Below are 51,992 nucleotides of genomic sequence, written 5' to 3'. Positions count from 1 at the left end.
GACATAGTGTAGTCCTCCTTTCTGGTTCCGTCATCCAAAAGGTATAAAAATTATACAAAACGGAGGTATTAAAAGGAACACTATGAGCTGTGGATTTATGGATAACCGGCGTAGGGTCATGGAAAAGCGTGTGGACAGACATAGCTGCCCACACGCTTTTCCACAACCCTGACAGGAAGCCGGTTACCCACAAGCTCCACAGCTGCTACGACTACTATCCACTTCCATCAAATGAAAAAGACAGCGCAACTGTTTTGCAAAAGTAACTTCTTGTCTGGATTTGCAAATTTAAAATCCAGTGCTGCCATAACAAAAGCAGAACTTACTTTTTCAATTCAGGTTTTAAACGGTATGGCGGTTCTTTGATGCAAATACGCCATGAATAACGCCATGATTAACGCCAATGGTAAAAATGGCGATAATCATGGCGTTAAAGTGCCATTTAATGGGTGTATCCCCAAAAGGGTGTAACCCAAAAGTCTGTAAATAGGATTCGTATGGTGCAGAACTTACTTTTTCAAGTCAGTTAAGTTTCGCTAAGTTTCACTTCTATAGGTGTTTATGCTAATCTAAATTTAGGTCATATGGCTCATTGAAAATTAGGTCACTCCAAGGCCGTTTGGTTATCGGCTATACAGTACTTTTTCTAAAGAGAAAAAACAGTGAATTTAAGTTTCGCTAAGTTTCACTGAGTGAGAAGCCCCCATGCTTAAGCCATACTCATCAAGCCAGGTGCCAACCGGTCAAAATTTACTTTCTAAAGCAATCGTACACGCCGGAGATGTTCCGGCGGAGCGTTTCAATCCGGCCGATGGTCGCATGCAACTCAGCGATGAGCGCTTTTTCTTTTTCGGCAATTCGTTTCTGCTTTTCCGGGTCGATGGCATCGTATTGCAATTCACAGAGCTGCTTCGGGTTAATGGCAAAAATCGTACTGCCGGTCTGTGCAACGCGGAGGCACAAGTTGCCGTCATCACTGTCGAAGAATGCTTTTAGGTAATAAGGCTCTAAAGTGTCGTTGCATCTTACGACAATGAGATTCCCCGTCACGATAATATTTCGATTCTTGATATTTTCCGCAACGGCCGTGCTGATTTTGGTTCCCCGAGCGGAGATAATTACATCGCCGTCTTGAAGCATGTATTTCTTGTACTTTTCAATTCTGTCAATATGCACTTCCACAAGTTCTTCATCCATGTAGCCGTTGCTGATGTTGGCCAGATTCAGGAGATAGCCGTTTGGTGCCTTGCCGCAGAGATTCGACATTTCTTTCTGCTTATCGGACGTAATCTGAGCCCCTCTGAAAATGTCTCGGGTTCCTTCGGAAAGCTTCCGAGCGTTGGTAAAACAAACTTTTTCATCCAGAACGTACCGCATCGGGTCGAAGGAGTAGGTGTTATCCGCAATCGTCCGAGGCGCAACTTCAATATAGTCGTCGGAAGGACGGTTTTCGTCCTCAAGATTAGCACCTCCGTTAAAATACAGGTCCAAGATGCGGTCCCTTTCGGTGGTCGTAAGCACATTCCGGAATTTTATTTTTTCATAATAAGAAGCGGCGTTCACCATCTTGATGCGATTGTTGTTCTCGCTCAACACCAGCATGGCGATTTGGATGCCGGTATTCATGAGCAGGCCTTCCGGCAATAAAACGACGCCTTCCAGCGTTCCCGATTCCAGCAGCTCTTTCCGGAATTCTTTTTCGGATTCCAAATATAACAGGCTTGCGCGGATGAAAGCAATTCCTTTGCCGCCTTTCTTCAGCATCTTTCGCATTGCCCGGATGTACGCCCATTCGGAAGAGTGAACGGAAACGCGCTTTGCTGTTTTTTCATCAAACAATCCGCATGACAGAAGCTGCTTGGATTCGAGCCGCTGCTTTATCGGCATGTGGCAGAAAACGGCATCGTACTGAGGAAGTTCCGGATTGCGGAAATCCATATCGAATACATCTTCACAGCGAATGTGGTTCATATCCCGATTCAGAATGAGCATTTTCATCCGGGCCACGATTGCGTCCTCTTGTTTGATCTCTATGCCGTGGAGCTCGCCGGCTTTTTCGTGGATTGCGGTTTCGGTCAGAAATACACCTTGGCCGCAGCCGATATCCATTACGGTCTTGGATTCGGAAGGGGCAAAAACCGCTGTGGCGAGTTTCTCGATATCTCCGTTTGTGTAAGACCCGTAGATTTCATTATCCCGATTCCGGTAAGCGGTTACAAAATCAGGCACATCGATGTCATCGATGGTGTCCAGTGTTTCTCGAATTCTCTGCGTGTCTTTTTCAGCGGCAAACAGATTGCGGAAGATGAATGTGAGAATGTCCCGATGCTCCGGACGCACTGCGGTATTTAATGTTTCATGCGCTTCCGAAAGCGTATCCTGTGCCAATGCGTCATCCAGCGCTTTCCGCTCTAAAATTCGATTCAACGCGAGCACGCCGAATGTAATTTGGTTCTGAATGTCCGATTTGATATTTTTCAACATGATTGACCTCCTAAAAAAAAGCTTGGTATTTGATAACCTAAATTTAGCATAGGCGACCGCGGCCGTCAAGAACTTTTTGGTATTTAATAACCTAAATACTACAAAGCGACGTTTTTTGCCTTTACGGATTTTTCAATAAATACTATAATTAAAGCAATCTCAGTGTTCGGATGAGTATAGAAAAGGGGCGTATGATGAAATATGAAAATATTAAAAATCCCAATGAGCTGGAGTTCGCTGTGTTTTGCATTGAAAATGTAGCGAAAAAGTTGGGTGCGGATGCAGCGCGGGTCTATCTGGCATTTACCGAAAAGAGTGATATCCTGTACGGTTACATCGTGCCGGAATATGAAGTGCTGCATACCCAGAGCCGTGAATATATCGTGGACGACATCCTTGATGTGATGAAAGAAAGGGGCGTGGAGGTATGATGGCAAATCCGATTTTACTCCAGAAAAAATATGCTCGCGTCATTGAGTGCTTTGCCAAACAGCAGGGAATTTCATTGGACGAAGCATTGGATTTATTTTATCGTTCCGAAGTTTACCAATTAATGCGTGAGGGCGTTTCCGATATGCACTGCATGAGCGATCTGTATCTTGCAGAAGAATTAAGATTGGAATATGAAGAGCGAGAGTAAATTGGGGAAACAGTGTTTACCCAATTTGAAAAGCTTTCGACGGACAGCACCGGCAGAAAATCATATTGAGTTGATAGGAAACCGCCGTTAAACCGCCGGATACAACGTTTGAGAGAAATATACAGAAGAATAATAATCAGCACAAATAGCACAACACAAAGGAGGCACACATGGCGAAGGAATGTTCTATATGCGGAAAGAAATTGGGTTTCCTGTCGGGGAAAGTGGCGGTATCAGATGGAATCGTTTGCGATTCCTGCTGGTTTGCCGCGGGTCTGGATTTGAGCATTAATTCCATGATGACCTCGAACACGCGCACCGTGAACCAGCTCCGGGACATGATTGAGATCGAGGTGCTCAAGCGGGCGGCGGAGCTGACGGGACGGACGGATTTGGCGGCAGCGGTACCGCAGGCAGAGGTTCCGGCAGAGAAGACCCCGGCGGTAAAAACAACACCGGCGCGGAAGGCGGGAACGACCGATGCCAAACCGGTGGACATCATTCTGGAAGTGGGTAAGGACCGGAAGGTGAATTTCCAATGCGTGGGACAGCCGGTTATAAACCTGGAAGATTTGATTCAGGGCAATGAGATGATCATCGGAGATGGTTTTATCTATAATCGGAGCAAAGAAACCTTACCGGACGTTCGAATCGCCTGCGAGTTTCAGCCGGCCATTGTGGACCCGGGACTCCTGTACTACGAAGAGGGTACTTTTACTGCGGGCGTAGAAGGGAAATTCGAAATCGACGACCCGCCGGTGAACCTGGAGGAATACGCGAAGATCAAACGCACCCGGAACGGCAAAATCCGTTTCACTCTGTTCATGGGAGAGCAGGAGGTGGGCACTGCGGAGTGCAGCATGCGGGTGAAGCCGGCGCCGGAAGAAGAAATGCAGAAATACATGAAATCGGTGATGTACGAGACGGAAAAGAACGCCTCCGGTCCGGTGAACGTGTTTTTATATGCCCGGGCGGACGGAACCTTCGACGAGGATCTGATGCGGTGGCCGGACCTGCTGTACGCTATGTACGCCAACGGTCAGGAGCAGCTGATCGGGGACGTGTACGTGGCCAACGAAACCGGCAAAAAGCTCAAGAACATCCAGTTCCGGGCGGATTTTACGTCGGATATTCTGGAACCGGTGGATGTTTTTTTGGGGGATGTGCCGGCGGGGGAGAACATCGTCTTTGAGGTGGACGACCCGGCCATCAACCTCCGTAAATTAGAGCAGATTACGGAAATCGAGACCTGCACCGCTACCTACACCCTCACCGTGAACGGCAAAAAAGTCTCGGAGGCTTGCGGCCGTGTGACGATCTGTCCGTACGACCAGTGGAACGGCGCACTGGTTCTGCTGCCGGCCTACATGACGCCGAACCATCCGGACATCATCGGGCTCCTGCAGCAGGCGGCGCGTTGGATGCAGAAGGAGGGCATGAACCCATCTCTGGAAGGCTATCAGGGCGATGCCAAAAGGGTGGAAGAGATGACCATGGGCGTGTACAACGCCATAAAAGAAGCCGGCATCATCTACTCGAATCCGCCGGCCAGCTTCTTCGGACCGCAGCGGGTGCGTCTGGGGGAGACGGTGATGCAGCAGAAATTTGCTACCTGCATGGACATTACCGTGCTCTTCGCTTCCTGCCTGGAATCCTTCGGGCTCCACCCGGTCCTGATTACGGCACCGGCTCATATTTTTGCCGGCGTATGGCTGACTTCCAAAGGCAGATGCAACGAACCGGTTCTTTCCGATACGGCGCAGCTGCGGAAGCTCATCAAAGAGAAGGAACTGGTGGCTTTGGAATGCACCGCCATGACCCTGGGGAAAAACCTTTCCTATAAAGAGGCGAAGAAGGAAGCGGAAGAAATCCTGAAGGCACTGGACGAAAATAAAATCCCGGATAACGATTGCATCGACGTGCAGCTGGTGCGGAACATCGGTATCCGGCCGATTCCTATGCGCCGAAATCCGGCAGGTGTCATCGCGGAACCTTCGGTGGAAGCGCCGGCGGCCCCGGCCGGAACCGCTCTCGAAGCGCCGGCGGAGACCGTCGAAAACGCTAGCAAGGCGCCTGCTGAGACCGCTGCGAAGGCACCTCGCAAAAGCCCGGCGAAAGAAAAGCCGGCAGCTACGAAAGAAGTGCCGGCAGCCCCGGAAATCGCCGAAGTTGCCGAAGCCATTGAAGCTGCCACCGTCACAACGGCAGCGGCCGCAGCCTCCGCGGAACCCCTCCGCTATATTCGGGAAGAGTACCGCGTGTTCGAGAAAGACCTCTCGCAGATCACCATCGATAATTTCTACGATCGTCAGACCAAAAAGCTGATCAAGGAGGCCATTTCGGAAATCGTGCAGGTGGAGGGTCCAATCAGCCAACCTGCCCTGATTCGCACCCTGATAAATTCCACCGGTCTGGGCAGAGCCGGCAAAAACATCTCGGAACACCTGGATAAGCTGGTGGCCACGGCAGACGTAAAAATCACTCGTCAATCCGGGGTTCGCTTCCTGTGGAATCACGGTTCGAATCCGGCAGACTATCACACCTTCCGTTTCCAGGAACAGCGGAACACGGAGGACATCTGCAAATACGAACTGAAGAACGCCGTGTGCTGCCTGCTTCAGGAGAACGGCCCTATGACCAAGGAGGAAATCACCAAAGCCATGGTGAGCCTGCTGGGATACAGTCGCTCCAGCCACCGCATCGAGGAATGCGCGGCGGACGCCATCAAGGCGGCCCGGGAGCTGAAGGCCATCGAGCAGAATGAGCGAAAGCAGTTTGTAGTGCGTTGAGGAGTAAGAGATGAAGGAATATACCCCACCTTTCCAAATGACGGAAGAAATCAAAGTACCATCCGCTGGTGAAGGACTTTGGTTCATGAGAATCAGGAAGTATATTACAATGCGTTGCAGACGGCAAATAATATGGGGGAGTCAAGTGTTTTTGTAGAATTTATGCTTGAAATAATTCGGGATGCTTTGCGAGAAATTGAAACTCAGAATACGCAAATATATTGGCAAGCACACTTGGAATTACATCCAGACAAGCACAAAGAATTTTGGCGAAGCTAAAAAAAGCGGGAAAAATTGTTGACATGGAGCTAGCAAGAACGGATGGTGGGAGGTCCGCTAGGTGTAGATTGCTTTTCGGAGGCAGGTTTTAATTGCATGGTGCCGACATGCTCATGTCGTAAGAAATGTCGTAGCAAATGTCGTAAGAAAACAGTTCGCAACTTTTTCCCGCCGCATAGCGTGCGGGTTTGACCCGGTCGACAAGGCGGAAAGGTACCGGGCAAGAAGGGGCCGGCCCGGGAGGAGATGAAAAGAATTGACGACGAACGGGGAACGATGGGGGCGTTCGTCGTCAATTCTTTTTTTTGATATGATGAGAAGTAATGCGCGGGGGCCTCCGCGCATTACTTTTCCTTTTGGAATGATGATGTGAAGAGCTGAGCGGAGGCTGGGCCTCTGCTCAGCTCTTTTCGCTTTGGAATTAAGATGAAGAAAAGCGATGCGGGAAGGCCGGTGGGCCTTCCGCATCGCTTTTCATCTTTCATCAGACGGCGGCCCGGGACTAATTTGGGACGCCGGCCGAAAACTTTCCGGGACTTGGTGCACCGGGAACGGAGGTACAAGGTTTTGCGGGATTTTGTGCACCAAGCCCGTGCCCCTGGCGGGCCGAAAACCCTTCGGGACTTGGTGCACCGGGAACGGAGGTACAAGGTTTTGCGGGTAATCGTGCACCAAGTCCGGGCCGCCGGTCGATCGAAAACTCACCGGGATTTGGTGCAAAAGGAACGGAGGTACAAGGTTTTGCGGGTAATCGTGCACCAAGTCCGGGCCGGCGATTGGCCGAAAACTCACCGGGACTTGGTGCAAAGGGAACGGAAGCACAAGGTTTTGCGGGTTATTGTGCACCAAGTCCTGAGCCGCCGGTTTAAAAGCAAGCCGGATGATAATAAATGTGTACTGAAGGGGAATTTTTTTTGTGGTACAGTAGGTGCACAAAGAGGCGGGGCGGCGAATACAACCCGCGCCGACTGCCGCCGGAGGCGCAGAACGGATCCCGGAGGGTGGTAGGAGCGGCGCCGGTGGGCACGGAGCGAGAGGACGAAGCGATGAGATTGAAATTGGTGATGAAGGATCGGGAATACCGGGATGCGTTGGCGAAGCGAATTCGCCGGAGCCGGTGGAACCTGTACGTGATAATAGAAGATAATTTCCGGATGGAAGAGGATACGCTCCTGGTGACGGATGTGGGCGAAGGCAAGCTGCGGGAAGGCATGGTACTGCTGAGCTCGGAGTGCCGGCGGGAGGTGGAAGGCAAGGGCCCTTACGTGCTGTTCAAGTATGCCGGCGTGGATGAGCTTCTGACAGACCTGCGGCTGTGTGCTTTTCTCTGGACGGGAAAAGGAGATTTGCGAAGGGGAAAGGACCGCATCGTTACTGTGGGTGCGGTGGAGCGTACGGATTTGGGGCACCGGCTGGCGGAGCAGGTGGCCTTAGAATTGGGAGAGGGCCTGGAAGAACCGGTACTGCTGCTGGATTTAACGTATTTTTATCGGGAGGGGCAGCCGGAAGAATCGGGGAATACCTTTCGGAAGCTGGTGTACTATCTTCAGAGCGGGAAGAGCATTCCGGTGGAGGTGTTTTTTCGACGGGAGAGGGGGAACGTGTTTCGGGTTCGGATGCCGCGGGGGATGAACGAGTTGATGAAGATTCCGGGAGCGGAATGCCTGGAGCTGATTCGAGAGATGGGACGGTATTTTTCGGCAGTGGTGTGCAGCGTGGGGGATTGTTTCTCGGAACGGAACATCGAGTTGATGAAGAATTCCGAGTGGTGCATCTACATGGCGGAGGAAGATATGCGGGAGTATTTTCCAAAGACGTCGCTGGTGGTGCCGGAGCGGGCCGGGGAGATTCGGAATGCGGCGCGGCTGGTACAAGGAATTTTGGAGATGCCGTGAGTGCGGAGCACAGCGCAGGCCGAGTGCGGAGCACCGAGTAAAGGCGGAGCACAATACAAAGGAGACAAAATGTTAAAGGAAGTGACGGAAAAGTACAGCCGGGAGCTGGATGGTTTTATCCGGGAATTGCGGAAGACGCTGTCCCACTCGGAGGTGGCGGAGGATGCGGAGCGGCTGCTGAAATATGTGGAGGATGAGTTTTTCGGGTCGGAGCTGGCCGGACGGGTGGAGTATTGGGAGATTTGCGATATGGTGCGGGCGGTGTACCTTCGCCTCCGGAGTAAGTACGGAATCCTGCAGGAATATTTGGAGGATCCGGCCATCAACGAGATTATGGTGAACGGGCCGGAGCATATTTTTGTGGAGAAGAACCGGAAGGTGCAGGCGGTGGACAACGCGTTTATTTCGGCAGAGGAACTGGAGGGGGTGATCCGTATGCTGGCATCGGACGTGCACCGGGAGATCAACGAAGCGAATCCCATCGTGGACGCGCGGATGCCTAGCGGGTACCGAATCAACGGGGTGCTTCGGAATGTGGCGCTGAACGGACCGTCTCTCACCATCCGGAAATTCGCGGAATCCATGATTACCATGGAAGAGCTGGTGCAGCGGAAGAGCTTGACGGAGGAGTGCAAGGAGGACCTGTGTGCGCTGACGGAGTGCGGATACAATATTTTTATCAGCGGCGGAACCTCCTCGGGCAAAACCACCATGCTCAATGCGCTGGCATCCTACATTCATCCGGAGGAGCGGGTGGTGATCATTGAGGATTCCGCGGAGCTGCAGCTGAATCACCTGGAGAACCGGGTGCAGATGGAGTGCCGCAGCGCCAATTCCATCGGGAAGGGAGAGGTGCGGATGGACCAATTGATTCGCACCAGCCTGCGGATGCGGCCGGACCGGATTATCGTGGGGGAAGTGCGGGGCGGAGAGGTTTTGGATATGATTCAGGCCATGAACACGGGCCATTCCGGGAGCATTTCCACCGGCCACGGGAATTCCATTCGGGGCATGCTGAACCGTCTGGAGACTATGTACATGATGGGCGCCCAGGTGCCGGTGTACACGGTGCGGAATCAGATTGCCAATGCCATTGAGATTTTCGTGCACCTGAAGCGGGACGGCGATGGGAACCGGCGGGTGATGGAAGTGGCGGAGCTGGCGGGGTTCGACGGAAAGGAATACAACATCAATTATCTGTATCGTATTGATGGGGCGGGAGCACTGGTTCGAACCGGGAATGCGCTGCTGCATCGGGATAACCTAAAAAGAGGTGGCATGAATGACCGACTTTAGAATTTATGAAATGTCCCGGAGAGAAAACGCGGTGTTCTACGGGGTTTCCGGGACGGTCGCCCTGTTGGTGGCCCTGTTGTTCTACCGAAACATCCTGTTCGGCGCAGTGATTATCCCCTTTCTGCCGAGGCTGAAGAAATTCGCCGTGGAGATATTAAAGGAACGAAGAAGGCGGGAGTACCTGATGCAGTTCAAGGATTTCCTGTTCATCGCCGCCACTTCCATCGGCGCCGGGCGGTCCATGAAAGATTCCATCGAGGAAGCGATTCCCCGGATGGTGGATATTTACGATGAAGATGCCATTCTGGTGCGGGAAATGAAACTCGTCCATCAGCGAATCGAGCACGGCAACGAAGATGACGTGGATGTGCTGGCGGACCTGGCCGCCTTGAGCGGGCAGGAGGATGTGATTGATTTCGTGACCATTTATGCCACTTGCAAGATTACCGGTGCCAGCCTAATTCGGGCCATGAATCAAGCCGCCATGGTGATCATCGACAAAATGACCATCGAGCGGGAGATTCGGGAGTTGATTCGGCGAAAGGAGCAGGAAGGGTTGATCATCCTCCTGGCACCGGTGGTGGTGATTCTTTTTCTGAACCTGGCCTCGCCGGATTATATTGCCCCCATGTACGAAACCATTCGGGGGCGGCTGATTATGACGGGAATGATTGGGGCGAATGTTGGAATTTATGAATTGGTGCAGCGGATTGTAAAGGTGAAGATATGAATGAAAAAATACAGCAAATGGCAGAATCGAAGGTCGTTCGGTGGATCCGGGAGATGCTTCGGCGGATTCGGGCGGACCCGTCGCTGCTTCGGCAGCTTTATGGAATTACGTTGGTGTGTGCCCTTTTCCTGGCTTCTTTTGTGATAAAAAGCGGCCTGGAATCGGGAAAATACATCGTGGACGGAAGCGGCAACGTGACGGGAATTCAGCGGCGGTCCCTCAATTCCTACGAGGAGTACCCCCTGCGGGTGCGAATTCAGGGAAAGGACGAGGTGCTGGAGAAGGAGGTGATTATTTCCAAGCGCTCCCTGAAGGAGATGGAGGAAAGCCGGAGCGCCGGGAAGAAAGACCGGCGAAAGGAGGTGAAGCAGAACCGGGAGATGGAGCTGGGCCGGATTCTTTCCGACATCGAATCGTCTGCGGGCAAAAAGATTGATTTTCCGTCGGAGCTTTCCGATGGCAGCCCCATCACCTGGCAGAAGGGGGATCCGGGCCGCAGCGAAGAGTGGACCATTCTTGGAATGTACTGTCTGTTGGTTGGAATGGCGCTCTACAGCCGCCTGGCTCCCCGCAAGAAGAAAAAGGGCGACGACGGCCTTCTTCGAGGACTTCCCAGGTTCGTGAATCAGCTGGTGATGATGCTCTATGCCGGGGTGATTCTCAGCGATGCGTTTGACCGAATCTGCCAGAGCTATTCCATGGTTCCGGCAGAGGCCCGAAGCGATTTCGAAAACGAGATGGTGGAGCTGTACCGAGGACATCGGGATCACCGAGTGAGTACGGCCATGCTGCTGAATCATTTTGCGGGAATGCACAACGTAAAGGAAATGCTGCGAATTTCCACCATTCTGCTGGAAAACGAACGTCGGGGAAGCGACGTGGTGGAAAGTCTCAGCCGGGAGAGCCGATTTCTGTGGGAGGAACGTAAAATCGTGGCGGCGGAGAAGGGCAAAGCCATCGATACCAAAATGGCCGGGCCCCTGGGCCTGCTGCTGATCTTGCTGATTGTGGTGACCATGGCGCCGGCGATTCTGGTGATGTGAGGAAATGATTTGTTTGAAAGGAAGGTAATTGCGATGATGAAATTGTTGAAACAGAAGAGAGGAATGGAAATGGTGCAGGTAGCCATACTGGTGGCCATTGCGGTGGCGCTGGGAATTATTTTCAAATCCCAGATTACCGCATTCGTCAACGAGGTGTTCTCCAAGCTGGACGCGGGACAGTTCTGACCATGAAAGGGATTCTGAAGAGTCGCCGGGGAAATGAATTTGTGGAGGCGGCCGTGGCCATTCCCCTGATTACCGCAGCGGTATTGCTAATTCTAAATCTCTTTGTATTCTATCTTAATATTTTGGCAACCGGGGTGAAAGATCACAAGGAAGCTTGCCGGCGCTGGGATTCGGACAGAGAAGCGGTGATAAAAGTATACCGGAAGAGCGAAAGCGTCCGGATGGCGCCGGCGGGCATTCTGCGGACGCGGCCGGAATGCCGGCTGGAAATTCGGTCCTACGAGTTTAACGAGGATTTGTTGGTGCGAGCAAAGGAAGTGCTTCATGAAGAATAGAAAAGGCTCCGCCACCGTTCTGTTGGCGATGATTTCGGTATCCCTTAGCATGGCGATTCTTTCTTCTATTATAGTAATCCGGCAGATGGCGCTGAACAGCATCTGCCGGAGTTACGGAAACGTGTGGACCCGAGGAATCTTGTCGGAATACGACCGGCACCTCCTCCGGGATTACGGCATCATGGGATTCTACGGAAACAATCCGGAGGTGGCAAGGAAATTGGAATACTACATGCACTATTCCCTGAGCAATCGGCTTCAGGTGCGCAGCCTGTCGGCCACGGCGGATCTGAACGGCTATGAGCTGTCGGAACCGGAGAATTTCCGGAGAGCCATGGCCAACAGCTTCGGGACGGAGTCCCTGGAAGTGCTGCTGAAGAAGGAAAAAAGAAAGGACCGGGGGGACCTTTCGGCGTCCGAGAAGCCGGGGAATAAAGGGACGCAAAAGGTCGAGAACCTTCCCCGGGAGATCAAAAATCCGGTGGTGCTTCACACTCTTCCTTCGGCCCAAGGGGAAAGTTCTTTTTCCCCGGATTCGGTGATTGAAGCGCTGAAGTCCGGAAAATTCGTTTCGCCCGGCGGCGGATCGGTAAAGAACGTCCCGATGGAAATTGTTTTTATGAGAAAATACATGAACAGCTATCGCCGAACGGCGGACGGCAAGAAACATTACTTTCGAAACGAATGGGAGTACGTTCTCAAAGGGGCGGCGAACGACGAGACCAACCTGAAAAGCTGCCGGCGGCGCCTTTTTCTGATTCGGAACGGGCTGAATCTGGCCTATCTGTACAAGGATCCGGAGAAGGTGGAAGTGGTGACGGCGATTGCGGAAATCATCTCGCCGGGGCCCATGGGGGTGGTGACTCAGGGCATTCTCATGGAAGCCTGGGCGGCGCTGGAGTCGGAGAAGGACGTGGAAAATCTGCTGGCGGGCAGGCGGGTGCCGGTGATGAAAACCGCGGCCACCTGGAACACGGGCATTGAGGGAATTCTGAAGGACGAGGAGGTGCAAAAAAAATTAGACGAGGATTCCCGGAAGCTGCTGAAGGAGAAAGGAGGTGAGGTGTCGGAGGCGGCCGGGAAGTCCGCCGGAAAAGTGGTGGAAGAAGGGCTGGATTACGAAGAGTACCTGATGATCATGATTCTGGTCCTGCCGGAGGAAACCCGGCTGCGCCGCCTCATGGACCTGGTGCAGATTAACATGAAATATCGGTATTACCGGGATTTTAACCTGGCGGAATATTACGGAGGGGTGAGTTTTGCGATTCATGTTAACGGAAAAAAATATGCATACAGCAGAGAATATCGGTAAGGAGAGGCGGAAATCCCGGAATCCTTTCACCGGCCGTCGGCGGGGAGATTGCCGGCGGGGAAGCTATGTCGTGGAGGCGGCCATCACCCTTCCCGTGCTTCTCATCGCCATGATTGTGCTGTCCTCTATCGTTCTGTACTATTCCTGCATCGAGGATGCGGCTTTTATCACCGCCACGGAATTTCGGAAGGGGAGCATCGAAGCGGTGGTCAGCGAAGGGCAGCCCCTGATTCCGCTGGAGGTGGCCGAGCGAACCCGGGACAATCACCCCATCCTGGATTCCCATCGGATTCTGGAGTACGGCTTTCGCAAGAACCGAAACGGCCTGAACGAGCTGATTTACCTGAACCTGGAGCTGGACATGAAAACCCGGAATCCTTTGGGAATCCTCAGTCAATCCCGGTACGATTCCGCGCTGATGACTCGGGCCTATGTGGGGCAGGTTCGAAACTGCAAAGCCATGACGGAGGCGGAATTCCGGAACGAACTGGCGGATGGCGTCTTTATTTTTCCCCAGGATGGGGAGAAGTACCACAACAAGAACTGCACTTTCGTCCGGTCGGAAACCAAAGCCGTGGCACTGACGGAATCGGTCAAAAGAAAATATACGGGATGCCGAGTCTGCCGGAGCAAGGAGGCGGCGTCCGGAACCAGGGTGTACGTATTTCCGGAATACGGTTCTCGGTATCACCTGCCCGGATGCCGGGTACTGGAGCGGCGGTGCATCGAAATTGAAAAGGATGTGGCGAAGGAGCGGAAATACACCCCGTGCAGCAAGTGCGGCGGGTAGAGGAAAAGAAAGGAGGACACTATGGAAGAGCGGCTCAGCCGGCGGATTGTAGGCCACTCCATTCCGGAGTACATGATTGAGATTTTGATTCAGGATTATGCGGGGACCTTCCTGCGGATGGTGGTTTCTCGGAATGCGGGCGTCTACGACCTGTCCTACGAGCAGAACGGCTACCGGCGCTGCATGGCGCAGCGCCTTCCTTCCCCGGAAAAGTTCCGTTTGCTGGAGCTCCTGTACGACATAAATGAAGAGAACGAAAATCACCTGATTCCCGCGGAGCGGTACATGCTGGAGCCGGAATTGATCTATTGGAAGGATCATCGGATCGACCGTAAAACCGTGCGATTGTTGTTTTATCCCGATGTGAAGGGGGAGCCGTTCCTGCGAAAATGGCTGATTTTGATAGAAAAAATATTGAATCCCGGCGTCCCGGAGGAGAAGGGGCTGCTGGAACAGATGCGGTACCTCCTGCAGAAGAGCAATGACCCGGAGAAATTGCGGGATCTGATTCAGGCTGCCCGGATTCGCTGCGAAGGCTCGGCGGAAGAGTAATCGGAAGAATAACCGGCGGAAGAACAGCGGCCGATTTGCAAAAATCGGTGGCAAAAAAAGCCTCCTTCATATATAATCAATCTATTATGGATGTAGGAGGAAATCGGAAATGGAAATCATCCGCGCGGATCGGTCGGGCTTCTGTTTTGGCGTGCAGCGAGCCATCGATTTGACCATGGAACAGATTGAGAAAAATGAAAAGGGGGAGAAGCGTCCCCTGTACACCTGCGGACCGCTGATTCACAATCGGTCGGTAACCGGCGCCTTGGAAGAGAAGGGTGTGGGAATGATTCAGAATATCGAGGAAGCCTCGGAGGGGGATGTGGTGATCATCCGCTCCCACGGAGAACCGGAATCGTTCTATCGCACGGCGGCGGAGAAGGGGGTTGCCCTGGTGGACTCCACATGTGTTTTTGTGACAAAAATTCATGATATCGTCCACAAAGCGCACGCCGAGGAAAAGGGCATCATCATCGTGGGCAATCCGGAGCACCAGGAGGTCATTGCCACCAACGGCTGGTGCGATTACCGGGGGTACATTCTGCAGAGCCGAGAGGACGCAGAGGCGCTGATCCGGAACCACCCGGAACTGTTTCAGACGGGCCGGAAACCGGTGATTGTATGTCAGACTACTTTTAAGGTGGAAATCCTGGAAGAGATTCTGGGTGTTTTTAAGGACAAAAATTGCGAATACGAGCTGTACAACACCATTTGCAGTGCGACGAGGGAGCGTCAGGATGCTTGTCGGGAATTGGCCAAAAAAGTAGAATTGATGGTGGTCATCGGCGACCGGCACAGCTCCAACTCGCGGAAATTATTCGAAATCGCGAAAGAAAATTGTAAAAATTCAATTCTTATACAAGATATTTCAGATTTACAGTTGAAACAAGCCGCAAAATATAATAAAATAGGTATAACCGCGGGTGCATCGACACCTGAATGGATAATTAAGGAGGTTATTGCTAGTATGAGCGAAAATGTCACAAACACCACAGAAAAGAATCCAATGCTGGATTTCATGGATGACATTGAGAATTCTTTGCGTCTGCCAAGACTGGGAGATGTTGTTGAAGGTAAGGTGCATCAGGTAACAGAAGATGAAGTCATTGTTAACATCGGATGCAAGAAGGACGGAATCCTGAAGAAGGCTGAAGTATCCCTGGAAGAGGGCCAGTCTCTGAAGGACGTTTTCCAGGAGGGAGACACCGTTCAGGCCAAAGTCATGAAGACGGACGACAACGATGGCGGAATTCTTCTTTCCAAGAAGAAACTGGAAATTAATGAGAATTACAAAGAACTCAACGAAGCCATGGAGAACAAGGAGACGCTCTCCGTTAAACTTAGCAAGAAAGTTAATGGCGGCGTAATTGCAGTTTACAAGGAAGTTACCGGATTTGTACCGATGTCCCAGCTCGCTGACACCTTTGTCACAGAAGAGAACGTCGATGATTTCATCGGCCAGACTGTTGATATCAAGGTTCTGAGAGTTGACAACAAGCGGAACAGAGCGGTATTCTCCAGAAAAGCTGTACTAGTTGAAGAGAAGCATAAGCAGGTTGCTGAAGTATGGGCAAACCTGAATGTTGGCGACATCGTAGAAGGTAAGGTTATGAGATTTACCGATTACGGTGCATTCGTTGACATCGGTGGCGTTGATGGTCTTCTGCACATTTCTGAAATTTCTTGGGGCAAGCTGAAGAACCCTCAGGAAGTCCTGAACATCGGAGACATCATCAATGTTAAGATTCTGTCCCTCAACGAAGAGAAGGGTAAGATTTCTCTGGGTCTGAAGCAGACAACACCGGAACCATGGTCTCAGGTTGGTACGAAATACCAGATCGGTGGAATCATCACCGGTAAGGTTGTACAGATCAAAGAGTATGGTGCTTTTGTTGAACTGGAAGCAGGTCTGGACGGACTGGTTCACATTTCGGAAATCGCAAACAAGAGAGTTGAGAACGTTTCCGACGAGCTGAGCCTGGGTCAGGAAATCACCGCAAAGATCATGGATATCGATTCTGACAGAAAGAGAATCAGCCTGAGCATCAAAGCTGCATTGAACAACGATGAAGCAGAGGAAGCACAGGACGAGGAATAGTCTGATTGTTCGAAAGGCCACCGTAATTGCACGGTGGTCTTTTTCCTGTTTTTTGAACGACGGCATTTGCATGGGGACGCCGGGACTTTTTCCCTCGAATGCAAAAGCCGTATTGAAAGGAGAAAAGAAAGCGATATGGATATTCGTTTAGTTGCACTGGATCTGGACGGAACGACGATGAACAGCGACAACCGCCTTTCCGATTACAACCGAAAATCCCTGGAAGCAGCGGTACAGGCGGGAATTCAGGTAGTGGTGGCCTCCGGCCGAGCCTTCGATGCCCTGCCGAAAGAAGTCCTGGCGATTCCGGGCCTTCAGTACGCCATCTCCTCCAACGGCGCCCATATCACCGATCTTACCACCGGGAAATTCATCTATTCCAGCTACATCACCCCCACCACGGTGGACCGGGCCATCGACCTGGCTGTAAAAGAACACCTGATGGTAGAGGCCTTCTGTCACGGAAAGCCCTATATTTCCGAAGCCCTTTACGAGGACATTCGGGTAAACGGCAGCGTCTACCGAAACAAGGAATACGTGATGACCACCCGTACCCCGATTCCGGATATCTTCGGTTTCATGCGGGAAAACCGGGAAATTCTGGAAAACATCAATTTCTTTTTTTATGGGGATGACCGCCTAAAAGAAATGCGCCCGAGAATCCAAGCTCTTCCGGATTGCAATGTGGTGTCGTCCGTGAAAAATAACATTGAAATCGGCGGAATCAATTCCAGCAAGGCCCATGCCCTGGAGATTCTATCCCGGAAACTGAAAATTCCCCGGGAAGGGATTATGAGCTTCGGCGATGCGGGAAATGATATTCCCATGATTCGCTATGCCGGCATGGGTGTGGCCGTTGGCAACGCCTGGGACGATGTGAAGGCGGCGGCGGACTACGTAGCGGAAAGCAATGACGAGGACGGAGTGGGTCGGACCATCCGCCGCTTCGCTTTGGGAGAGAAACTGTAAGTTTCTTCCTTATAAATAGGATATAATATGTAATGAAAAAAACTTTGAATTGGCGGACGCTTCGGTCCGCCGATTCAAAGTTTTTTGTTTTTTGAAGCCCCGGCTGACAGGCCGGCCGGTCCTGAATCCGTTCGGCCGGCCGGCAGAGTCATCCGGTTCGCGCTCGCCTCCCATGAAAGCCAATGAATTCGGTTTCCGAGCGCGAACTTTAGCGGCCGGCCCCTCCTGAATCCAGCCGTCCGGCTTCTCCGGTTCGCGCTCGCCTCCCGTGAAAGCCAATGAATTCGGTTTCCGAGCGCGAACTTTGGCGGCCGGACTCTTCTGAACCCGGCCGGTCGGCTTCTTCGGTTCGCGCTCGCCTCCCATGAAAGCCAATGAATTCGGATTTCGAGCGCGAACTCTAGCGGCCGGGCCGCCTTCCTCCCGGCCGGCCCGGCGGCCGCCCGGTTTACAAATGCCCCATTTTGGTACTTTTTCCCGGGCGAAAAGTCCTTTTTGCTCGAAACGCCACATCCCCTTCCCGGAATATGGTACAAAGGAAGAACCAACAGGCGGAAGAATCAAACGGACCAAGCAGCGGCGATTCAACCGGAAGACCGACGGGACATGCGGCGACTCAACCGGCAGACTGACAGGACGTGCGACAGATTGACAGGAGGAGAACTATGATTGGCAGTAAAAAACTAGGAGATATTGGAGAACAGATGGCGGAAAGAGTATATGCGGAAGATGGGTTTCAGATTTTGGAAACCAACTTTCGATGCCGCTCCGGGGAGATTGATATTATTGCGGAAAAGGATTTTTGCTTTCATTTCGTGGAGGTGAAGACCCGGAGAGGGGACGATTTCGGGTATCCGGCAGAGGCGGTAAATGAGACGAAGCAGCGGCGGATGCAGGCGGCGGCCCGGTACTACATGCATATGAATCGGTTGGAGAACGTACGGGTCCAATTTGATGTAGTAGAAATCGAAGTGAATCAGATTTCAAATTGCATATGACGGATAATGTAATTAGAGTGCTCTAATCACTCTAATCACTCAAATTACTCAAATCGCTAAACTCGCGCGAAGCGCCCATATAGTAGAGCACTCAAATCACTCAAATCGCGCGGAGCGCCCGAATTGCAGCAGCGCACAAAGCACGCAGCGCGCTCAAATCATTCAAATCAACAAAGGAGGACAAAATGATAAGTGTAGTATATACAGCAGTTTGCGAGGGCATCGAAGGAATTCCGGTGCAAGTGGAGACGGATATCGGTCCGGGACTTCCTCAGATCAATATTGTGGGGCTGGCATCCACCACGGTGATGGAATCCCGAGAGCGCATCAAGTCCGGCCTCCTGAACTCCGGTTTCGAGTATCCCCGGCGACGGGTGACCGTGAATTTGATTCCGGCGGGCATCCGCAAAAACGGGAGCCATCTGGATCTGGCCATTGCCATGGGAATTTTGGGCGCCATGGGATACGCGGACGCCGATGCCCTTCGTGAAATTGGTTTTATTGGAGAGATATCCCTTCAGGGGGACGTGTGCCGCGTGGAAGGCGTGCTGCCCATGATTCTGGGAATGGAAAAAGCGGGGATTCGGCGGGTCGTTCTGCCGGCGGAGAATTTAGCGGAAGCGGAGCTGGCGCGGGAAGGCGGGAGCGCCGGGCCGGAGCTTTTTGCGGTCCGAAATCTTCAAGAATGCCTGGATGCGGTTCAGGGTAAAAAAATCCCGTCACAGGGCGAACGCGTCCGGCCGGCAATCCGGGAAACGGAATATGCGGATTTTAGCGATATCAGCGGCCAGGAAAACGCCAAGCGGGCGGCCGTGATTGCGGTGGCCGGCCACCATGGACTCCTGATGATGGGAAGTCCCGGATGCGGCAAAACCATGATTGCCCGGCGCATTCCTTCCATCCTCCCGCCGCTGACCCGGCAGCAGATGGTGGAAACCACCATGATTTACTCCATTGCGGGCAAACTGGAGAAGGGACAGGAGATCATATCGGCGCCGCCGTTCCGGCACCCCCACCATTCCATCGGAAAGGCCGGACTGCTGGGCGGCGGAAGTTACCCGGTGCCGGGGGAAATCACCATGGCCCACAACGGGGTGCTTTTTCTGGACGAAGTGGGCGAATTCAAAAGGGAAAACATCGAGGCCCTGCGCATTCCCCTTGAAGAGGGGGAAATCACCCATTTTCGCCATGGGAGAGCGTACCGGTTCCCCAGCGATTTTCGGCTGGTCATGGCAACGAATCCCTGTCCCTGCGGGTACCTGGGAGATCCGGAGCGGGAATGTCGGTGCTCGCCGGGGGAGATTGAGAATTACCGAAAGCGGCTCAGCGGTCCCATGTTGGAGCGCATGGATATGATGATTCAGATGGAGAAGGTGCACTACGATGAGCTGAATCGAAAACCCGATGAGAACCTTTCCTCCGAAGAGATGCGGAAAATGGTGATGCAAGCGATTGATTTTGCGGCGGCGAGGGGGCAGGAAAAGCCCAACGGCCTGCTGGAAGACCGGGAGGTGCAGCAGCTAGAGATTTCGGCGGAGGGCCGAGAAATCCTTCAGAATGCGTATACCAACCTGAAACTGTCGCCTCGCACCTGGATAAAGGTGCAGAAGGTAGCCCGCACCATCGCGGATGCGGAGCAGTCGGAATGCATTGAAGGCGAGCATATTCTGGAAGCCCTGAGTTACCGGACGGCGCCGGAGGATATTTATTGAAGGAGGCTTAATATGATAAAAAAAGATTTTGAAATCGACCGGGATTCCCGGCTGTATCCGGAGCTCCTGCGGCAGATTCCGAATCCGCCGAAAAAGCTTTTTTGCAGAGGAAACCCGGAACTGCTGGAATGCCGGAAGGTGGCGGTGGTGGGATCTCGCCGCTATTCCCTGTACGGAAAGCAGACTGCGCTGATGATCGGAAAGTATTTCGGGAAGACGGAGCTGGCGGTGGTGTCCGGATTGGCCAGCGGAATCGACACCTTTGCCCACACCGGGGTGCTGGAAGTGGGAGGCAGCACCATCGCCGTGCTGGGCACCGGATTGGATCGAAATTACCCGGTGAAAAACAAACCCCTGCAGGAAGAAATCACCGAAAAAGGACTGGTTATTTCCGAATACGAAAATGATTTTAGCGGAAACCAATACTCCTTTCCGGCGCGAAACCGAATTATCAGCGGACTCAGCGAGGGCGTGGTCGTGGTGGAGGCCGGATCTTCCAGCGGATCCCTGATTACCGCTCAGTTTGCCGGCGAACAGGGACGGACGGTGTATGCGGTGCCGGGAAACATCAACAGCCAGTTCAGCATCGGAACGAATTTGCTGATTCGAGACGGCGCGGTGCCCCTGGTGGTGGTGAAGGATGTACTCCTGGATATGGGCCTGGAGTTGCCGGAAGAGAGTGAAAAGAAAATTGCATTAGGCGGTGACGAGACGGCGATATTGGAAATCGTGAAGCGGAATAATGGAATTCATGTGAATGAAATTGCACATATAATGAACAAAAACATTGGAAAAATCAGTGCTATAATAACCGTGCTTGAAATTAAAGGCATAGTCATCAGCCACGGAGGAAAAATTCACCTTGCAAATTAGCCTTCTTGGGGGTATGCTATAAACTGTTGTAAAATATTTTTGAGGAGATAATGAATGGCAACAGCTGCAAAGAAGAAAACAACCAAAAAGACAACAAAGAAAACAACCAAACCCAGAGCCCGAACTCTGCTGGTGGTGGAGTCTCCATCCAAGGCAAAGATTATCGGAAAATATCTGGGATCCAGTTATAAAGTCATCGCGTCCGTGGGTCACGTTCGGGATCTGCCGAAGAGCCGGCTGGCGGTGGATGTGGACAACCATTTCGAGCCGGAGTACATCAACATCCGGGGCAAGGGCCCGACCATTCGGGAACTGAAGAAGGAAGCCGCAAGTGCGAAGCGCGTCCTTCTGGCAACGGACCCGGACCGGGAAGGGGAGGCAATATCCTGGCATATCGCCCATCTTCTCGGTATCGATCCAACCTCGGAATGCAGAATTGAATTTAATGAAATCAACAAGGAGGCGGTAAAAGAAGCCCTGAAACATCCGAGAGCCATCAACATGGGCTTGGTGGATGCCCAGCAGGCCCGGCGAGTGCTGGATCGTCTGGTGGGCTATCAGATCAGCCCGCTGCTCTGGAAAAAGGTGCGCCGGGGACTTTCTGCCGGCCGAGTGCAGTCGGCGGCCCTGAAGATCATCTGCGACCGAGAGACGGAGATTCTGAACTTTATCCCGGAAGAGTATTGGAACATTTTCGCGGATTTTGGCGGAGGCTTCAAGGCGCAGGTGGCAAAGCGCAGCGGAAAGAAGATCCATATTCCGGACGGCGAAGCCGCCGCAAAGGTGAAAATCGAACTGCAGGAGAACCCGTACCATGTGGAAAAGGTGATCCGGAAGGACAAGAAGACCAATCCGTATCCTCCTTTTACCACCAGTACATTACAGCAGGATGCATCCATTAAATTAAACTTCCCGACTCGCCGCACCATGCAGGTGGCACAGCAACTCTATGAGGGCGTGGACATCAAAGGCATGGGTTCCCGCGGTCTGGTCACCTACATCCGTACCGACTCCGTTCGTGTGGCGGAGGGTGCCAGAAGCCAGGCCCACGAGTTTATCGAAGCCAATATGGGAAAAGAATATATCGGTTCCGGAAAGTTCACCAACAAGAAAAACAAGGATATTCAGGATGCCCACGAGGCCATTCGTCCGTCCGATGTGACGCTGGATCCGGAGATGCTAAAGGAATCCCTGACGCCGGAACAGTACAAGCTGTATCGGCTGATCTGGCAGCGGTTCGTGGCATCTCAGATGGCACCGGCGGTAAGCGATACCGTTTCGGTGGCAATCAAAAATGGCAAATACGAGCTGAAGGCCAGCGGTTCCACACCGAAGTTTGATGGGTGGAAGAAAATCTATCCGGCATCCTCCGGCGAGAACGGTATGAATATTCCGGCGCTGGAAGAAGGCGAGGAGCTGCAGGCGCAGGACGTGATTACGGAACAGAAATTCACCACACCGCCGCCGCGGTTCACGGAAGCCAGCCTGGTAAAAACCCTGGAAGAGCTGAACATCGGCCGGCCGAGCACTTACGCTACCATCATCACCACCCTGGGGACTCGGCGGTACATTAAGAAGGAGAAGAAATCCCTGATGCCGACCCAGTTGGGTTTTGATGTCACAAAAATTCTGTCGGAATACTTTTCCGATATCGTGGATGCCCAGTTCACCGCCCAGATGGAAGATAACCTGGACTCCGTGGAGCTTCAGAAGCTTCCGTGGAAAAACACCATCGACGGGTTCTACGGCAATTTCCGAAAGGAATTGGACCGGGCCGATGCGGAGGTGGAACGAATCGAGCAGGAAGTGGTGCTCAGTGATGAGGTCTGCGAACTCTGCGGAAAACCGATGGCGATTAAGGAAGGCCGTTTTGGTCAGTTCTTGGCGTGCACCGGTTATCCGGAATGCACCAACACCAAAGCCATCGTGATTCCAACCGGCGTGAAATGTCCGAAATGCGGAAAGGAAATCGTGCAGAAGCGTTCCCGGAAGGGCCGGATTTTCTACGGCTGCAGCGGTTATCCGGACTGCGACGTGGTATTCTGGAACAAGCCAATCGACCGGACCTGTCCGAAGTGCGGTTCCCTGCTGATGGAAAACACCACGAAAAAATATCGGTACAAGTGTTCCAGCAGCGAATGCGACTACAGAGAAGAATAATTTTAAGGGTATAGAAAGGATACAACAATGGGTAAAATCGAATTTCATGCCACCACCATCTGCGCAGTGCGTCGTCCCAACGGAGACATTTGCATCGGCGGAGACGGACAGGTGACCATGGGTGAAACCACCATCATGAAGAACAACGCCAAGAAGGTAAAAAAAATATACGGCGACCGCGTACTCACCGGTTTTGCCGGTTCTGTGGCGGATGCTTTTTCCCTTACGGATAAGTTCGAAAAAAAGCTGGAAGAGCACAGCGGAAATCTGAAGCGGGCCGCGGTGGATCTGGCTCAGATTTGGCGTTCCGATAAAGGAGCTCGCAGTCTGGAAGCGCTGATGATCGTAATGGACCGAGACGATTTGCTGGTCATATCCGGAAACGGTGAAGTAATCGTTCCGGATATGGATGTAGTTGCCATCGGATCCGGCGGAAATTTTGCGTACTCCGCCGCACGGGCTCTGTACGACAATACGGAACTGGATGCGGAATCCATCGTGCGGAAATCCCTGGAAATCGCGTCCTCCATTTGCGTATATACCAATGACCACATTTCCGTGGAGAAACTGTAAGGAGGCGTGCCCGGTACTATGAATATCAAGAATATGACACCGAAAGAAATTGTAGCAGAACTGGACAAATACATCATCGGACAGGATGAGGCCAAGAAGTCCGTTGCTATCGCACTGCGGAACCGGTACCGCCGGAACCAGCTCAGCGATGAGATGCGGGAAGAGATTACACCGAAGAACATCTTGATGATGGGTCCGACCGGTGTGGGTAAGACGGAAATCGCCAGACGGTTAGCGCGGATTATGGAAGCTCCTTTTATTAAAGTGGAAGCGACAAAGTACACCGAAGTGGGCTATGTGGGCCGCGACGTGGAATCCATGATTCGGGATCTGGTGGAAGCCTCCGTTCGCATCACGAAGCAGAAGCACATCGATGAGAAATACGATATCGCGGATCAGCGTGCAGAGGATTTGATTCTGGAAGCGCTGGTTCCCGATGCAAAGAAAAAGAAGAAGTCCGGAGAGAGCAGCAATCCCTTTGACTTCATCCTCAACAGCGGTGGGTATACCAGCCAGAAGGAGGAGTACGAGAACAAGCAGAATGCGGAGAACGCCAAGCCGGCAGACGATATTGCCATGGCAAGGGAGCAAGTTCGCCGTGAGCTGAGAGACGGAAAGCTGGAGAACGAGCTGGTGGAAATCGATGTGGAAGTGACGCCGAATACCAACCAGCTGGACATGCAGAACGAAGGCATGGGCATCGCCATCGGAAATATTTTCGGGGATATGATGCCGAAGAAGACCAAGCACAAGAAGCTGCCGGTAAAGGAAGCCAGAAAAATCCTGCGGGAGCAGGAGGCTCAGAGCATGCTGGATATGGATCAGGTGGTGGACGAGGCGCTGATGAATGCGGAGCAGAACGGCATCGTGTTCATCGATGAGATTGACAAAATCGCCTCCGGCAGTTCCGTGACCGCCAGCGGCGAAGTATCCCGAGAAGGCGTACAGCGGGACATTCTGCCGATTGTAGAGGGCAGCGTGGTCAATACGAAGCATGGCCCGGTTAAGACGGACCATATGCTGTTCATCGGTGCGGGTGCGTTCCACGTATCCAAGCCGTCGGATTTGATTCCGGAGCTGCAGGGCCGTTTCCCGATTAAAGTGGAGCTGAAGAACCTGGACAAGGAAGCCTTCAAGCAGATTCTTACGGTGCCGGAAAACGCCGTAATCAAGCAGCAGAAAGCCCTTCTGGAGACGGAAGGAGTTCAGGTGGAGTTCACCGATGATGCCATTGACGAAATCGCCGGAATGGCCTTTCTGATGAATGAGGAGACGGAAAATATCGGTGCCAGAAGACTGTACACCATCATGGAGACTCTTCTGGAGGATGTTTCCTACGAGCTTCCGAATCCGGACATCACCCACGTTCTGGTAGACCGGGAAATGGTACAGGAGAAGTTCAAAGAAAAAATCCGCGAAGTGGATGTAGATAAGTATATTTTGTAATTATGAGCTATAAAACCGTTTACAAAGAAGCAGAAGCGGAACAGGTAATCCAACGTTCCCGCTTTATTGCGCATGTGTCTCCCGTAGATTCCTACGAGGAGGCACAGGCGTACGTTGCCATGATAAAAGAAGAATACAAGGATGCCACGCACAACGTCCCTGCCGTGGTAATCGGGGAAAAACAGGAACTGCAGTGGATGAGCGACGACGGGGAGCCTCAGGGCACCTCAGGGCCGCCCATTCTTCGCATGCTGGTGGAAGAGGGCCTGACCAATCTGGTGGTTGTGGTGACCCGATATTTCGGCGGTGTAAAGCTGGGAACCGGCGGTTTGGTTCGGGCGTATTCCGGATCCGCCAAATTAGGGTTGGAGGCAGCCGGCATCTGCACCGTAACCGACGGATACGTAATGGAGTATCTGCTGGACTATTCTCATTTGGCAAAAATAAATAATGCGGAGCAACAGGGGGACTTCCATATTATCCATACGGAATACATGGATAAAGTGAAGGTCACCATAGGGTGCAAAACCGAGGCGGAAGGCTTGGTAATAAAGACTTTCAACGATATCACTTCGGGTACCTGCGAGTTGCTGTCGAAAAAAAACGAAAAAATTTCCGAAAAAATCGTTGACAGCAATTAGATGCTGTGGTAATATATTGCTTGTCGTCAGGAACGTAAAGAAAACGAAAAACTTTTCAAAAGTTTCTGAAAAAAAGAGTTGCACTCAGCAAGAAAGTTTGCTATAATGAGTGACAGACTGATGTATGGACGCTTAGCTCAGCTGGGAGAGCATCTGCCTTACAAGCAGAGGGTCATAGGTTCGAGCCCTATAGCGTCCACCATTTTGGCCGGGTAGTTCAGTTGGTTAGAATGCCAGCCTGTCACGCTGGAGGTCGACGGTTCGAGCCCGTTCCCGGTCGCCATTTTTTATAACAATAAGCTGATGTGGCTCAACGGTAGAGCAGCTGATTTGTAATCAGCAGGTTGGGGGTTCGATTCCCTCCATCAGCTCCAATAATTTTATCGAGGGATTCCCGAGTGGCCAAAGGGGGCGGACTGTAAATCCGTTAGCTGTGCTTTCGATGGTTCGAATCCATCTCCCTCGACCAATATGCGGAAGTGGCTCAGGGGTAGAGCATCGCCTTGCCAAGGCGAGGGTCGCGAGTTCGAATCTCGTCTTCCGCTCCATCTTTTATGCGGATGTAGTTCAATGGTAGAACTTCAGCCTTCCAAGCTGATAGCGTGAGTTCGATTCTCATCATCCGCTCCATGTGGGTCCATAGCTCAGTTGGATAGAGCAACGGCCTTCTAAGCCGTGTGTCCGGGGTTCGAATCCCTGTGGGCTCACCACTATTTTTTTTAAAGAAACAGAGAGAGTATAGCAGACCGACTTGATTATGGGGTATAGCCAAGTGGCAAGGCAACGGACTTTGACTCCGTGATTCGTAGGTTCGAGTCCTGCTACCCCAGCCATTGCGACCCATTAGCTCAGGTGGTAGAGCACTTGACTTTTAATCAAGGTGTCCGGAGTTCGAGTCTCCGATGGGTCACCATTACTCTTAAAACATCCGGAGAGGTGTCCGAGTGGTTTAAGGAGCTGGTCTTGAAAACCAGTGATTCTGAAAGGGACCGTGGGTTCGAATCCCACCCTCTCCGCCAAGAATGCACATGATCTGGAGAAGTACTCAAGAGGCTGAAGAGGACGGTTTGCTAAACCGTTAGGGTTCGTTATTAGGGCCGCATGGGTTCGAATCCCATCTTCTCCGCCATAATTTTAGGGGTATAGCTCAGTTGGTAGAGCAGTGGTCTCCAAAACCACGTGCCGTGGGTTCGAATCCTACTGCCCCTGCCAATTCACTAAGGACTGTACTAAATATCGGGGTGTAGCGCAGCTTGGTAGCGCAACTGGTTTGGGACCAGTGGGCCGCGGGTTCAAATCCTGCCACCCCGACCATTCACCCAACATATGGGCCATTAGCTCAGTTGGTCAGAGCATCCGGCTCATAACCGGCAGGTCCCGGGTTCAAGTCCCTGATGGCCCACCATTTATTGAATAAGGTAATATGCCCAGATAGCTCAGTTGGTAGAGCAAGGGACTGAAAATCCCTGTGTCCTTGGTTCGATTCCGAGTCTGGGCACCACGAACGGTATGCATTGCATACCGTTTTTCTTTTGCCCGTTTGCGGTATATTTGGGCGAGGTATTGGTATAATCAATAGTTCCGCACCGAAAACAAAGTCGATTCCTATTTGTTATTTTTGTGAAGAGCCGTTACAATTAATCAGTATGATTGTTTTATGAGTTTAGGAGGAATAGAAAGATGAACGAGAAAGAAGTGAATGCTCCAAAGAAGAAGCATACCGGAAAAATCGTCCTGGTGGGACTTCTCATCGCGTGCGTTGTAATCTATTTTGCAGTGCCGTCGGTACACACTTGGATTAACAACGTGGTTGCCATGTTCAAGTCCGGCGACTTCGATCAGATGAGAAACTTCATTGCGAAGTACGGAAAATGGGCGATGCTGGTGTCAGCCTTCCTGATGGTGTTCCAGTCCATCGCAGCACCGCTGCCGGCATTCTTCATTACGTTGACCAACGCGAACCTCTTCGGATGGTGGCAAGGATGCATCTTGTCTTGGGCGTCCGCTATGCTGGGTGCCGCAGTATGCTTCTATATTGCTCGAATCCTGGGAAGAGACGTGGTGGAAAAACTGTGTACGAAGGGCGCACTTCTGTCCATCGAGAAGTTTTTTGATAAATACGGCAAAAAGTGCATTCTGATTGCCCGATTGCTTCCGTTTATTTCCTTTGATATCGTCAGCTATGCGGCGGGTCTGACCGCAATGGATTTCGGCGGATTCATGTTGGCAACCGGCCTCGGCCAGCTGCCGGCCAGCATCGTGTATTCTTATGTGGGCGGAATGCTCACCGGCGGAGCGCAGAAGCTCTTTATCGGACTGCTGTGCCTCTTCGCACTGGCGATTTTGGTTACCCTGATTCGTCAGGTGTGGATGGCAAATCACAAGGAAGTATAGGAAATATCAATAAAAAGACAGCAGAATATAAATTGTTGCGATACTTCGCAAAAACGACCGGAATATAATTTATTTTCATTGAAAAATAGTTATAATTATAGCGTACGGCTTCCGCTTTTGGAATGCCGCAAAGGGGGGAGCCCCTTCAATTAATTGTATAGTATTGATGAACGAAGGAGGAATTTGAACATGAAACGTTCGAAGAAAATGTTCACCGTCATGTTGGCACTGTGCGTGGCACTGTCCATGGCGATGGCATCCGTTACCGCTAATGCGGCAACAAAGAAGCCGAAGAAGATTTACCTCAAGGCCACTTCTACTACAGTGGATATCAAGGGTAAAGTAAAGGTATCTGTTTATAAAACAAAACCTTCCAAGGCAAGCAAGTCCGTTAAATGGAAGAGCAGCAACAAGAAGGTTGCCACCGTTTCCAAATCCGGCTACGTAACCGGAAAGAAGAAGGGAACTGTAAAGATTACAGCAACCTCCAAGAAGAATAAGAAAGCAAAGAAGACCATCAAGATTAAAGTAAAGAATCTGAAGGCCAAGTCCGTAACAATGAGCAAGAAGTCCATGAGCATGTTCGTTACGAAGAAGGTTGCGCTGAAGGCAACCGTGAAAGGTTCCGCAGGATTCTACAACCAGGGCGTTACCTGGAAAACCAGCAACAAAAGAGTTGCAACGGTAGACAGCAAGGGCAACGTAGTGGCAAAGGGTGTGGGTTCCGCAACCATTACCGCTACCGAGAGAGGCGGATCCAAGAAGGCAACCTGCGCGGTTAAGGTACTTGCGGCTCCGGACAACGTAACCGTGGATAAGGACTCCAAGACCGTTACGGTTGATGCGATTGTTGGAAGCAATGCGGTGAAAGCAAGACACACCTATCTGTGCTACTACAAGGGTACACAGGCAAATTCCTCCGTACTGATTACCGGTACCGCTCCGGAGAAGCTGGCGAAGGCTCTGAGCGAGCTTTCCGCTACTCCGTGGAATAATAATGCAAAGGTACCGACCGAATTCAAGGAAACCGGTAAAAAGACCATCGAAGCACTGGCAGCAGATGGAACCGGAAACAAGAACTACACCAGAATGGATGTAAGCATCAAGTATGGCGACAAAACTGCAACCATGATGGAGACACTGAAGGATGCGAAAGATAACGACAACTTCAGTATGATTTATGCCAACACCGGAAACGATGCGAATGCGAAGTTTGGCTGCCTCACCTGCACAAACGGCTGCTGGTCCGGCGTTGTTGCCAACGAGAGCCGTCTGACCAGCAAGGACTTTGTTTCTCAGGGTATTCCTGCAGAAGGAACCAAGGTTACAGTAACCTATACGGTACAGACTGATAATTACATCTCTGCAGAGAATCTGAAGAAGGCTGCTGCAGACTATGTCATCCTGGACGTAAGAGCAAAGGACGATTACGATGATGCTCACATTGCAGGAGCAATCAGCACACCGGTAGACATTAAGAGTGCCGATGTGGACGAGACCATCAAGAATATCGTAGCCGATAAGGGTACAGACAAAAAGTATGCACTGATTTGCTACTCCGGCAACAGATACGCTCAGAAGGCATCTTCCGACCTTCGTGCATGCAACGTAAACAACGACAATATCGTAACTCTGGGCGGAGATCAGGGAAAGAAATCCAAGAACGGCGGAATGATTGCTTGGAGAACAGCCGGTTATGACCTGGATCACTACAACTACACCAACGCTGCAACCACATTCAAGAAGATGAAGGATTCTTCCTACGTAATTCTGGATGCCAGAAAGGCTGCAGACTATGATAACGGTCACATTGCCGGTGCGGTTTCCGCAGATGTAGGATACTACATTGATAACAAGTACAGCTCCAAGGACGCTGCAGCAGCGAATGTAAAGACTGTTGTAGACAAGTACGGCAAGGATAAAAAGTACATCGTTATCTGCTACTCCGGCAACAGATATGCCAAGGTAGCAACCGGACTTCTGATGAACAACGGAATCAAGAATGCGAACATCCAGACTCTGGGCGGAGATGATTCCAAGCAGTCCGATGCCGGCGGCATGAAGGCATGGAATGCAAAGTATGCAGGCTACGTTGTGGCAAAGCACACTTCTTCCGGGAACTTCAACTTCGCAAACGGAATCACACCGGAGAACCTGAAGGCCGATGTGGACGGTCAGAAGGTATTCACTGTTATGGACGTAAGAGCAAAAGATGACTTTGATAAAGGTCACATCTCCAATGCAGTATCCGCTCCGTCCAGCGATGAAGCGGCAGTAATGAAGGCCGTAAACGACAACAAGAACGGTCTCTACGTTCTGGTATGCTATACCGGTAACGCCAAGGCCGATGAAGCTCGGAACACCATGGTGAAGAACGGTGTAGACGAAAGCAGAATCATCTGCCTGCAGGGTGGAATGAAAACCTGGAAATAGTATTATAAAGATTAAAGGCGGGGGTGCGAAGCATTCCCGCTTTTTGCTTCTCCGGGGCATTCGTGGTAAAATAAGCAGATATTAAGCAGGATAAGGAGAGCGAAATGGCACAGCTGTATTATCGATATAGTACGATGAATGCGGGAAAGTCCCTGGAGATCATCAAGGTGGCCAACAACTACGAGGAGCTGGGCAAGCGAGTGATGTGCTTGGTTCCGGAGGTGGACGACCGCTACGAGCGGGATATGGTGACCTCCCGGGTGGGATTGAGCCACAAGGCCTACACGGTGGATGACGATACGAACATCATGACGCTGTTCATCGAGAAGAATATGCGGCATCAGATTGACTGCGTGCTGGTGGACGAATGCCAGTTTTTCCGGAAGCATCACGTGCAGGAGCTGGCGGAAATCGTGGACAGCTTCGACGTGCCGGTACTGGCCTACGGACTGAAAAATGATTTTAAGAATGAGCTGTTCGAAGGATCCTACTATTTCCTGGTGTACGCAGACAAGATTGAAGAGATTAAGACCATCTGCTGGTGCGGTCGGAAAGCCACCATGGTGGCCCGAATTCAGGACGGAAAGATTATCAAGCAGGGAGATCAGATCGCAATCGGCGGCAACGACATGTACGCCTCTCTGTGCCGAAAGCATTACAACGACGGAAGATTGTCGGCAGACGACTAGTTCGAGGAAGGAGACAGGCGTGCGGCGATTCGCAGAACGCGGGGGTGGAATTCGAATGATGGTAATCGGCATGATGTTCCTCTGCCTGTGGATGGCGGGAACGAATTTTTCTCGTGCCGCGATAAAAGCAAAACCGGGGAATGCCACCGCGTCCATCAATGCGAAGGCAGGGACGGTGCTGCGGGAAAAGGCCTCCACCTCATCGAAAAAAATCCGAACCCTTCGGAACAATACGAAAATTACCGTTTATTACGAAGTCTATACCCATCGAACCCGGACGGATTCCCGGTACCACTGGTACCGCATCGGCGTGGGAAAGAAGAAAGGCTACGTGCTGGCCAAGCGGGTGGACGGCATCCGCTATCAGGCGGTACTGGGCCGGGCTTCCCGTAAAGTGCCTGCTCGAATCGGGCCGAAAACATCCATGAAGGCAAAGGGAAACTTGTCCAAAGGGGCGGTGGTGTCCGTGCGCATTCGGTCTCGGTACAAGGGGGCCAAGACATGGTGGGATAAGGTTCTGGTGAACGGAAAGTACCGCTATGTCATCGCGGATTCCTTGACGAAGGTGAGCACCTCCGATTACGACGCTTACCTGAAGTCTCAGGGGTTCCCGGCATCCTATCGGAAATCTTTGAAGAAACTTCATAACGAGCATCCGAATTGGGTTTTTCGGGCGAAGAAGGTCAATCTGAGCTACAGCACGGTGCTGTCCCGGGAAACCCGGGACGGGGTCTCTCTGATCTACAAATCCTACCCGAAATCCTATCGGGACAAGGGGCGGAAGAGCTACCGGAACGGAAAGTACATCGCCAAGGACGGCTCCACCTGGTTCAACGCCAACAAAAAGGTGGTGTCCTACTACATGGATCCCCGTCATTTCCTGAACGACCGGAACATCTACATGTACCTGTCTTTGAATTACCATTCTTATCAGAACACGGGCACGGTGAATAAAGTCCTCAGCGGAACGGAGCTGCCGAAGCGAGGCTTCTCTCCGTCTCTGTTCGTGAGCGCAGGCAAGAAGTACAAGGTGAGTCCGATTTTCCTGGCATCTCGGGCTCGGCAGGAAACCGGCGGCGGAAGCATCGCCATTCGGGGATACCGGATGAAAGGAAAGACGGTGTACAATCCGTACAACATCGGCGCTTCCTCGGGATCCAATCCGGTGATGAAAGGCTTGAAGTACGCCTATCGGAAGGGCTGGACCTCCCGCAAAAAAGCGGTGTACGGCGGCGCTCAGGTGCTGTCAAAGGATTACATCAACCGGGGGCAGAACACCATCTACTACCAGCGGTTCAACGTGAAGAACGGATGGCTGCGGGCGGGCACCCATCAGTACATGACCAACATCACGGCACCGTACACGGAATCCAAGTCCATGGCAAAGGCCTACAAAGCCTACGGCCTCACCGGCGAGAAGCTGGTATTCGAGATTCCGGTGTACAAGAGTATGCCGTCTTCCACGAAGTTGCCGAAATAAAAAAACAGGTTCGATTCTCCGGACGTTTCCGGGGAGCCGAACCTATTTTTGTGAGTGAATTATTGATTGTGCACGCCGCATTTAGCCCCTTGGCGGGTATCCCGTTCTTTGAGACGAAGGTTAATTCGATTCAGAATGGTGCGCTTTCGGTAGCTCCATTCCGGCGCCACCAGAAGGCCGCGCTGGGTGTCAGCGGTGAGGCGGTGCACCGTGATGTCTTCCGGAATGATTTCCAGGAGGTCCACCACCAGCTCGCAGTATTCCTCGATGGAGCGGAAAGGTACATAATCCGGCATCGTGTCGTACAGACGGGAGCCCCGGACGATGTTCAGCATGTGAAGTTTGATGCCGAAGGGGTGGACCCGGGCCACGTAGGACACGGTATCGAACATGTCCTGCCGGCTTTCGCCCGGAAGCCCCAGGATGACGTGAACCACCGTTCGGATGCCCCGCCGGTGGAGTTCGGTGATCGCCTCGTGGAAGGTGTCCAGGGAGTAACCGATGCCCATGGCTTCGGAGGTTTTGGGGTGAATGGTCTGAAGGCCCAATTCCACCCAGAGGAAGTGTTCCCGGTTGATCTCTTCCAGCAGATCCAGCACGTCCTCGCCCAGGCAGTCCGGCCGGGTGGCGATGGCGATGCCGTCGATTCGGGAATCCGAAAGAGCATCGTAATAGTATTTTCGAAGAACCGGCACCGGTGCGTAGGTGTTGGTGTGGTTCTGGAAGTAGGCGATGTGCCGGGCATGGGGCCATTTCTCGCTGAGGAGTTCAATCTGCTCGGAGATGGACGAGGCGAACTCGCCGGAACCGGAAGAAGAACAGAAGGCGCAGCCCCCGGTGCCCAGGGTTCCGTCCCGGTTGGGACAGGTGAATCCCGCATCCAGAGAGAGCTTGATGGTTTTTTCGCCAAAGGTTTGTTTGAAATAATTGCTTATAGAAAAATATCGTTCTCCGCCTTGCATGTTTCCTCCAAAATCGTTGCTACACAAAGGGCAACGTGATATAATTACTTTTATTATTTGAAAGGGAAACAGATTCATGCCAGAAGAGAAACCAACGCTTCTTCTCCTCACATGCTGCGGCCCCTGTGCTACAGCCTGTGTCGAGCGAACCGCATTCGACTACGATGTGACCGTGTTCTATTATAATCCAAATATCACGGATTCGGAAGAGTATTATCTTCGAAAAGAGAATCTGGAGAAATTCCTCCGTCTCTTTAATGAAGAGTACAAGGACCGGACTTTGGTGCATTATCTGGAGGGACGGTACGAACCGGAGAAATATCTGGAGCGAACGGCGATGCTGAAGGATGAACCGGAAGGCGGGCGGCGCTGCGAAGAGTGCTTCCGGCTCCGATATGAAGAGGCGGCTCGTGTGGCAAAAGCAAGAAACGCAGATTATTGGACATCCACCATGTCGGTGAGCCCGCACAAGAATTACGACCTTCTCACGAAGACGGGAGAAGAACTTGCCGCAGAGTCGGGCACCTGTTACCTGCCGATTGATTTTAAGAAGAAGAACGGTTTTGGCAGAAGTGTGGAACTTTCAAAGAAGTATGGTCTGTATCGGCAGCGATTCTGCGGATGCGACTATGCAAGGTACGCTAATGCAAAAAGGTTATGAAGGGGACAAGGAGAAAAACAACTATGAGTAACGTAATTATTCCGGAAGGCTATGAGCCGATTCTGGGCCTGAAGGAGACTCAGAGAGCCATCAAGAAGATTAAGGACTACTTCCAGCAGGAGCTGGCCTATGGACTGCAGCTTCGCCGTGTGAGCGCGCCGCTGTTCGTATTCCCGGAAACGGGCTTCAACGACACGCTGAACGGTGTGGAACGCCGGGTGGATTTCACCATTAAGGACATGAACGAGCGCCAGGTGGAAATCGTGCAGTCCCTGGCAAAGTGGAAGAGAATGGCTTTGTACAAGTATGAAGTAGAGCCGGGTCACGGCATCTATACCGACATGAACGCCATTCGGAGAGATGAGGAATTGGATAACCTTCACTCCATTTACGTGGACCAGTGGGACTGGGAGAAGGTAATCACCAAAGAGCAGCGGACGGAAGAATATCTGGAAGAAACCGTGGTGACGATTTACCACGCACTGAAGAACCTGGGCGATTATGTAAACCGTCTCTACCGGGATATTCAGATTGAGCTTCCGAACGAGATTACATTCATCGATTCTCAAGAGCTGGAGGATCGTTATCCGGGCAAGAACCCGAAGGAACGGGAGGACCTGATTACTAAGGAACACGGTGCCGTATTCATCAAGAGAATCGGCGGCGTCCTGGCTTCCGGTGAGAAGCATGACGGAAGAGCACCGGACTACGACGATTGGGAACTGAACGGGGATATCCTGGTGTGGAACGATGTCCTGGACAGAGCGTTCGAGATTTCTTCCATGGGAATCCGTGTGGATGCAGAATCCATGAAGCGTCAGTTGAAGATTGACGGAAAAGAAGACCGTCTGGAGCAGCCATTCCATCAAGGTGTCATCACCGGAAAGTATCCGCTGTCCATCGGTGGCGGAATCGGTCAGAGCCGTCTGTGTATGTTCTTCTTGCAGAAAGCGCACATCGGAGAGGTACAGGCATCGGTATGGCCGGAAGATATGATTGAGGAGTGCGCAGAGCACAATATTTTCCTACTGTAAGAAATGCAATACATCAATGTTGTAATCGATAATAAAAGTGAATTAACAGATACCTACTTCACCTACCGCGCACCGGATTCGGTGGCGGTAGGTGATAAAGTCAGCGCCCTGTTCAGTAACAGAAAGAAGCCGGTGGATGCGTACGTATTCGAAACCGGCGTGGAAACCGATCTTCCGGAGAACAAAATTCGGGAAATCGAATCTGTGGACAAGAGGCGCTCTCTTTCCGAAGAGATGATTGATACCGCCATCTGGATGCGGCGGCGGTACGGCATCAAGTATATTGACGGGGTCAAGATGTTCACCGTGGGCGGAAAAAGGGAAAAGGAGAAGCTGGTGAAGGCACCGGCACTCCGGGAAGAGCCCTGGGAGCTGACGGAGGAGCAGGAATCTGCGGTGAAGCAGATTAACGAGTCCCTGGATCGTCGAAAGGAAAACGTGTTTCTGCTGAAGGGGGTGACCGGAAGCGGGAAGACGGAAGTTTACATGCATGCGGTGGAGCATGCGCTGGCCCAAGGCAGAAGTGCCATCGTGCTGGTGCCGGAAATCGCTCTGGCCATGCAGATGGAGAAGCGGTTTCAGAATCGCTTCGGTGCGGAGAACGTGGCCATCCTGCACAGCAAGTTGACCACTTCGAAGCGGCTAGAGAACTGGCTTCGGATTCGAAAGGGTTCGGCCAAGGTGATTCTGGGTGCCCGGACGGCGATTTTTGCGCCGGTCACGGATCTGGGATTGGTGGTCATTGATGAGGAACACGAATCCACCTACAAATCCGACCACAACCCGAAATACGAGACCATGGATGTGGCGTATAAGAGAGCGGGGACTTTCGGTGCCACGGTGGTTCTCGGAAGTGCGACGCCCAGCGTGGTTTCTTTTTACCGTGCATCCGTCGGAATTTATCACCTGATTGAATTGAAGAACCGGGTGGGAAAAAGCCGTCTGCCCGATGTGGAAATCGAGGACATTCGAGGACAGGTGGCTCGGGGTCGGAATGAGATGATCAGCCTGCGGCTGCAGGAGGAGATGCGGTACTGCCTGGAGAAGGGGGAGCAGGTAATCCTGTTCCTGAACCGGCGGGGATACGCGCCTCAGATTCAGTGCGTGGAGTGCGGATACCGCTATCAGTGCAACGATTGCGGGATTTCCTTGACCTACCACAAGCGAGAGAATGCGGCGGTGTGTCACTATTGCGGGAAGAAATTTCCGCTGCCGAAGAAATGTCCGGAATGCGGAAGCCCTCATATTCGGTACGGGGGCGTGGGCACCGAGAAGGTGGAGGAAGTGGTGCAGGAGATGTTTCCGGAATACAAGGTGGCGCGGTTCGACCTGGATACGGCGAAGAACCAGAAGGAAATCGACCGCACCATGTCGGATTTTGTGCACCAACGGACGAACGTTCTCATCGGCACTCAGATTCTGGCAAAAGGTTTGGATTTTCGGAATGTAGGACTGGTGGGCATCGTGAATGCGGACATTTCCCTGAACATCCCGGATTACCGGGCGTCGGAGCGCACCTACCAGCTGGTGACCCAGGTGTCCGGAAGAGCGGGGCGGAGTTCGGAATCCAGCCGGGTGGTGATTCAGACCTACAATCCGGAGGCGGAAGCCATCGCTTTTGCCGCTCAGGGGGATTACGACGGGTTCTATGAGTCGGAATTACTCCACCGAAATATCATGAATTATCCACCATACTCCGATTTAATTGCGGTATCCTTTACAGAAGGGGAAAAATACCGACCGGGGAATCGGACCGCAATGGAGTATGCGGAGGATTTTAAAGGGAAATTGGAAAATATGCAGAATCTGCCGGATAAATCCATGATTTACCGGCCTCGGGAGGAAGTGCTCCGGGGGAATACGGAACGGAAGCGGGTGACCTTTCTGATCAAAGCGCCGAAAGGGTCCCGCAGTGGATTCATTCAGATGTACATGTGGTATCGGGATTGGATGATTCAGCAGAAGTCGACAATATATATTGAAATTGATGTCAATCCGTATGGCATCGTGTAGGAGGAACAATGGCTATTCGTAAAATCGTAGAGAAAGGGGACGAGATCCTCGCAAAGAAATGCAAACCGGTGAAAGAGGTGACGAAGCACATTCAGACCGTGACCCGTGACATGATCGACACCATGATCGAAGCCGACGGCGTAGGCCTGGCGGCGCCTCAGATTGGAATCATGAAGCGGATGTTCGTGTGCCGTCCGGAACTGGAGGAACCGGAACACAATTACGTGTTCATCAATCCGGAAATTCTGGAGAAGGAAGGGGAGCAGGACTCCATGGAGGGCTGCCTCAGCGTGCCGGGATACATCGGACACGTGGTTCGTCCGGAGAAGGTTCGCATTCAGGGACTGGATGCGGAAGGCGAAATGCAGGATCTGGTCTTTGACGGTTTTGCGGCTACCTGCATCTGTCACGAATACGATCACCTGGACGGAATTCTCTATACCGACCGTTCGGACAACGTGATGACCAACGAGGAATATGCGGAAATCCTGAAGAAACAGGAAGAAGAGGAGCGGTAGATGAAGATTGTTTTTATGGGAACGCCGGAGTTTGCGGTGCCTTCATTGGAAAAGCTGATTGAATGCGGCTGCGAGATTCCGATGGTGGTCACCCAGCCGGACCGCCGGGGCAATCGGGGCAAGGTTACCTTCTCCCCGGTAAAAGAATGCGCGCTGCAGCACGGACTTCCGGTGGCACAGCCGCAGCAGATTCGCAAGGATGAAGAATTCATGCAGGAGTTGGAAGCCCTGAAACCGGATTTCATCGTGGTGGCGGCCTTCGGCCAGCTGCTTCCGGAACGGGTATTGAATGCACCGAAATATGACTGCATCAACGTGCACGGATCCCTGCTCCCGAAACTTCGGGGTGCGGCGCCGATGCAGTACTCCATCCTTCAGGGGGACAAGACCACCGGCGTGACCATCATGAAGATGGCCAAAGGCTTGGATACGGGAGATATGATTTCCAAAGCGGAAATGAACATCGAAGGCATGACCATCCATGAACTGGCGGACAAACTGTCGGTACTGGGGGCGGAGCTTCTGGTGAAGACCATTCCGGAGATTGTGAACGGAACGGCCGTCTATACTCCGCAGAACGAGGAAGAACATACTTATGCATCGATGATTCGGAAGGAAGACGGACTGACGGATTTCAGCGGGGATGCGGTATCGGAGGAACGAAAGATTCGGGCCTACGACCCGTGGCCGGCGCTGTACAGTTTCCTTAACGGGAAGCAGATTAAATTCTTCCGGGCGGAAGTGTCGGAAGAAGAAGGTACCCACGACGGGGGTGTAATCTCCGCGGTGGACAAAAAATCCTTCACGGTGGACTGCGGCAAGGGTAAACTTCGGATTCTGGAAGTCCAGCTGCAGGGAAAGAAACGAATGAGTGCAGGAGATTTTCTGCGGGGCGCGGGCGTGTCCGTGGGAGATCGGCTGACGAAAGGAGAATAGACTATGTACTACGGAGGAATGGGATATTACAGCTCGATGATTGTACTGATTCCGGCGATGATTTTTACCATGATTGTCCAGGGTAGAATTAAGCGGGCGTACTCCAGATATTCTCAAGTGGAGAACAGTCGGCGCCTAACCGGTGCCCAAGCGGCCCGGATGATGTTGGATGCCAATGGGCTGTCCGGCGTGCCAATCAATATCCTGAACGGCGGCGACGATTTGAATAACTATTTCGACCCGAGAAGCAACTCGGTAAACCTGTCTCAGGCGGTATACCACACGGATTCCATTGCGGCCATGTGCATCGCCTGTCACGAGGTGGGCCACGCGATTCAGCATGCCACCAATTATGCGCCGGTACGAATCCGGAACGGAATCGTTCCGCTGGTGAACTTGACGTCCACCTTCTCCTGGCCGCTGATCATGCTGGGATTGATTTTCTCCACCTCCAGCCGGTACGGCTCCCTGCTGTTTAATCTGGGAGCGCTGTGCTTTGTATTCGTAATCCTGTTCCACCTGGTAACACTGCCGGTAGAACTGAATGCCAGCAATCGGGCGTTGAAGCAGATGACCTCCATCGGCATGGTGAGCGATTTCGATTACAGCGGAAGCCGCAAGGTGCTTCACGCTGCGGCGATGACGTACGTGGCCGCGCTGGCAACCGCCGTTGCATCTCTTATCCGGATTCTGCTGATCCGCGGAAGTAATGACAGATAGATGAACCAAGATTTTCGAGTGAGTTATAATGCGCTTCGGAAGATTTATTCTCAGGAAGCCTATTCGAATATTGCGATGAACGAAGCCCTGGAGGACGGAAAAAACTGTTCTCCCGGCTTTGTTCGTTATGTTGTGAAAGAAATCCTTCGTCGCTCCATGACTCTGGATTACGTCATTGCCGGCCTTTGCCGGAACGGACTCCGGGGAATGAAAAGCCGGACGAAGGTTCTTCTTCGCATGGGAATTTTTCTCCTGAACGAAGTGGACAGCATCCCGGATGCGGTATGCGTCAACGAAATCGTGGAGCTGGCCGGCGCCGTAGACAGACCCAATCGTGGTTTTATCAACGGCGTCCTCCGAAGCTATCTTCGGGGCGGTAAAAAAATGAATTTGCCGGGCGGAAGCGACCGACACGCTTTGGCCGTTCGGTATTCCTGTCAGGAGAATCTGGTGAAGCTGATGCTGAATCAGTACGGATTGGAAGAGGGGGTCCGAATTCTGGACGCCTTTAATCGGCCGGTGCCCGTAGCGCTTCGGAACAATCCGCTGAAACAGGACCGGGAAGCGCTTCTGCAGCAGCTCCGGGAGCTGGAGATTGAAGGGACGCCTTCGGCGGAGTGCGACAGCGGCATCTTGACGGAAGGAGGCGCCTTGATTCAGAACGATTTGTTCCGAAGGGGGCACTATTCGGTGCAGGGCATTTCCTCTCAGATGGCGATTCAGGCATTGGCGCCGAAAGCCGAATCTAAGGTGTTGGATATGTGCGCGGCACCCGGCGGGAAGACCACGGGAATCGCTGAACGGATGGGGGACTGCGGCACAGTGGAAGCGTGGGATATTCATCCCCATCGGACGGAGCTGATTCGGAGAAATGCGGAGCGGCTGGGCCTTCATTCCGTGGAGACCGCAGTGAAGGACGCGACCGTGTTCTATCCGGAGCTGGAAGGCTGCTACGATGCGGTGGTGGCGGACGTACCGTGTTCCGGGCTGGGAACCATCCCGGTGAAGCCGGAAATCAAGCTTCGGGATCATACCGGAGAGTACGCCAGTCTGGTGAAGATTCAGCGGCGGATTCTGGAAAACGCGTGGAAATATGCAAAACCGGGCGGAAGAGTGATGTATTCCACCTGCACAATTAATAAAGAAGAGAATGAAAAAGTCGTGGAGGCATTCCAAAAAAGCATGCCGGACAGTCGGGTTATTGAAAAAAGGCTGATTTTACCGTATAATAAGACTGGCTTTTTCTATACCGTACTGGAGAAGCCGGAGTAAATTGACGGGGAAAATAATGGAAATAGGATATTATACAGACAAAGGAAAAAAGCGAACCCAGAACGAGGATGCGATTCGCGTGCTGACGCGACATAATGTTTTTATGCTGGCGGATGGCGTGGGCGGAAACCGGGCCGGAGAGATTGCCAGCAATAGGACGCTGGATATCGTGAGCGAATATTTTGAGAACAACCCCATTGAGGCGCTGGAAGGATCCGACCGGATATTTCGGTACTTTGAGGATGCGGTGGATTACGTGAACGAAGCCATTAAGCAGATGGCCCATTCCGTTCCGGAGTGTGCCGGAATGGCCACCACATTGGTATTTGCCTACGTTCGAGACCGGATTCTCTACATCGCGAATGTGGGAGACAGCCGGGTGTATTTCATTCACGGAAAGGAAATTCATCAGATTACGGTGGATCATACCTATGTGAACGATCTGGTTATGATGGGTGCAATTACCCGAAGCGAGGCGGAGCACCATCGGAAGAAGAACGTAATCACTCGGGCCATCGGAGCGAATTCCTACAACAATCCGGACTGCTTCAATATTTATATTGAGCCCACGGATCGAATTCTGCTCTGCAGCGACGGGCTGTACGACGAAGTATCGGAAGAGGAAATTCTGGAATTGATGACTTCTACCGATGATATGAAGGCCTGTGCCAAGGAATTGGTGGATCGGGCCAATGCAAACGGTGGAAACGACAATATCTCGGTTATTTGTGTAAGTATGGTGGAGGACAATTATGAGTAACAGATTGCTGGCGGGTCGATATGAACTGCTGGAGAAAATCGGAGACGGCGGCATGGCCGTTGTGTATAAGGCAAAGGACAAACTGCTGAACCGATTTATCGCCATCAAGATTCTGCGGCCGGAATTTACGAAGGACCCGACGTTTGTAGAGAACTTCAAGCGGGAGTCTCAGGCAGCAGCGGGACTGGCTCATCAGAACATCGTCGGGGTATACGATGTAGGCAGAGAAGGAAACATCAACTACATCGTGATGGAACTGGTAGAAGGTCAGACCCTGAATGAGATTATCGCGAAAGAAGCACCGATGGACTATCGCCGTGTCATCGAGATCACCAAACAGGTGGCGGCGGCACTTCGGGTGGCGCACCGGAACAAAATCATTCACCGCGATGTAAAGCCGCACAATATCATGGTTACGACGGATGGAATCGTGAAGCTGGCGGATTTCGGAATCGCCAAAGCGGTGAACGATGCCACCATGTCCACCGGAAGCAAAATCATCGGTTCGGTTCACTATTTCTCGCCGGAACAGGCGCGGGGAAATTACGTGGACGAGCGTTCGGATATCTATTCCTTGGGAATCGTTATGTACGAGATGCTCACGGGACAGGTTCCGTTCGACGGAGATAATCCGGTAACTATTGCCCTCAAGCACATCAACGAAGAGATCACGCCGCCGAGCCAGCTGGTGGACGGTATTCCGCCGGCACTGGAGCAGTGCGTGCTGAAGGCCACCAGCAAGTTCCAGACGAACCGCTACAGCAGTGCGGATGAGCTGATCGAAGAGCTGAACAATATTGAATTCGTTACCCGTATGGTAGGTAATTCTATTTTTAACGAAGCCTCCGAACAGGTGGAACAGAGCCGGAAGGGTCAGACCGACGAGGACGAGGATTACGAGGATGAGGACGACGATGAGTCCTACGACCGGAAATCCCGAAAGAAGAGGAAAAAACCGAAGAAGAAGCTGACCAAAGCGCAGAAGAAGCGCCGCATCCTGATTGCGATAGCCGCGGTACTGGCAGTGGGTCTGGGCGTTGCGGTTGCCGGATTCAACGGCCTTTTCTCCGGTCAGAAGGACGTTCCGGACCTCTACGGAATGACGGTAAAACAAGCCAAGAAGGAAGTGGAAGCGGCTGGCTTTAAGCTGAAGGAGGGTAAGGAGGTCTATTCCAACGACTACTCCAAGGGTCAGATTGCGGAGCAGGATCCGGAGTCCGGTTCGAAAGCGAAGAAGGGATCTTCCATCACCGTTCATGTGAGCAAGGGACCGCAGGCCGGAACGGTGCCGAATCTGGTGGGCCACAACGAAAGCGAAGCGGAAGAGATGCTGAAGTCTTCGGATTACGAGCTGGGTACGATTAAACAGCAGACTTCCACGGAAGCGGCAGGCACCATCATTTCCCAGGATCCGAGCGGCGGCGAGGAAGCCGATCACGGCACTCAGGTGAACATCGTGGTCAGCGACGGAAAGGGCGTTCAGAAGTCCACTGTGCCGTCCATTACCGGACGAACCCTGACCGAGGCGAAGCAGGCGCTCCGAAGTGCGGGCTTCAAGGTAGGCAAGGTAACCTACGAGGAAAGCAATGCATACGGCAGCGGCTACGTAATGTGGCAGCAGTATGCGGCAAATACCGAGCTGAACAAGGGTACCAAGATTGACATCGAGGTCAGCAAGGGCGCACCGAAGACCAACGACAACAAGAAGCCGAACAAGAAGCCGTCGAATACCGACAGCGACGACAACGGCAGCAATTCGGTGGACGATTAGCATATGATTGGAAAAGTGGTAAAAGGAATCGGGGGCTTCTATTACGTCTCCGACGGAAAAGAAATCATTCAAGGAAATGCTCGGGGAAATCTGAAGCGCCGAAAGAAGGATACCATCTATGTGGGAGACGAGGTGGAATATGAAATTCGTCCGGAAGATGGGGAATGTATTATCACCAAAGTACTCCCGCGCCGGAATATTCTAAAGCGTCCGCCGGTATCCAATTTGGATACGCTGGTCATCGTCTCTTCGGCAGAAACGCCGGAGATGATTCCCCTGGCGGTGGACAAGCTGACGGTGTACTGCGAGATTACCGGGATTCGGCCGATTCTTGTTTTTACAAAAGCGGATTTGGCATCGGAAGAGCGGATGCGAGAGCTGGAGAATATGTACCGGGAGGTGTATCCAGTCTATCCCATCAGCAGCGTCACCGGAGAGGGTGTGGACGACCTTCGCAAGGCCGTTGCGGGACAGAGCGTGGCTCTGGCGGGTCCGTCGGGCGTGGGCAAATCCACATTGCTGAACGCATTGATTGCGGATGCGGATGCGGAGACCGGAAACCTCAGCGAGAAGACCGGCCGGGGAAAGCACACCACGCGGCACGTGGAAATTTTTCCACTGGATCACGCCACCTATGTGTACGACACGCCGGGATTTACGTCTCTGGATTTGCCGGAGATGGATCCTCGGGAGCTTCGGAATTTCTTCCCGGAATTCCGGGAACCCGGAGCTCATTGCCGCTACGGCGACTGCGTGCACATTAACGAGCCGGCATGCGGCGTGAAGGAAGCCCTGGCAGAGGGCGAAATCTGCCGGACGAGATACGACAGTTATTTAAAAATGTATGAAGAGGTTCAGAAATGGCAAAAGTAGCACCATCAATTCTATCGGCAGATTTTTCCAAACTGGGAGCGGATGTACAGGAAATATGTGAATTCGGCGCAGATTACATCCATGTGGACGTTATGGACGGCGCCTTCGTTCCAAACATCAGCTTCGGAGCCGGCGTGATGAAAAGTTTGAATAATGTGGCAACCATTCCATATGATGTCCATCTGATGATCGAGGATCCGGACCGATACATCGAGGACTTCGTGACACCGAACACGGAATTCATTACCGTTCATCAGGAGGCTTGCCGTCATCTGGACCGGACGATTCAGCATATTCACAGCACCGGAGTGAAAGCCGGCGTTGCCCTGAATCCGGCCACCCCTATCGTGATGGTGGAGGATGTGCTGGACAAAGTGGACATGATTCTGATTATGTCCGTGAACCCGGGTTTTGGCGGACAGAAATTCATTCCGAGAGCACTGGACAAAATTCGCCGCCTGGATGAAATCCGGAAGACAAACGGGTACGATTTCGTCATCGAAGTGGATGGCGGAGTAAACCTTCAGAACTGCGAAGAGCTGAAATCCGTCGGCACCGACATCCTTGTAGCCGGCTCGGCAGTCTTCAAGGCAGAGGACCGGAAGGAAGCCATAGCGGTTCTGGGCAAGTAATTCAGAATGCACCGGCGCTAAGGAAGTATGCAATAACAGGGAGCATCACACGAATATGTGGTGCTCCCGTTTTTTTGGTTCTTCACTTTTTTCTCGGGGATTTTAACAAAAGAGCAAACCTGCATCCGGAAAGCAATCTCATCGTCAAGCTGAGATTGCTTTCCGGATGCAGGTTCTTTCATTCTTGGACGCCGGCGGGCCGGGAAAATCCTGAGCATGGTGGCGTGTCCTGACGGAGGATAAAGGGTTTGCGGGCATGCCCACGCCAACATTTGCGCCGGATACCTGCTAATGAGATTCAATTGTTGGCGTGACCAGACGGTGCTCCAAAGGTTTGCGGGCATGCCCACGCCAACATTTACGCCGGATACCTGCTAACGAGATTCAATTGTTGGCGTGCCCTGACGGAGGACCAAGGGTTTGCGGGCATGCCCACGCCAACATTTGCGCCGGATACCTACTAATGAGATTCGGTTGTTGGCGTGACCTGACGGTGCTCCAAAGGTTTGCGGGCATGCCCACGCCAACACGCTCATGTCCATCATTAAGAAAAGAATGTTTACCTTATACAAAAGGCAATCCCCGAGAAAAAAGTGAAGAACCAAAAAGCGTGAACTGCCCTCGAAAATCTAGGCATATAGGAATGAAGCAGAACGGTGCAGACAATACAATTAGAAGCGAGCCGTTTTTAGCTCAGAGGTTTAATGAGGAAGATGCAAGGAATTATTTTTTCTTTACAACGGGCCGAAATAATGGGAAAATAGTCAGCGGATGGTATTCTTTGTTGAAACTATACCGAAAGGAGAAAAAATGAATAACAAGATGTCCAAAAGTGAAAAGGAGAAACAGATCCGTCGGGAAGCGAAAGCAACTATTATCCTCTTTCTGATCTGTTTTGTGTGGAATGTGGGCTGCGCCTACGGTCTGTCCGGCTGCAGCGTCCGGGTACTGGGGCTCCCCCTGTGGTGGGTGCTCAGCACTCCGGGGGTGTTCGTAATTGCCGTTGTGGGAGTAATCTTCTTGGTGCGCAAAGTCTTCGTGGACTTTGATCTGGATGAAGAATCGGAGGGAGGTGCCCATCATGCAGAGTAAGCATTTAATCGTGCTGGCAATTCTGAGTGCCTACCTTTTGATTAATCTGGGAATCGGAATTTATATCAACCGAAAGACGGCGGGGGAGGAAAATTTCCTCAGCGCTTATTTCGTTGGATCCCGAGGCATGGGCGGACTGGTTCTGGCCATGACATTAGTGGCTACCTATACCAGTGCCAGCTCTTTCCTGGGAGGACCGGGGTTGGCTTCCACCTTCGGCCTCTCCCAGTCCTGGATTGCCGGAGTGCAGATTGGCGCCACGTTCCTGACGCTGGGCGTGCTGGGAAAGAAATTTGCGCTGATTTCCAGGCGGATTCAGGGGGTAACCATTTCCGATTACCTGAGGGCCCGGTATCAATCCGGGGCGGTGGTGGTCCTTTGCGGCCTGGCGTTGGTGGTGTTCTTCATCACCCAGATGATTGGGCAATTTATCGGCGGAGCCACCCTGATTCAGACGGTGACAGGCGTTCCCTATTGGGCCGGACTCCTTCTGTTCGGCGCGGTGGTGGTTTTATATACTGCTTTTGGGGGATTCCGGGCGGTGGTGCTGACGGATACCCTGCAAGGAATCGTGATGACATGCGGAACGTTTTTGATGCTGTTCTTTATCATTCGCCAATGCGGCGGCATGGAGGACATCGTGAATCAGCTGAACGTGTCCAATCCGGGCTGGGACCTAATGGGGAAGGGTGCCTACGGGAAGGACATTGCGGTCCTTCAGCCGGGGTACATGATTTCCTACTGGGTGCTGGTGGGCATTGCGGTGCTGGGGCTTCCGCAGACGGCGGTGCGCTGCATGGGGTTCAAGGATACCCGTTCCATGCACCGGGCGATGATCTACGGAACGGTGGTGATTGGCATCCTGATGATCGGCATGCATTTGGCAGGAACGCTGGCGTATCCCCTGGTGGAGAACGCGAATCTGGACAGCACGGATCAGGTGATTCCGTACGTAGTGATGAAATACATGCCGGGATGGGCCGCGGGATTTTTCCTGGCGGCACCCTTGGCGGCGGTGATGTCCACGGTGGACTCCCTGCTGATTCTTTCCTCGGCCACGATTCTGAAGGATCTGTATTTGAATTACATCGTGAAGCGGAAGGTGTGCCCGGAGGCAGAGGATGTTCGGGACGTTTCCTCAGAGCTGATGAAGACGCATCCGGCAGCGGCGGCCAACGTGCCGAAAATCAGCTTTGGCATTACGGCGGTGATCGGAATTCTTACCTGCTTGATTGCGCTGAACCCGCCGGACGTAATCGCTTGGATCAACCTCTTCGCCTTCGGCGGCCTGGAGGCCACGTTCTTCTGGCCGATTATCGGCGGTCTGTACTGGCGGAAGGGAAACAGCAAAGCTTGCCTGGCATCCACTACCGTGGGGCTGATTACCTTTGTCTTTTTCAACCGGGTAAAAATACTGCCGCTGGGTATCCACGAAATCGTGGCGGCTCTGGTGCTGGGCGGAATCGTGTATTTCGCGGTGGGCAGTGCGACTGCGCAGGAAGTGCCGGACGAGGACATGCTGGAGAAGTGTTTTTAATAATTAGAACAGGATTATAACGATGAATTTAACACTGTTTATTCCATCCAAAGAATATACGGCGGCGGGAGAGCGCTGGGCCGAAATGCTGCGGCTCCCGGTGGTTACGGATGCCGCCGAGCTGTCTCCGGACCGGCTCCACCTGCAGACGGACGAAGGGGGCCTTTCCCTGGTTCAGGGAAAGCTGTCGGTGCGAGGGGATTTCACCCACATGATTCCGCGGCTTCGCCCCTCCAATCTGAACCGGGAGTTTTTGGTAAAAGCAGGCCGAATGAAGGGCATAGAGCGTCCGGTGGCCATCGACGCCACCGCCGGGCTGGGGGAGGATTCCCTGCTCCTGGCGGCGGCCGGATTCCGAGTACACCTCTTTGAGTATAACCCGGTCATCGCTGCTTTGCTGCTGGATGCCATGGAGCGGGCCCGGGAGGTGCCGGAGCTTCGGGAGCCGGTTTCCCGCATGGAGCTTCACGTGGAGGACAGCATCGAGGCAATGAATCGGGCGGAGGATTCCATCGGGGGTATTCCGGATCTGGTGCTGCTGGATCCCATGTTTCCGGAGCGGCAGAAGAGCGCCCTGGTGAAGAAGAAATTCCAGCTGATTCACCGACTGGAGTCCCCTTGCATGGAGGAGGAGACCCTGCTGAACGCTGCGATTGCGGCCGGCCCGAGGAAAATCCTCATCAAGCGGCCGCTGAAGGGACCGTGGCTGGCGGGGCGCAAACCGGGGTATTCCATCTCCGGAAAAGCCGTGCGGTACGACTGCATTCTTTTACCTAGAGATTAGTCCGAAGCGGAAAATCAATAATGGTTATTTAGAAAATTATAGTAATCGACTTGTTTATTTGTATAAAAAATGTATAATATTGTTGATGATTTATTCCAAATGGAACAAGGAGGATTATGGTAATGAGTGATGTAAGTATGCTGGAGCCAAAAAGTGTATTCCAGTACTTTGATGAGATTAGCGCAGTTCCGCGTGCATCCAAGTTCAACGCAAAGATCAGCGAATATCTGGTGAATTTTGCGAAGAAAAACAATCTGGAATACTACCAGGATGAGCTGGGCAACGTGATTATTTATAAAGGCGCGACTCCGGGATATGAGACCGCTGAACCGGTGATGCTGCAGGGCCACATGGATATGGTTGCCGCTGTTGCAGAAGGTTACGAACACGATTTCGAAACCCAGCCGCTGGAAATCTACGTAGACGGAGATTATGTAACCGCAGCAGGAACGACCCTGGGTGCGGATAACGGGATCGCAATCGCAATGGCACTGGCTGTACTGACTTCGGATCAGGTGAGCCACCCGGCATTGGAAGTATTGATTACCGTGGATGAAGAAATCGGTATGCTGGGCGCAGAAGGCCTGGATCCTTCTAAGATTTCCGCTCGCAGAATTATCAACATCGATTCCGAGTCCGAAGGCGTTATCACCGTAGGCTGTGCCGGTGCGGTAGATTGCATTACAACATTTGAGACTCCGAGAGTAACGAAGTCCGGCGTTTGCTACAAGTACGCATTGGACGGACTACAGGGCGGTCACTCCGGAATGGATATCGACAAAGAGAGAGGCAATGCCATCGATCTGACCGGTCGTGTTTTCCTGGACTGCCTGAAAGAAGCAAGAATGAATATCGTTAGCCTCACCGGCGGTGCCGTTACCAACGCAATTTGCAATAAGGTATCCGGTGAAGTTCTGGTGCATCCGGATGACTGCATCGCATTTGAGAAGGCAATGCGCGAAGTTTCGGCAGAGCTGAAGTCAGAGTACGAAATCGCGGATCCGGGCCTGAAAATCACCATGGAGAGAGTCGGCGAGATGGAAACCGAAGTCGTTTCGGATGAGTGTCAGATGAACCTGATGAAGTATCTCTTCGTGATTCCGACCGGCGTTCACCACATGAGCGTAGCGCTTCCGGGCATCGTAGAGACATCCATGTCCATTGGATTCATCCGTCTGGAAGGCGACACCATGCAGACCGGTGCGATGATCCGTTCTTCCGTGGACAGCCGCAAGAAGAACCTGTGCCAGCGCGTAAAGATGGTTTCCGAAGCATACGGCGGCAAGTGCGAGTTCTCCGGCGATTACGGCGCATGGGAGTTCAACAACCACTCCACACTGCTGGACATCTGCGTGGATGCCTTCGAACTGCACTTCGGCAAAAAGCCGGAAGTGGGTGCGGTTCATGCCGGACTGGAATGCGGAAAGTGGGCGGAGAAGTGGGGTGCCATCGACGCGGTATCCATCGGACCGGAGATGATGGAAGTTCACTCTCCGAACGAGAAGCTGTCCATCCCATCCACCGCAAGAACATGGGAATACCTGAAGGCAATCCTGGCTGCCTGCAAATAGGATTTCGACAATACGAATCGGGTAAAAAAATCGAGAGTGCATCTTCGCGATGCACTCTCTTTTCATGTGTCTAGAAGTGGGTGTGGCGCACGATGGTGTCCATGAAGACCTGCATGGCCTGGGTGAGGTACCGGCCCTTCTTCCAATAGAAGTACAGATTTCGGGTGATATTCTCGCCCGCCAGCTTGTAATACACCAGGTTGGGATCCGGGGTGGCTCTGCCGATCAGGAGTTCTCCGGTGAACGCAATTCCCAGGCCGGAGCCGGCCACGTTGTAGGCGGTGAGCTGCTGATCCAGTTCCAGTGCAACGCGAGGTTTAAATCCGTATTCCTGGCAGAGGAGCCGGGCGCGGTTTCCGGTATCGTTGAAGGAATGGAGCAGGATGAAGGGCTCCTTTTGGAACAGAGCGAGATTCACGGCCGGATATTCATCCTGACGGAAGGACCCGTCCTGAATGGCCTTCTGAGGAATTTGATAGTCTCGCAGTCCCATGTTGATGGCGAAATTTTTGGGCACCACCAGGACCAGATCTTCCCGGCCCACCTGGTGCCGGTCAAAGACCTTCAAGTCCAGTTCCTTGTTGTCCAGGATAAAGTCAATCTGGGAGTCCTGAAGCAGCTTCACCAGTTCCCGGGATTTCGCTTCCACCAGGGAGATTTCCAGGTCCGGATATTTGGCGGAGAATCGGGCGAGCAAGGGCGGAAGCACCCAGGAGGAGAAGAAGTTGCTCCCACCGAAGTGCAGGGAGCCGGTGCGCAGTTCCCCAAAGTCATTGATGAAGGTCTCGAATTCCGTGGTGGCGGTCATAATCTGATGCACCGCATGGATATACTGCTTGCCGCACTCGGTGAGCTCCAAGGGCTTGGTGCTGCGGTCGAAAAGGGGATATCCCACCTTCTTCTCAATCCGCTTCACATTGGCGCTCAGCGAAGGCTGAGAGATGTACAGCTTGGCCGCCGCCTTGGAAAAACTCTTCTGTTTATAAACTTCATATACATATTCCATTCCCTGAAACATGGCTTCTCCTTATATAACTTCAAAACTATAGTTTATATAAAAATATAAGTATTTGATTATAATACAATATTTACATATACTTTACAAGTGAGCCGGCATAGCGAATTCCTCGCATTGTCGGAAATGGTTGGAAGATATAAGGTTTTTTTTATAGGAGAAGAGAGTTATGGAAATGTACGGAATCGATCAGCTGGGTATTCAGGCAAGTCAGGTGCACCACAATCTGTGCGCGGCAAGACTGGTGAAGAAATCTCTGGAGCGGGGGGAAGCGACCTTGTCCTCGACGGGCGCCCTTTCGGTGGAAACGGGAAAGTATACCGGCCGATCTCCTTACGATAAATACATTGTAGACAGCCCGGCGGTGCACGATCGGATTCATTGGGGAAGCGTCAATCGCCCGATTGACCGGAGAATTTTTAACCGGGTTAAGGGGGATATGATTGGGTATCTGAACGGGAAAGAAGTGTTCGTTTTCGATGGTTTTGCCGGTGCAGACAGCAAGTACACCCGGAAAATTCGGGTCATCAACGAGAAAGCGTGGCAGAACCTGTTCATCCACAACCTTCTGATTCGTCCGACGGAGGAACAGCTGGAGGAATACGGCGAGGCGGATTTCACCATCCTGGCGGTGCCGGGGTTCAAGTGCGATGCGAAGAAGTACGGCATTCATTCGGAAGCGGCGATTATCATCGATTACGAGGCACACTTTGTCATCATTGCCGGAACCAGCTATGCGGGAGAGATTAAAAAATCCGTGTTCTCCATCATGAATTACGTGCTGCCGGTAGAAGACAACGTGCTGCCGATGCACTGCTCGTCCAATATGGATCCGGAGACTGGGGAGACGGCAGTATTCTTCGGATTGTCCGGAACCGGAAAGACAACCCTGTCGGCGGATCCGGCGCGGAAGCTGATCGGGGATGACGAACACGGCTGGTCCGACGACGGTGTGTTCAATATTGAGGGGGGATGCTACGCGAAGTGCATCGACCTGGAAGAAGAGGAGCAGCCGGAAATCTATCATGCGATTCGATTCGGTTC

Annotated in this window: 45 protein-coding genes and 15 tRNA genes (1 of these 60 only partly in view); 56 read left to right on the top strand and 4 right to left on the bottom strand. The window is 52.4% G+C overall.

Annotated features, from left to right (window positions below; all coding sequences use genetic code 11):
• Positions 1-750 precede the first annotated feature (750 nt).
• Positions 751-2,484 carry an N-6 DNA methylase gene (locus PUE40_RS00830; RefSeq protein WP_277671606.1) on the bottom strand — a complete coding sequence of 578 codons (1,734 nt, stop codon included), beginning with the start codon at positions 2,482-2,484 and terminating at the stop codon, positions 751-753.
• Positions 2,485-2,675: 191 nt separating this feature from the next.
• On the opposite strand from PUE40_RS00830, the gene PUE40_RS00825 reads away from it, so the two are divergent.
• The 14 genes from PUE40_RS00825 to PUE40_RS00760 all read left to right on the top strand — a co-directional run bounded on the left by PUE40_RS00825 (position 2,676) and on the right by PUE40_RS00760 (position 17,398).
• Positions 2,676-2,915 carry a DUF3791 domain-containing protein gene (locus PUE40_RS00825; protein ID WP_277671605.1) on the top strand — a complete coding sequence of 80 codons (240 nt, stop codon included), beginning with the start codon at positions 2,676-2,678 and terminating at the stop codon, positions 2,913-2,915.
• On the top strand, positions 2,915-3,124 hold the full coding sequence (locus tag PUE40_RS00820; protein WP_330681502.1) for a DUF3791 domain-containing protein: 210 nt from the start codon (positions 2,915-2,917) through the stop codon (positions 3,122-3,124). Before PUE40_RS00825 ends, PUE40_RS00820 begins: the two co-directional genes overlap by 1 nt.
• A gap of 170 nt (positions 3,125-3,294) precedes the next feature.
• Positions 3,295-5,913: a DUF3320 domain-containing protein gene (locus PUE40_RS00815; protein WP_277671603.1), complete on the top strand. Its 2,619-nt coding sequence runs from the start codon at positions 3,295-3,297 to the stop codon at positions 5,911-5,913.
• Between the two features lie 1,193 nt (positions 5,914-7,106).
• Complete coding sequence (locus PUE40_RS00810; protein ID WP_277671602.1) at positions 7,107-8,087, top strand: hypothetical protein; 981 nt, start codon at positions 7,107-7,109, stop codon at positions 8,085-8,087.
• Positions 8,088-8,156: 69 nt separating this feature from the next.
• Positions 8,157-9,383: a CpaF family protein gene (locus PUE40_RS00805; RefSeq protein ID WP_277671601.1), complete on the top strand. Its 1,227-nt coding sequence runs from the start codon at positions 8,157-8,159 to the stop codon at positions 9,381-9,383.
• Positions 9,370-10,113 carry a type II secretion system F family protein gene (locus PUE40_RS00800; protein ID WP_154554673.1) on the top strand — a complete coding sequence of 248 codons (744 nt, stop codon included), beginning with the start codon at positions 9,370-9,372 and terminating at the stop codon, positions 10,111-10,113. The genes PUE40_RS00805 and PUE40_RS00800 overlap by 14 nt, the downstream gene beginning before the upstream one ends.
• Positions 10,110-11,156 (top strand): type II secretion system F family protein, encoded by a 1,047-nt coding sequence (locus PUE40_RS00795; RefSeq protein ID WP_277671600.1) that lies wholly within the window; start codon positions 10,110-10,112, stop codon positions 11,154-11,156. Before PUE40_RS00800 ends, PUE40_RS00795 begins: the two co-directional genes overlap by 4 nt.
• 33 nt (positions 11,157-11,189) lie before the next feature.
• Positions 11,190-11,342 carry a Flp1 family type IVb pilin gene (locus PUE40_RS00790; RefSeq protein ID WP_154554675.1) on the top strand — a complete coding sequence of 51 codons (153 nt, stop codon included), beginning with the start codon at positions 11,190-11,192 and terminating at the stop codon, positions 11,340-11,342.
• Between the two features lie 2 nt (positions 11,343-11,344).
• The gene (locus tag PUE40_RS00785; RefSeq protein WP_277671599.1) at positions 11,345-11,677 is read left to right on the top strand and encodes a hypothetical protein; all 333 of its coding nucleotides are present in this window, start codon (positions 11,345-11,347) and stop codon (positions 11,675-11,677) included.
• Positions 11,667-12,989: a DUF5702 domain-containing protein gene (locus tag PUE40_RS00780; protein ID WP_277671598.1), complete on the top strand. Its 1,323-nt coding sequence runs from the start codon at positions 11,667-11,669 to the stop codon at positions 12,987-12,989. The genes PUE40_RS00785 and PUE40_RS00780 overlap by 11 nt, the downstream gene beginning before the upstream one ends.
• Positions 12,964-13,779 carry a hypothetical protein gene (locus PUE40_RS00775; protein ID WP_154554678.1) on the top strand — a complete coding sequence of 272 codons (816 nt, stop codon included), beginning with the start codon at positions 12,964-12,966 and terminating at the stop codon, positions 13,777-13,779. Before PUE40_RS00780 ends, PUE40_RS00775 begins: the two co-directional genes overlap by 26 nt.
• Before the next feature lie 21 nt (positions 13,780-13,800).
• A complete protein-coding gene (locus PUE40_RS00770; protein WP_277671597.1) occupies positions 13,801-14,331 on the top strand; it encodes a DUF6382 domain-containing protein in 531 nt (176 codons plus the stop codon).
• 109 nt (positions 14,332-14,440) lie between these two features.
• Complete coding sequence (locus PUE40_RS00765) at positions 14,441-16,429, top strand: bifunctional 4-hydroxy-3-methylbut-2-enyl diphosphate reductase/30S ribosomal protein S1 (RefSeq protein ID WP_154554680.1); 1,989 nt, start codon at positions 14,441-14,443, stop codon at positions 16,427-16,429.
• A 135-nt stretch (positions 16,430-16,564) separates the two neighbouring features.
• Complete coding sequence (locus PUE40_RS00760) at positions 16,565-17,398, top strand: Cof-type HAD-IIB family hydrolase (RefSeq protein ID WP_277671596.1); 834 nt, start codon at positions 16,565-16,567, stop codon at positions 17,396-17,398.
• A 9-nt stretch (positions 17,399-17,407) separates the two neighbouring features.
• On the opposite strand, the gene PUE40_RS00755 is transcribed toward PUE40_RS00760, so the two are convergent.
• Entirely contained in the window at positions 17,408-17,911 is a 504-nt protein-coding gene (locus PUE40_RS00755; protein ID WP_277671595.1) for a hypothetical protein, read from the bottom strand.
• A 152-nt stretch (positions 17,912-18,063) separates the two neighbouring features.
• Between PUE40_RS00755 and PUE40_RS00750 the strand changes: the two genes are divergently transcribed.
• The 26 genes from PUE40_RS00750 to PUE40_RS00625 all read left to right on the top strand — a co-directional run bounded on the left by PUE40_RS00750 (position 18,064) and on the right by PUE40_RS00625 (position 32,797).
• Complete coding sequence (locus PUE40_RS00750) at positions 18,064-18,396, top strand: YraN family protein (protein WP_277671594.1); 333 nt, start codon at positions 18,064-18,066, stop codon at positions 18,394-18,396.
• A gap of 185 nt (positions 18,397-18,581) precedes the next feature.
• Positions 18,582-20,108 (top strand): YifB family Mg chelatase-like AAA ATPase, encoded by a 1,527-nt coding sequence (locus tag PUE40_RS00745; RefSeq protein WP_277671593.1) that lies wholly within the window; start codon positions 18,582-18,584, stop codon positions 20,106-20,108.
• Between the two features lie 12 nt (positions 20,109-20,120).
• Entirely contained in the window at positions 20,121-20,981 is an 861-nt protein-coding gene (gene dprA / locus PUE40_RS00740) for a DNA-processing protein DprA (protein ID WP_154554685.1), read from the top strand.
• A 54-nt stretch (positions 20,982-21,035) separates the two neighbouring features.
• On the top strand, positions 21,036-23,141 hold the full coding sequence (gene topA, locus PUE40_RS00735) for a type I DNA topoisomerase (protein ID WP_277671592.1): 2,106 nt from the start codon (positions 21,036-21,038) through the stop codon (positions 23,139-23,141).
• Between the two features lie 27 nt (positions 23,142-23,168).
• Positions 23,169-23,714 carry an ATP-dependent protease subunit HslV gene (gene hslV / locus PUE40_RS00730; protein ID WP_154554688.1) on the top strand — a complete coding sequence of 182 codons (546 nt, stop codon included), beginning with the start codon at positions 23,169-23,171 and terminating at the stop codon, positions 23,712-23,714.
• A gap of 18 nt (positions 23,715-23,732) precedes the next feature.
• A complete protein-coding gene (gene hslU / locus PUE40_RS00725; protein ID WP_154554689.1) occupies positions 23,733-25,160 on the top strand; it encodes an ATP-dependent protease ATPase subunit HslU in 1,428 nt (475 codons plus the stop codon).
• Positions 25,161-25,162: 2 nt separating this feature from the next.
• The gene (locus PUE40_RS00720) at positions 25,163-25,801 is read left to right on the top strand and encodes a YigZ family protein (RefSeq protein ID WP_277671591.1); all 639 of its coding nucleotides are present in this window, start codon (positions 25,163-25,165) and stop codon (positions 25,799-25,801) included.
• Between the two features lie 126 nt (positions 25,802-25,927).
• Positions 25,928-26,003 (top strand) — tRNA-Val (locus PUE40_RS00715).
• 4 nt (positions 26,004-26,007) lie between these two features.
• Positions 26,008-26,084: transfer RNA gene (locus PUE40_RS00710), tRNA-Asp, on the top strand.
• A gap of 16 nt (positions 26,085-26,100) precedes the next feature.
• A tRNA-Thr gene (locus PUE40_RS00705) sits at positions 26,101-26,175 on the top strand.
• A gap of 10 nt (positions 26,176-26,185) precedes the next feature.
• A tRNA-Tyr gene (locus PUE40_RS00700) sits at positions 26,186-26,270 on the top strand.
• 4 nt (positions 26,271-26,274) lie between these two features.
• Positions 26,275-26,349, top strand: a tRNA-Gly gene (locus tag PUE40_RS00695).
• 8 nt (positions 26,350-26,357) lie between these two features.
• Positions 26,358-26,431: transfer RNA gene (locus PUE40_RS00690), tRNA-Gly, on the top strand.
• Between the two features lie 3 nt (positions 26,432-26,434).
• Positions 26,435-26,511 (top strand) — tRNA-Arg (locus tag PUE40_RS00685).
• Positions 26,512-26,559: 48 nt separating this feature from the next.
• A tRNA-Gln gene (locus tag PUE40_RS00680) sits at positions 26,560-26,634 on the top strand.
• 4 nt (positions 26,635-26,638) lie between these two features.
• Positions 26,639-26,714, top strand: a tRNA-Lys gene (locus PUE40_RS00675).
• Positions 26,715-26,731: 17 nt separating this feature from the next.
• A tRNA-Ser gene (locus PUE40_RS00670) sits at positions 26,732-26,820 on the top strand.
• Positions 26,821-26,836: 16 nt separating this feature from the next.
• Positions 26,837-26,930, top strand: a tRNA-Ser gene (locus PUE40_RS00665).
• A gap of 7 nt (positions 26,931-26,937) precedes the next feature.
• Positions 26,938-27,013: transfer RNA gene (locus PUE40_RS00660), tRNA-Trp, on the top strand.
• Positions 27,014-27,038: 25 nt separating this feature from the next.
• Positions 27,039-27,115: transfer RNA gene (locus PUE40_RS00655), tRNA-Pro, on the top strand.
• Between the two features lie 14 nt (positions 27,116-27,129).
• Positions 27,130-27,206: transfer RNA gene (locus PUE40_RS00650), tRNA-Ile, on the top strand.
• Positions 27,207-27,226: 20 nt separating this feature from the next.
• Positions 27,227-27,302 (top strand) — tRNA-Phe (locus PUE40_RS00645).
• Positions 27,303-27,481: 179 nt separating this feature from the next.
• Complete coding sequence (locus tag PUE40_RS00640; protein ID WP_277671590.1) at positions 27,482-28,195, top strand: TVP38/TMEM64 family protein; 714 nt, start codon at positions 27,482-27,484, stop codon at positions 28,193-28,195.
• Positions 28,196-28,384: 189 nt separating this feature from the next.
• Positions 28,385-30,628 (top strand): rhodanese-like domain-containing protein, encoded by a 2,244-nt coding sequence (locus PUE40_RS00635; protein ID WP_277671589.1) that lies wholly within the window; start codon positions 28,385-28,387, stop codon positions 30,626-30,628.
• Positions 30,629-30,732: 104 nt separating this feature from the next.
• A complete protein-coding gene (locus tag PUE40_RS00630; RefSeq protein ID WP_277671588.1) occupies positions 30,733-31,317 on the top strand; it encodes a thymidine kinase in 585 nt (194 codons plus the stop codon).
• A gap of 55 nt (positions 31,318-31,372) precedes the next feature.
• Positions 31,373-32,797: an N-acetylglucosaminidase gene (locus PUE40_RS00625; RefSeq protein ID WP_277671587.1), complete on the top strand. Its 1,425-nt coding sequence runs from the start codon at positions 31,373-31,375 to the stop codon at positions 32,795-32,797.
• Between the two features lie 59 nt (positions 32,798-32,856).
• Here the strand turns inward: PUE40_RS00625 and mnmL are convergent, their stop codons facing one another.
• Positions 32,857-33,759: a tRNA modification radical SAM protein MnmL/YtqA gene (mnmL, locus tag PUE40_RS00620; protein WP_277671586.1), complete on the bottom strand. Its 903-nt coding sequence runs from the start codon at positions 33,757-33,759 to the stop codon at positions 32,857-32,859.
• Positions 33,760-33,835: 76 nt separating this feature from the next.
• On the opposite strand from mnmL, the gene PUE40_RS00615 reads away from it, so the two are divergent.
• From PUE40_RS00615 to PUE40_RS00545, 15 genes are all read left to right on the top strand, one after another.
• Complete coding sequence (locus tag PUE40_RS00615; protein WP_277671585.1) at positions 33,836-34,420, top strand: epoxyqueuosine reductase QueH; 585 nt, start codon at positions 33,836-33,838, stop codon at positions 34,418-34,420.
• A 23-nt stretch (positions 34,421-34,443) separates the two neighbouring features.
• Positions 34,444-35,454, top strand: coding sequence for an aspartate--ammonia ligase (gene asnA, locus PUE40_RS00610; protein WP_277671584.1), 1,011 nt, complete (start codon positions 34,444-34,446; stop codon positions 35,452-35,454).
• 3 nt (positions 35,455-35,457) lie between these two features.
• Positions 35,458-37,467 (top strand): replication restart helicase PriA, encoded by a 2,010-nt coding sequence (priA, locus tag PUE40_RS00605; protein WP_277671583.1) that lies wholly within the window; start codon positions 35,458-35,460, stop codon positions 37,465-37,467.
• Between the two features lie 8 nt (positions 37,468-37,475).
• Positions 37,476-37,985 carry a peptide deformylase gene (gene def, locus PUE40_RS00600; protein ID WP_277671582.1) on the top strand — a complete coding sequence of 170 codons (510 nt, stop codon included), beginning with the start codon at positions 37,476-37,478 and terminating at the stop codon, positions 37,983-37,985.
• On the top strand, positions 37,986-38,921 hold the full coding sequence (gene fmt, locus PUE40_RS00595; protein WP_277671581.1) for a methionyl-tRNA formyltransferase: 936 nt from the start codon (positions 37,986-37,988) through the stop codon (positions 38,919-38,921). It abuts the gene before it with no gap.
• 3 nt (positions 38,922-38,924) lie between these two features.
• The gene (locus PUE40_RS00590) at positions 38,925-39,641 is read left to right on the top strand and encodes a zinc metallopeptidase (RefSeq protein WP_235898232.1); all 717 of its coding nucleotides are present in this window, start codon (positions 38,925-38,927) and stop codon (positions 39,639-39,641) included.
• The gene (gene rsmB / locus PUE40_RS00585) at positions 39,642-40,913 is read left to right on the top strand and encodes a 16S rRNA (cytosine(967)-C(5))-methyltransferase RsmB (protein WP_277671580.1); all 1,272 of its coding nucleotides are present in this window, start codon (positions 39,642-39,644) and stop codon (positions 40,911-40,913) included.
• A 16-nt stretch (positions 40,914-40,929) separates the two neighbouring features.
• Positions 40,930-41,673, top strand: coding sequence for a Stp1/IreP family PP2C-type Ser/Thr phosphatase (locus PUE40_RS00580; RefSeq protein ID WP_154554702.1), 744 nt, complete (start codon positions 40,930-40,932; stop codon positions 41,671-41,673).
• Positions 41,666-43,444: a Stk1 family PASTA domain-containing Ser/Thr kinase gene (gene pknB, locus PUE40_RS00575; protein WP_277671579.1), complete on the top strand. Its 1,779-nt coding sequence runs from the start codon at positions 41,666-41,668 to the stop codon at positions 43,442-43,444. The genes PUE40_RS00580 and pknB overlap by 8 nt, the downstream gene beginning before the upstream one ends.
• Positions 43,445-43,447: 3 nt before the next feature.
• A complete protein-coding gene (gene rsgA, locus PUE40_RS00570) occupies positions 43,448-44,317 on the top strand; it encodes a ribosome small subunit-dependent GTPase A (RefSeq protein ID WP_154554704.1) in 870 nt (289 codons plus the stop codon).
• Entirely contained in the window at positions 44,305-44,949 is a 645-nt protein-coding gene (gene rpe, locus PUE40_RS00565; protein ID WP_277671578.1) for a ribulose-phosphate 3-epimerase, read from the top strand. Before rsgA ends, rpe begins: the two co-directional genes overlap by 13 nt.
• Positions 44,950-45,759: 810 nt before the next feature.
• Positions 45,760-46,041, top strand: a complete 282-nt coding sequence (locus tag PUE40_RS00560) for a YhdT family protein (RefSeq protein ID WP_206157357.1) — start codon at positions 45,760-45,762, stop codon at positions 46,039-46,041.
• Complete coding sequence (panF, locus tag PUE40_RS00555; RefSeq protein WP_277671577.1) at positions 46,031-47,578, top strand: sodium/pantothenate symporter; 1,548 nt, start codon at positions 46,031-46,033, stop codon at positions 47,576-47,578. The genes PUE40_RS00560 and panF overlap by 11 nt, the downstream gene beginning before the upstream one ends.
• A 22-nt stretch (positions 47,579-47,600) precedes the next feature.
• Positions 47,601-48,362 carry a class I SAM-dependent methyltransferase gene (locus PUE40_RS00550; protein WP_277671576.1) on the top strand — a complete coding sequence of 254 codons (762 nt, stop codon included), beginning with the start codon at positions 47,601-47,603 and terminating at the stop codon, positions 48,360-48,362.
• A 122-nt stretch (positions 48,363-48,484) separates the two neighbouring features.
• Positions 48,485-49,933, top strand: a complete 1,449-nt coding sequence (locus PUE40_RS00545; RefSeq protein WP_277671575.1) for an aminoacyl-histidine dipeptidase — start codon at positions 48,485-48,487, stop codon at positions 49,931-49,933.
• Positions 49,934-50,003: 70 nt separating this feature from the next.
• Here PUE40_RS00545 and PUE40_RS00540 read toward each other — a convergent pair whose 3' ends face one another.
• The gene (locus PUE40_RS00540) at positions 50,004-50,951 is read right to left on the bottom strand and encodes a LysR family transcriptional regulator (RefSeq protein ID WP_154554709.1); all 948 of its coding nucleotides are present in this window, start codon (positions 50,949-50,951) and stop codon (positions 50,004-50,006) included.
• Between the two features lie 166 nt (positions 50,952-51,117).
• Here PUE40_RS00540 and pckA point away from each other — a divergent pair, with 166 nt between their 5' ends.
• On the top strand, positions 51,118-51,992 hold the 5' portion of the coding sequence (pckA, locus tag PUE40_RS00535) for a phosphoenolpyruvate carboxykinase (ATP) (protein WP_277671574.1). 739 nt of this gene lie beyond the right edge of the window; the window shows 875 of its 1,614 coding nt (coding positions 1-875); its start codon is at positions 51,118-51,120; its stop codon lies beyond the right edge, outside the window.

It is taken from the genome of Mogibacterium kristiansenii (genome assembly GCF_029224645.1).
Taxonomy (GTDB): Bacteria; Bacillota; Clostridia; order Peptostreptococcales; family Anaerovoracaceae; genus Mogibacterium_A; species Mogibacterium_A kristiansenii.
This window is presented reverse-complemented; position numbering and strand designations above follow the sequence as displayed.

Bases quoted from the DNA above. Each gene is read 5' to 3' on its own strand.
- PUE40_RS00830 (WP_277671606.1), bottom strand. From the start codon at position 2,484: ATGTTGAAAAATATCAAATCGGACATTCAGAACCAAATTACATTCGGC.
- PUE40_RS00825 (WP_277671605.1), top strand. From the start codon at position 2,676: ATGATGAAATATGAAAATATTAAAAATCCCAATGAGCTGGAGTTCGCT.
- PUE40_RS00820 (WP_330681502.1), top strand. From the start codon at position 2,915: ATGGCAAATCCGATTTTACTCCAGAAAAAATATGCTCGCGTCATTGAG.
- PUE40_RS00815 (WP_277671603.1), top strand. From the start codon at position 3,295: ATGGCGAAGGAATGTTCTATATGCGGAAAGAAATTGGGTTTCCTGTCG.
- PUE40_RS00805 (WP_277671601.1), top strand. From the start codon at position 8,157: ATGTTAAAGGAAGTGACGGAAAAGTACAGCCGGGAGCTGGATGGTTTT.
- PUE40_RS00800 (WP_154554673.1), top strand. From the start codon at position 9,370: ATGACCGACTTTAGAATTTATGAAATGTCCCGGAGAGAAAACGCGGTG.
- PUE40_RS00795 (WP_277671600.1), top strand. From the start codon at position 10,110: ATGAATGAAAAAATACAGCAAATGGCAGAATCGAAGGTCGTTCGGTGG.
- PUE40_RS00790 (WP_154554675.1), top strand. From the start codon at position 11,190: ATGATGAAATTGTTGAAACAGAAGAGAGGAATGGAAATGGTGCAGGTA.
- PUE40_RS00785 (WP_277671599.1), top strand. From the start codon at position 11,345: ATGAAAGGGATTCTGAAGAGTCGCCGGGGAAATGAATTTGTGGAGGCG.
- PUE40_RS00780 (WP_277671598.1), top strand. From the start codon at position 11,667: ATGAAGAATAGAAAAGGCTCCGCCACCGTTCTGTTGGCGATGATTTCG.
- PUE40_RS00775 (WP_154554678.1), top strand. From the start codon at position 12,964: ATGCATACAGCAGAGAATATCGGTAAGGAGAGGCGGAAATCCCGGAAT.
- PUE40_RS00770 (WP_277671597.1), top strand. From the start codon at position 13,801: ATGGAAGAGCGGCTCAGCCGGCGGATTGTAGGCCACTCCATTCCGGAG.
- PUE40_RS00765 (WP_154554680.1), top strand. From the start codon at position 14,441: ATGGAAATCATCCGCGCGGATCGGTCGGGCTTCTGTTTTGGCGTGCAG.
- PUE40_RS00760 (WP_277671596.1), top strand. From the start codon at position 16,565: ATGGATATTCGTTTAGTTGCACTGGATCTGGACGGAACGACGATGAAC.
- PUE40_RS00755 (WP_277671595.1), bottom strand. From the start codon at position 17,911: ATGTGGCGTTTCGAGCAAAAAGGACTTTTCGCCCGGGAAAAAGTACCA.
- PUE40_RS00750 (WP_277671594.1), top strand. From the start codon at position 18,064: ATGATTGGCAGTAAAAAACTAGGAGATATTGGAGAACAGATGGCGGAA.
- PUE40_RS00745 (WP_277671593.1), top strand. From the start codon at position 18,582: ATGATAAGTGTAGTATATACAGCAGTTTGCGAGGGCATCGAAGGAATT.
- dprA (WP_154554685.1), top strand. From the start codon at position 20,121: ATGATAAAAAAAGATTTTGAAATCGACCGGGATTCCCGGCTGTATCCG.
- topA (WP_277671592.1), top strand. From the start codon at position 21,036: ATGGCAACAGCTGCAAAGAAGAAAACAACCAAAAAGACAACAAAGAAA.
- hslV (WP_154554688.1), top strand. From the start codon at position 23,169: ATGGGTAAAATCGAATTTCATGCCACCACCATCTGCGCAGTGCGTCGT.
- hslU (WP_154554689.1), top strand. From the start codon at position 23,733: ATGAATATCAAGAATATGACACCGAAAGAAATTGTAGCAGAACTGGAC.
- PUE40_RS00720 (WP_277671591.1), top strand. From the start codon at position 25,163: ATGAGCTATAAAACCGTTTACAAAGAAGCAGAAGCGGAACAGGTAATC.
- PUE40_RS00640 (WP_277671590.1), top strand. From the start codon at position 27,482: ATGAACGAGAAAGAAGTGAATGCTCCAAAGAAGAAGCATACCGGAAAA.
- PUE40_RS00635 (WP_277671589.1), top strand. From the start codon at position 28,385: ATGAAACGTTCGAAGAAAATGTTCACCGTCATGTTGGCACTGTGCGTG.
- PUE40_RS00630 (WP_277671588.1), top strand. From the start codon at position 30,733: ATGGCACAGCTGTATTATCGATATAGTACGATGAATGCGGGAAAGTCC.
- PUE40_RS00625 (WP_277671587.1), top strand. From the start codon at position 31,373: ATGATGGTAATCGGCATGATGTTCCTCTGCCTGTGGATGGCGGGAACG.
- mnmL (WP_277671586.1), bottom strand. From the start codon at position 33,759: ATGCAAGGCGGAGAACGATATTTTTCTATAAGCAATTATTTCAAACAA.
- PUE40_RS00615 (WP_277671585.1), top strand. From the start codon at position 33,836: ATGCCAGAAGAGAAACCAACGCTTCTTCTCCTCACATGCTGCGGCCCC.
- asnA (WP_277671584.1), top strand. From the start codon at position 34,444: ATGAGTAACGTAATTATTCCGGAAGGCTATGAGCCGATTCTGGGCCTG.
- priA (WP_277671583.1), top strand. From the start codon at position 35,458: ATGCAATACATCAATGTTGTAATCGATAATAAAAGTGAATTAACAGAT.
- def (WP_277671582.1), top strand. From the start codon at position 37,476: ATGGCTATTCGTAAAATCGTAGAGAAAGGGGACGAGATCCTCGCAAAG.
- fmt (WP_277671581.1), top strand. From the start codon at position 37,986: ATGAAGATTGTTTTTATGGGAACGCCGGAGTTTGCGGTGCCTTCATTG.
- PUE40_RS00590 (WP_235898232.1), top strand. From the start codon at position 38,925: ATGTACTACGGAGGAATGGGATATTACAGCTCGATGATTGTACTGATT.
- rsmB (WP_277671580.1), top strand. From the start codon at position 39,642: ATGAACCAAGATTTTCGAGTGAGTTATAATGCGCTTCGGAAGATTTAT.
- PUE40_RS00580 (WP_154554702.1), top strand. From the start codon at position 40,930: ATGGAAATAGGATATTATACAGACAAAGGAAAAAAGCGAACCCAGAAC.
- pknB (WP_277671579.1), top strand. From the start codon at position 41,666: ATGAGTAACAGATTGCTGGCGGGTCGATATGAACTGCTGGAGAAAATC.
- rsgA (WP_154554704.1), top strand. From the start codon at position 43,448: ATGATTGGAAAAGTGGTAAAAGGAATCGGGGGCTTCTATTACGTCTCC.
- rpe (WP_277671578.1), top strand. From the start codon at position 44,305: ATGGCAAAAGTAGCACCATCAATTCTATCGGCAGATTTTTCCAAACTG.
- PUE40_RS00560 (WP_206157357.1), top strand. From the start codon at position 45,760: ATGAATAACAAGATGTCCAAAAGTGAAAAGGAGAAACAGATCCGTCGG.
- panF (WP_277671577.1), top strand. From the start codon at position 46,031: ATGCAGAGTAAGCATTTAATCGTGCTGGCAATTCTGAGTGCCTACCTT.
- PUE40_RS00550 (WP_277671576.1), top strand. From the start codon at position 47,601: ATGAATTTAACACTGTTTATTCCATCCAAAGAATATACGGCGGCGGGA.
- PUE40_RS00545 (WP_277671575.1), top strand. From the start codon at position 48,485: ATGAGTGATGTAAGTATGCTGGAGCCAAAAAGTGTATTCCAGTACTTT.
- PUE40_RS00540 (WP_154554709.1), bottom strand. From the start codon at position 50,951: ATGTTTCAGGGAATGGAATATGTATATGAAGTTTATAAACAGAAGAGT.